This is a genomic window from Variovorax sp. E3, from assembly GCF_016082275.1.
Lineage (GTDB): Bacteria > Pseudomonadota > Gammaproteobacteria > Burkholderiales > Burkholderiaceae_C > Variovorax.
This window is the reverse complement of record NZ_MOWM01000030.1, coordinates 1-54,123: the sequence shown is the minus strand read 5'-3', so window position 1 is coordinate 54,123 and position 54,123 is coordinate 1. Positions and strand designations below refer to the sequence as shown.

Annotated in this window: 57 protein-coding genes, 1 tRNA gene and 6 pseudogenes (1 of these 64 only partly in view); 29 read left to right on the top strand and 35 right to left on the bottom strand. The window is 68.4% G+C overall.

Features of this window, described 5'->3' with window-relative positions; genetic code table 11:
• The 7 genes and pseudogenes from BMG07_RS42040 to BMG07_RS13620 all read right to left on the bottom strand — a co-directional run.
• Positions 1–695: the 5' end (the start) of an FUSC family protein gene (locus BMG07_RS42040; protein WP_269758930.1), read on the bottom strand. 925 nt of this gene lie to the left of the window's left edge; the window shows 695 of its 1,620 coding nt (coding positions 1–695); its start codon is at positions 693–695; the stop codon falls past the left edge of the window.
• Entirely contained in the window at positions 692–1,162 is a 471-nt protein-coding gene (locus BMG07_RS13645) for a MarR family winged helix-turn-helix transcriptional regulator (RefSeq protein ID WP_198085028.1), read from the bottom strand. The genes BMG07_RS42040 and BMG07_RS13645 overlap by 4 nt, the downstream gene beginning before the upstream one ends.
• A gap of 46 nt (positions 1,163–1,208) precedes the next feature.
• The gene (locus BMG07_RS13640) at positions 1,209–1,901 is read right to left on the bottom strand and encodes a DUF2242 domain-containing protein (protein WP_198085027.1); all 693 of its coding nucleotides are present in this window, start codon (positions 1,899–1,901) and stop codon (positions 1,209–1,211) included.
• A gap of 99 nt (positions 1,902–2,000) precedes the next feature.
• Positions 2,001–2,654, bottom strand: a complete 654-nt coding sequence (locus tag BMG07_RS13635) for a nucleoside/nucleotide kinase family protein (protein ID WP_198085026.1) — start codon at positions 2,652–2,654, stop codon at positions 2,001–2,003.
• 34 nt (positions 2,655–2,688) lie between these two features.
• Entirely contained in the window at positions 2,689–3,606 is a 918-nt protein-coding gene (locus tag BMG07_RS13630) for an ADP-ribosylglycohydrolase family protein (RefSeq protein WP_198085025.1), read from the bottom strand.
• Positions 3,603–4,130: an alpha-ketoglutarate-dependent dioxygenase AlkB gene (locus BMG07_RS13625; RefSeq protein ID WP_198085024.1), complete on the bottom strand. Its 528-nt coding sequence runs from the start codon at positions 4,128–4,130 to the stop codon at positions 3,603–3,605. Before BMG07_RS13625 ends, BMG07_RS13630 begins: the two co-directional genes overlap by 4 nt.
• 57 nt (positions 4,131–4,187) lie before the next feature.
• Positions 4,188–5,461, bottom strand: a pseudogene (locus tag BMG07_RS13620) (Glu/Leu/Phe/Val dehydrogenase).
• Between the two features lie 262 nt (positions 5,462–5,723).
• Here BMG07_RS13620 and BMG07_RS13615 point away from each other — a divergent pair.
• The 14 genes and pseudogenes from BMG07_RS13615 (at position 5,724) to BMG07_RS13545 (ending at position 16,090) form a co-directional block, all read left to right on the top strand.
• Positions 5,724–6,044: a DUF4148 domain-containing protein gene (locus BMG07_RS13615; protein ID WP_198085023.1), complete on the top strand. Its 321-nt coding sequence runs from the start codon at positions 5,724–5,726 to the stop codon at positions 6,042–6,044.
• Positions 6,045–6,177: 133 nt separating this feature from the next.
• Entirely contained in the window at positions 6,178–6,654 is a 477-nt protein-coding gene (locus BMG07_RS13610; protein WP_269758929.1) for a hypothetical protein, read from the top strand.
• A gap of 105 nt (positions 6,655–6,759) precedes the next feature.
• On the top strand, positions 6,760–7,227 hold the full coding sequence (locus BMG07_RS13605; RefSeq protein WP_198085022.1) for an Lrp/AsnC ligand binding domain-containing protein: 468 nt from the start codon (positions 6,760–6,762) through the stop codon (positions 7,225–7,227).
• Between the two features lie 91 nt (positions 7,228–7,318).
• The gene (locus tag BMG07_RS13600; RefSeq protein WP_198085021.1) at positions 7,319–8,005 is read left to right on the top strand and encodes a GntR family transcriptional regulator; all 687 of its coding nucleotides are present in this window, start codon (positions 7,319–7,321) and stop codon (positions 8,003–8,005) included.
• A gap of 411 nt (positions 8,006–8,416) precedes the next feature.
• Positions 8,417–9,205, top strand: a complete 789-nt coding sequence (locus tag BMG07_RS13595) for a fumarylacetoacetate hydrolase family protein (protein WP_269758928.1) — start codon at positions 8,417–8,419, stop codon at positions 9,203–9,205.
• A 74-nt stretch (positions 9,206–9,279) separates the two neighbouring features.
• The gene (locus BMG07_RS13590) at positions 9,280–10,299 is read left to right on the top strand and encodes an ABC transporter substrate-binding protein (protein WP_198085020.1); all 1,020 of its coding nucleotides are present in this window, start codon (positions 9,280–9,282) and stop codon (positions 10,297–10,299) included.
• A gap of 11 nt (positions 10,300–10,310) precedes the next feature.
• Positions 10,311–10,841, top strand: coding sequence for a VOC family protein (locus BMG07_RS13585; RefSeq protein WP_198085019.1), 531 nt, complete (start codon positions 10,311–10,313; stop codon positions 10,839–10,841).
• A gap of 70 nt (positions 10,842–10,911) precedes the next feature.
• Entirely contained in the window at positions 10,912–11,679 is a 768-nt protein-coding gene (locus tag BMG07_RS13580; RefSeq protein WP_198085018.1) for an ABC transporter permease, read from the top strand.
• A 55-nt stretch (positions 11,680–11,734) separates the two neighbouring features.
• On the top strand, positions 11,735–12,136 hold the full coding sequence (locus BMG07_RS13575) for a VOC family protein (RefSeq protein WP_198085017.1): 402 nt from the start codon (positions 11,735–11,737) through the stop codon (positions 12,134–12,136).
• A complete protein-coding gene (locus BMG07_RS13570; protein WP_307866949.1) occupies positions 12,133–12,945 on the top strand; it encodes an ABC transporter ATP-binding protein in 813 nt (270 codons plus the stop codon). Before BMG07_RS13575 ends, BMG07_RS13570 begins: the two co-directional genes overlap by 4 nt.
• Before the next feature lie 73 nt (positions 12,946–13,018).
• Positions 13,019–13,875 (top strand): annotated as a pseudogene (gene dapA / locus BMG07_RS13560) (4-hydroxy-tetrahydrodipicolinate synthase).
• 219 nt (positions 13,876–14,094) lie between these two features.
• Positions 14,095–14,652, top strand: coding sequence for an alpha/beta hydrolase (locus tag BMG07_RS13555; RefSeq protein WP_198085013.1), 558 nt, complete (start codon positions 14,095–14,097; stop codon positions 14,650–14,652).
• Positions 14,653–14,749: 97 nt separating this feature from the next.
• Positions 14,750–15,340, top strand: coding sequence for a malonic semialdehyde reductase (locus BMG07_RS13550; protein WP_198085012.1), 591 nt, complete (start codon positions 14,750–14,752; stop codon positions 15,338–15,340).
• A 10-nt stretch (positions 15,341–15,350) separates the two neighbouring features.
• Positions 15,351–16,090: pseudogene (locus BMG07_RS13545) on the top strand (sulfite exporter TauE/SafE family protein).
• 13 nt (positions 16,091–16,103) lie between these two features.
• Here the strand turns inward: BMG07_RS13545 and BMG07_RS13540 are convergent.
• Entirely contained in the window at positions 16,104–16,814 is a 711-nt protein-coding gene (locus tag BMG07_RS13540; RefSeq protein ID WP_198085011.1) for a YggS family pyridoxal phosphate-dependent enzyme, read from the bottom strand.
• A gap of 51 nt (positions 16,815–16,865) precedes the next feature.
• On the opposite strand from BMG07_RS13540, the gene BMG07_RS13535 reads away from it, so the two are divergent.
• Together BMG07_RS13535 and BMG07_RS13530 are read left to right on the top strand one after the other, a co-directional pair.
• Positions 16,866–17,909, top strand: coding sequence for a type IV pilus twitching motility protein PilT (locus BMG07_RS13535; protein ID WP_198085010.1), 1,044 nt, complete (start codon positions 16,866–16,868; stop codon positions 17,907–17,909).
• A gap of 134 nt (positions 17,910–18,043) precedes the next feature.
• Positions 18,044–19,180, top strand: a complete 1,137-nt coding sequence (locus tag BMG07_RS13530) for a PilT/PilU family type 4a pilus ATPase (protein WP_198085009.1) — start codon at positions 18,044–18,046, stop codon at positions 19,178–19,180.
• Here BMG07_RS13530 and BMG07_RS13525 read toward each other — a convergent pair.
• Together BMG07_RS13525 and BMG07_RS13520 are read right to left on the bottom strand one after the other, a co-directional pair.
• Entirely contained in the window at positions 19,177–20,727 is a 1,551-nt protein-coding gene (locus BMG07_RS13525) for an MFS transporter (RefSeq protein ID WP_198085008.1), read from the bottom strand. The two genes, BMG07_RS13530 and BMG07_RS13525, sit on opposite strands and share 4 nt — an antisense overlap.
• Positions 20,724–21,206, bottom strand: coding sequence for a MerR family transcriptional regulator (locus BMG07_RS13520; protein ID WP_198085007.1), 483 nt, complete (start codon positions 21,204–21,206; stop codon positions 20,724–20,726). Before BMG07_RS13520 ends, BMG07_RS13525 begins: the two co-directional genes overlap by 4 nt.
• 87 nt (positions 21,207–21,293) lie before the next feature.
• Between BMG07_RS13520 and BMG07_RS13515 the strand changes: the two genes are divergently transcribed.
• Positions 21,294–22,202, top strand: a complete 909-nt coding sequence (locus tag BMG07_RS13515; RefSeq protein ID WP_198085006.1) for an NAD(P)-dependent oxidoreductase — start codon at positions 21,294–21,296, stop codon at positions 22,200–22,202.
• A gap of 48 nt (positions 22,203–22,250) precedes the next feature.
• Here the strand turns inward: BMG07_RS13515 and BMG07_RS13510 are convergent, their stop codons facing one another.
• The 3 genes from BMG07_RS13510 to BMG07_RS13500 all read right to left on the bottom strand — a co-directional run bounded on the left by BMG07_RS13510 (position 22,251) and on the right by BMG07_RS13500 (position 24,141).
• Complete coding sequence (locus BMG07_RS13510) at positions 22,251–23,048, bottom strand: BON domain-containing protein (RefSeq protein ID WP_198085005.1); 798 nt, start codon at positions 23,046–23,048, stop codon at positions 22,251–22,253.
• Positions 23,045–23,689 carry an SIS domain-containing protein gene (locus BMG07_RS13505; RefSeq protein WP_198085004.1) on the bottom strand — a complete coding sequence of 215 codons (645 nt, stop codon included), beginning with the start codon at positions 23,687–23,689 and terminating at the stop codon, positions 23,045–23,047. The genes BMG07_RS13510 and BMG07_RS13505 overlap by 4 nt, the downstream gene beginning before the upstream one ends.
• A gap of 86 nt (positions 23,690–23,775) precedes the next feature.
• A complete protein-coding gene (locus tag BMG07_RS13500; RefSeq protein WP_198085003.1) occupies positions 23,776–24,141 on the bottom strand; it encodes a YraN family protein in 366 nt (121 codons plus the stop codon).
• A 57-nt stretch (positions 24,142–24,198) separates the two neighbouring features.
• Between BMG07_RS13500 and rsmI the strand changes: the two are divergent.
• Positions 24,199–25,145: pseudogene (rsmI, locus tag BMG07_RS13495) on the top strand (16S rRNA (cytidine(1402)-2'-O)-methyltransferase).
• 11 nt (positions 25,146–25,156) lie between these two features.
• On the opposite strand, the gene BMG07_RS13490 reads toward rsmI, so the two are convergent.
• Together BMG07_RS13490 and BMG07_RS13485 are read right to left on the bottom strand one after the other, a co-directional pair.
• A complete protein-coding gene (locus BMG07_RS13490) occupies positions 25,157–25,885 on the bottom strand; it encodes a glutathione S-transferase (protein WP_198085002.1) in 729 nt (242 codons plus the stop codon).
• Between the two features lie 75 nt (positions 25,886–25,960).
• Positions 25,961–26,827: a sulfite exporter TauE/SafE family protein gene (locus tag BMG07_RS13485; protein WP_198085001.1), complete on the bottom strand. Its 867-nt coding sequence runs from the start codon at positions 26,825–26,827 to the stop codon at positions 25,961–25,963.
• A gap of 71 nt (positions 26,828–26,898) precedes the next feature.
• Here BMG07_RS13485 and BMG07_RS13480 point away from each other — a divergent pair, with 71 nt between their 5' ends.
• Positions 26,899–27,666: a helix-turn-helix transcriptional regulator gene (locus BMG07_RS13480; protein WP_198085000.1), complete on the top strand. Its 768-nt coding sequence runs from the start codon at positions 26,899–26,901 to the stop codon at positions 27,664–27,666.
• A gap of 34 nt (positions 27,667–27,700) precedes the next feature.
• On the opposite strand, the gene BMG07_RS13475 is transcribed toward BMG07_RS13480, so the two are convergent.
• The 3 genes from BMG07_RS13475 to BMG07_RS13465 form a co-directional block, all read right to left on the bottom strand.
• Positions 27,701–27,925: a hypothetical protein gene (locus BMG07_RS13475; RefSeq protein WP_198084999.1), complete on the bottom strand. Its 225-nt coding sequence runs from the start codon at positions 27,923–27,925 to the stop codon at positions 27,701–27,703.
• A 53-nt stretch (positions 27,926–27,978) separates the two neighbouring features.
• Positions 27,979–28,053 (bottom strand) — tRNA-Arg (locus BMG07_RS13470).
• Positions 28,054–28,094: 41 nt separating this feature from the next.
• Positions 28,095–28,736 (bottom strand): TetR family transcriptional regulator, encoded by a 642-nt coding sequence (locus tag BMG07_RS13465; RefSeq protein WP_269758927.1) that lies wholly within the window; start codon positions 28,734–28,736, stop codon positions 28,095–28,097.
• 210 nt (positions 28,737–28,946) lie between these two features.
• Here BMG07_RS13465 and BMG07_RS13460 point away from each other — a divergent pair, with 210 nt between their 5' ends.
• The 4 genes and pseudogenes from BMG07_RS13460 (at position 28,947) to BMG07_RS13445 (ending at position 35,574) form a co-directional block, all read left to right on the top strand.
• Positions 28,947–30,224, top strand: a complete 1,278-nt coding sequence (locus BMG07_RS13460; RefSeq protein WP_198084997.1) for an efflux RND transporter periplasmic adaptor subunit — start codon at positions 28,947–28,949, stop codon at positions 30,222–30,224.
• A 34-nt stretch (positions 30,225–30,258) separates the two neighbouring features.
• A complete protein-coding gene (locus BMG07_RS13455) occupies positions 30,259–33,408 on the top strand; it encodes an efflux RND transporter permease subunit (RefSeq protein ID WP_198085033.1) in 3,150 nt (1,049 codons plus the stop codon).
• A pseudogene (locus tag BMG07_RS13450) lies at positions 33,401–34,821 on the top strand (efflux transporter outer membrane subunit). Before BMG07_RS13455 ends, BMG07_RS13450 begins: the two are co-directional and overlap by 8 nt.
• A 117-nt stretch (positions 34,822–34,938) precedes the next feature.
• Complete coding sequence (locus BMG07_RS13445) at positions 34,939–35,574, top strand: cytochrome c5 family protein (RefSeq protein WP_198084996.1); 636 nt, start codon at positions 34,939–34,941, stop codon at positions 35,572–35,574.
• Positions 35,575–35,625: 51 nt separating this feature from the next.
• Here the strand turns inward: BMG07_RS13445 and BMG07_RS13440 are convergent, their stop codons facing one another.
• The 3 genes from BMG07_RS13440 to BMG07_RS13430 all read right to left on the bottom strand — a co-directional run bounded on the left by BMG07_RS13440 (position 35,626) and on the right by BMG07_RS13430 (position 37,762).
• The gene (locus BMG07_RS13440) at positions 35,626–36,183 is read right to left on the bottom strand and encodes a DUF2946 family protein (RefSeq protein ID WP_198084995.1); all 558 of its coding nucleotides are present in this window, start codon (positions 36,181–36,183) and stop codon (positions 35,626–35,628) included.
• Between the two features lie 89 nt (positions 36,184–36,272).
• Positions 36,273–37,256: a YheT family hydrolase gene (locus tag BMG07_RS13435; RefSeq protein ID WP_198084994.1), complete on the bottom strand. Its 984-nt coding sequence runs from the start codon at positions 37,254–37,256 to the stop codon at positions 36,273–36,275.
• A gap of 53 nt (positions 37,257–37,309) precedes the next feature.
• On the bottom strand, positions 37,310–37,762 hold the full coding sequence (locus BMG07_RS13430; RefSeq protein ID WP_198084993.1) for a nuclear transport factor 2 family protein: 453 nt from the start codon (positions 37,760–37,762) through the stop codon (positions 37,310–37,312).
• Positions 37,763–37,977: 215 nt separating this feature from the next.
• On the opposite strand from BMG07_RS13430, the gene rutA reads away from it, so the two are divergent.
• The 6 genes from rutA to rutF all read left to right on the top strand — a co-directional run bounded on the left by rutA (position 37,978) and on the right by rutF (position 42,296).
• Positions 37,978–39,090 (top strand): pyrimidine utilization protein A, encoded by a 1,113-nt coding sequence (gene rutA, locus BMG07_RS13425; protein WP_198084992.1) that lies wholly within the window; start codon positions 37,978–37,980, stop codon positions 39,088–39,090.
• A gap of 14 nt (positions 39,091–39,104) precedes the next feature.
• Positions 39,105–39,902: a pyrimidine utilization protein B gene (gene rutB / locus BMG07_RS13420; protein WP_269758926.1), complete on the top strand. Its 798-nt coding sequence runs from the start codon at positions 39,105–39,107 to the stop codon at positions 39,900–39,902.
• A gap of 22 nt (positions 39,903–39,924) precedes the next feature.
• Entirely contained in the window at positions 39,925–40,317 is a 393-nt protein-coding gene (rutC, locus tag BMG07_RS13415) for a pyrimidine utilization protein C (RefSeq protein WP_198084991.1), read from the top strand.
• 5 nt (positions 40,318–40,322) lie between these two features.
• A complete protein-coding gene (locus tag BMG07_RS44875) occupies positions 40,323–41,060 on the top strand; it encodes an alpha/beta fold hydrolase (RefSeq protein ID WP_374221277.1) in 738 nt (245 codons plus the stop codon).
• Between the two features lie 70 nt (positions 41,061–41,130).
• Positions 41,131–41,730, top strand: a complete 600-nt coding sequence (locus BMG07_RS13405; protein ID WP_198084990.1) for a malonic semialdehyde reductase — start codon at positions 41,131–41,133, stop codon at positions 41,728–41,730.
• A 14-nt stretch (positions 41,731–41,744) separates the two neighbouring features.
• The gene (rutF, locus tag BMG07_RS13400) at positions 41,745–42,296 is read left to right on the top strand and encodes an NADH-dependent FMN reductase RutF (protein ID WP_198084989.1); all 552 of its coding nucleotides are present in this window, start codon (positions 41,745–41,747) and stop codon (positions 42,294–42,296) included.
• A 127-nt stretch (positions 42,297–42,423) separates the two neighbouring features.
• Here rutF and BMG07_RS13395 read toward each other — a convergent pair whose 3' ends face one another.
• The 14 genes and pseudogenes from BMG07_RS13395 to BMG07_RS42025 form a co-directional block, all read right to left on the bottom strand.
• Positions 42,424–42,693 carry a hypothetical protein gene (locus BMG07_RS13395; protein WP_198084988.1) on the bottom strand — a complete coding sequence of 90 codons (270 nt, stop codon included), beginning with the start codon at positions 42,691–42,693 and terminating at the stop codon, positions 42,424–42,426.
• A 108-nt stretch (positions 42,694–42,801) separates the two neighbouring features.
• Positions 42,802–43,407: a formyltransferase family protein gene (locus BMG07_RS13390; protein WP_198084987.1), complete on the bottom strand. Its 606-nt coding sequence runs from the start codon at positions 43,405–43,407 to the stop codon at positions 42,802–42,804.
• Positions 43,398–44,510 carry a GNAT family N-acetyltransferase gene (locus BMG07_RS13385; RefSeq protein ID WP_198084986.1) on the bottom strand — a complete coding sequence of 371 codons (1,113 nt, stop codon included), beginning with the start codon at positions 44,508–44,510 and terminating at the stop codon, positions 43,398–43,400. The genes BMG07_RS13390 and BMG07_RS13385 overlap by 10 nt, the downstream gene beginning before the upstream one ends.
• Entirely contained in the window at positions 44,507–44,683 is a 177-nt protein-coding gene (locus BMG07_RS13380) for a hypothetical protein (RefSeq protein ID WP_198085035.1), read from the bottom strand. Before BMG07_RS13380 ends, BMG07_RS13385 begins: the two co-directional genes overlap by 4 nt.
• Positions 44,631–44,843 (bottom strand): Com family DNA-binding transcriptional regulator, encoded by a 213-nt coding sequence (locus tag BMG07_RS13375; protein WP_198084985.1) that lies wholly within the window; start codon positions 44,841–44,843, stop codon positions 44,631–44,633. Before BMG07_RS13375 ends, BMG07_RS13380 begins: the two co-directional genes overlap by 53 nt.
• A 165-nt stretch (positions 44,844–45,008) precedes the next feature.
• Positions 45,009–45,416 carry a hypothetical protein gene (locus BMG07_RS13370; protein WP_198084984.1) on the bottom strand — a complete coding sequence of 136 codons (408 nt, stop codon included), beginning with the start codon at positions 45,414–45,416 and terminating at the stop codon, positions 45,009–45,011.
• A 3-nt stretch (positions 45,417–45,419) separates the two neighbouring features.
• The gene (locus BMG07_RS13365; protein ID WP_198084983.1) at positions 45,420–46,688 is read right to left on the bottom strand and encodes a hypothetical protein; all 1,269 of its coding nucleotides are present in this window, start codon (positions 46,686–46,688) and stop codon (positions 45,420–45,422) included.
• A gap of 7 nt (positions 46,689–46,695) precedes the next feature.
• The gene (locus BMG07_RS13360) at positions 46,696–47,214 is read right to left on the bottom strand and encodes a putative phage tail protein (protein ID WP_269758925.1); all 519 of its coding nucleotides are present in this window, start codon (positions 47,212–47,214) and stop codon (positions 46,696–46,698) included.
• Between the two features lie 78 nt (positions 47,215–47,292).
• Entirely contained in the window at positions 47,293–48,429 is a 1,137-nt protein-coding gene (locus BMG07_RS13355; protein WP_198084982.1) for a baseplate J/gp47 family protein, read from the bottom strand.
• On the bottom strand, positions 48,426–49,013 hold the full coding sequence (locus tag BMG07_RS13350) for a phage GP46 family protein (protein ID WP_198084981.1): 588 nt from the start codon (positions 49,011–49,013) through the stop codon (positions 48,426–48,428). Before BMG07_RS13350 ends, BMG07_RS13355 begins: the two co-directional genes overlap by 4 nt.
• Positions 49,014–49,070: 57 nt before the next feature.
• Positions 49,071–49,703, bottom strand: coding sequence for a phage baseplate assembly protein (locus tag BMG07_RS13345; RefSeq protein ID WP_198084980.1), 633 nt, complete (start codon positions 49,701–49,703; stop codon positions 49,071–49,073).
• A 1-nt stretch (position 49,704) separates the two neighbouring features.
• Entirely contained in the window at positions 49,705–50,832 is a 1,128-nt protein-coding gene (locus tag BMG07_RS13340) for a phage baseplate assembly protein (protein ID WP_198084979.1), read from the bottom strand.
• A gap of 1 nt (position 50,833) precedes the next feature.
• On the bottom strand, positions 50,834–52,141 hold the full coding sequence (locus tag BMG07_RS13335) for a DNA circularization protein (RefSeq protein WP_198084978.1): 1,308 nt from the start codon (positions 52,139–52,141) through the stop codon (positions 50,834–50,836).
• A 1,168-nt stretch (positions 52,142–53,309) separates the two neighbouring features.
• Positions 53,310–53,690: pseudogene (locus tag BMG07_RS42025) on the bottom strand (phage tail tape measure protein); the annotation flags it as partial.
• Positions 53,691–54,123 lie beyond the last annotated feature (433 nt).

Sequence of the window (54,123 nt, the reverse complement as noted above, 5' to 3'; positions counted from 1 at the left end):
GCGGTACCGGCGGCCGCGCCACGGCGCCACCAGCGCGCCTCGAGGTCGGCGCTGCCGGCCAGCACCGCCAGCCGCCCGAGCGCCGCGCGCGTGCCCGCGTGGATGCGCGCGGCCTCGGCTTCGGTGGGCCGCTGCTTGCCCGCCATGCGCCGGGCAATGCCGTGCAGCAGCGCGGCGCAGCCGGTGTCGAAGCGCTCGCCCGCGTGGTACTCGGACATGACTGTAGAGACCGCCAGCGCCACCCCCACGCCGATGCTGATCTGCATCATGCGCAGCAGCGCCACCTGCAACGCGGAGTGGCCCGCAATGCCGCCGGCCGACAGGATGATCAGCGCCGCCACCGGCGCGCTGCGCAGGCCCGGCACGGCCGCGCCGGCAAAGGCCAGCAGCATGACGACGCCCAATGTGGTCGCCAGCACGGGCGCGCCATGGTGCTGCAGGTACACGCCCGCCAGGCCGCACACCGCGCCGACGGCGGTGCCGCGCACGCGGTCCCATCCGGCGTCGAGCGTGGAGCCGGCGCTGGGCCGCATGACGATCAGCACGCTCATCACCGACCAGAAACTCTCGGGCAGATGCAGCGCGACGGACACGCCCCATGCCAGCGCCACCGCCGCGGCCAGTTGCACGCCGGGCCGCCAGCGGCCATGGCGCCAGAGGCCCGTGATGTGTTGCAACGCGGGCGCCGCGTTCATGGCTTCGCCCCGGCGGCATCGACATCGAGCGCGGCGGCCAGGCCGTCGATCAGCTCGCAGGCCTGCAGCAGCACGGCCCGCTGCCCGGCGTCCAGCGTGGCGCCGATGGCTTCGGCCAGCACGGCCTCACGCGACCGCATGATCGCCTTCAGCCGCTTCGTGCCCTCGGACGTGAGCGACAGCACCGACTGGCGCCCGTCGCTGGCATGCGGCGCACGCGCGATCCAGCCTTCGGCTTCGAGCTCGGCCAGCAGCCGCGTCAGCGATTGCGGCTTGACGCGCTCCAGCGCCGCCAGCGCGGTCGGCGTGTTGGGCCCGTGGCGGTGCAGCTGGCCCAGCACGCTGAGCTTGGCCACGCTGGGGCCGTCGGGCGTGGCGCTGCCGCTGCGCAACTGGCGCGACAGCAGCGACACCGAGGTGCGAAGACGCGAGGCGCATTGCGCCGGATCCGGGGAGGTCGAAGCCATGCCCGGATTGTAAGACGCGTCTTTGTATTTGACGCGCTGAGCGTCGTCAGCCGCGGTTCGGCGACGAGTTCACGGGGTAGGTGATGGCGGGCCCGGCGGCGGCGGGCGGTTTTTCAGCGGCCGGTTTCTCGGCCGGGGCCTCGGCCTCGCCGTCCGAGCCTTCGGGGCCCTCGAGGAAGCGGTCGAGCAGCGAGAAGAAGCGGTCGTAGAAGCGCTCGTCGGTCAGCGTTTCGCTTGCGACCTTCACCATCGCGTCGTCGCTGCCCGAGAACGGCAGCGACAGCGAACCGATCGCGCCCACGCCCAGGCTGGCCGAGTTGTTGACCTTCTTGATGCCGTAGCGGTCCTGCAGCGCGGTCGCGAAGGCCACCGTGCTCCTGCTGGCCTTGGCGCCGCCCCGGGTGCTTTCGCGCGCGCAGACCACGCGGAACTCGACCTCGACGTGCACCTCGGCGGCCGGCTGGAAGCTCTTGCGCCCGGTCACGAGGTCGGCGTTGGCCGCCGTGATCATGTAGCCCTGGCTCAGCAGCGCGCGGCGCGCCGCCTCGCAGGTCTCGGCCTCGGTGGCCTCGTAGTCGCGGGTGTGGGTGGTGGTCGAGCCGAACGCCTCGGGCTCGTAGTTGACGCTGCGCGAGCCCGTGCTGCCGCAACCGGCGAGCACGAGGGCGGACAGCAGCCCCAGCACAAGGGCCGGCGCGCGAACGGAACGAAAGAAGTGAGTGGGGTGCATGGACGGCATGGAGCGGCGAATGCTAACCGGCGCCTGTGCCGGCAAGGCTTCGAGCGCCCCCGCGCGCCGGCGTTCCCTGCCCGCCGCGAAAGTTTTTTCTTGTGCCGCTCAGCCCCAGGGCAGCACGTGCTGCGCGCGCACCCGCGTCGCCGAGATCAGCCGGGCGTTGGGCGCGTCGGTGCTGGCCACCCAGGCGCGCGCCTCCTCGACGCTGCGGCCGAACTGCTGGTGGCGCCGCACCAGGCGCTCTTCGCGCAGCGCGTCGTCGATGTCCACGTACCAGACCTCGTCGAGCATCGCCGCCGCGCCGGCCCACGGACCCACGTCGTGCAGCAGGTAGTTGCCTTCGGTGATGACGAGCTGCGTCGACGGCAGCACCGCGATGGCGCCGGCCACGGGCTCCTCGATCTCGCGGCGGAATTCGGGGGCGTAGACGATGTCGCCATCAGGCCGTTGCGCGCGCAGGCGCTGCAGCAGCGCCACGTAGCCGGCGCTGTCGAAGGTGTCGGGCGCGCCCTTGCGATCGGCGCGGCCCAGGCGTTGCAGCTCGACATTGGCAAGGTGGAAGCCGTCCATCGGCACGACCTGGGCGCGCTCGGCGCCCACGGCCCGCAGCAGTGCCGCGGCCAATGTGGACTTGCCCGCGCCGGGCGCGCCGACCAGGCCCAGCAGCTTGCGCTGCCCGCTGGCCATGAGGGCCTGCAGGCGGGCGGCGCTGTCGGGCGGGAGGGAAGAAAGTGTTTGCGGTGGGTGGGTGGTCATGTGCCGAGCGTAGCGCCGTCCAGGTCAAAAAACATCAAGAGACAGAAGGCTGGGAGAGATGCCATCGAGGCAAGGTTTCGCGGCGATGCCGCCACTCCGGAGGAATCCCGTCGACACCGACGAAAGAGGCCACCACCCCGCCGACGATGGCGCACAGAGTGTCGCGGTCTCCGCCGGCACTGACCGTCAGCCACAGGGCCTGCGGGTAGTTTTCGAGCGACTGCCCGCAACACCACAGCGCCAAGGGCACGGTGTCCTGCGCCGACATGCGCATGCCATTGCCCAGCACCGACACGGGAAAGTCGAGCGAAGCGACCTGCCCCATCGAATGGGCACGAACCAGCTTGGAGCGCACCTCGCTCTGCGCAAGCCCCTCGATGATGCGGCCCAGGAATTCCTCGTGCGACGGGCGGTATCCGGCCGCCCGGCAGCGGCAGGCCTCTGCCGCCGCCAGCGCGACCGCCACCGCGCCCGCGATGCCTTCGGGATGGGCGTGCGTGACCTGCGCGGACAACGCCGCCTGCTCGGACACCACGGACAGGTCGTCCGAAAAGAATGCCCCCAAAGGCGCCGCGCGCATGGCGGCGCCATTGCCATAAGAGCCCTGCCCCTCGAACGCATCGTTCGTCACCCGCTGCCAGTCCTCGCCTTCGCGGATGCGGGCAAGCACGCGATGCATCGAGGGACCGTAGGCGCGCTCGTAGTCGTAGCGCTCGGCCAGGCTGCGCGCAAGTTCGGCCTGCGCCACGGCGCCATGCCCGGCCAGGATGCTCACCACCGACAGGGACATCTCCGTGTCGTCGGTAAAGAGCCAGGGCGCGGACGGCAGTCGCCGCTCGGTCAGCCGCTCTTCGCTGGCGTTCTCCGCTTGGAAGAAGCATTGGCCGAACGCATCGCCGATGGAAAGACCGTCGAGCGCCACCAGCGCACGCTGAAGCCGCGCCGACGTCATTTCTTCAGGATCTCACGGAACGTCAGGCTGATGCGCTCCCCCGCGCCTTCGGCCTTGGGAATGGCGTGCAGCCAGTCCTGCTGGACAGCGCCGGACATGTAGAGCAGTGAACCGTGAGGCAGCGCATAGTCGAAGCGCACGCTGCTATCGGCCTTGCTGCGGTAGGCAATCGAACGCGTGGCGCCGACGGACACGATGGCCACGCCCGTGCCGGGCGCGAGCGCATCGACCTCGTCCGAATGAAACCCCATCGACGACGCGCCGTCGGCATAGCGGTTGAGCAGGCAGTTGTTCGGACGAAAGCCGAGTTCGGTTTCGAGCCTGTCGCACAGCATGTCGAGTTCGGCGGGCATCGGCGCGGTCTCGTAGGCGATCTGCGAGTAGTCGTAGGGCACGCCGAAGCTGGCGGTCTGGCGTGCGCGCATGCGCTCGTCCCACGTCACCGTGGACCGGAGCCATTCGAGAAGGGCATCGGGCGACGCGACGAACGCGGGATCGAGACGGATGGGCGGCCTGTTGCGCATGGCCCGCAGGATACAAGGACCGGCGCTTGCCGGCCGGTCCTCTCGCTCAGTGGCGAATCAGGGGTACAGGCCGCGTTCCTGGCGCGCCATCAGGATGCGCTCGCAAGCCACCGCGTACGTGGCCGTGCGCAGCGTGATCTTGTGCTTGTCGGCCGTGTCCCAGATCTGGTTCAGGGCGTTCATCATGATGCGGTCCAGGCGCACGTTGATCTCGTCCTCGTCCCAGAAGAAGGACGAGAAGTCCTGCACCCATTCGAAGTAGCTCACGGTCACGCCGCCGGCGTTGCAGATCACGTCGGGCACCACCAGCACGCCGCGCTCGGCGAGGATGTCGTCGGCGGTCGGCACGGTGGGGCCGTTGGCGCCTTCGAGCACCAGCTTGGCGGTGGTCTTCTGCGCGCGCTCGGCGGTGATCTGGCCTTCGAGGGCGGCCGGGATCAGGATGTCGCAGGCGACGTTCCAGAAGTCTTCGTTCGGCACGATGTCGCCGCCGGCCTTGAAGGCCACGACGCCTTCCTTGTTGGCCACGGGAATCAGCTTGGCCAGGTCGAGGCCGTTGCTGTTGACGATGGTGCCGGTGTGGTCCTGCACCGCGACGATCTTGGCGCCCGCCTCGGCGAACAGTTCGGCCGCGACCGAGCCCACGTTGCCGAAGCCCTGCACCGCGATGCGCGCGCCGCGCAGGTCCATGCCCAGGCGTCGCGCGGCTTCGCGGCCGGTGACGAACACGCCGCGGCCGGTGGCCTTGACGCGGCCCAGCGAGCCGCCCAGGTGCAGCGGCTTGCCGGTGACGACGCCGGTGGCGGTGCCGCCGACGTCATGGAGTAAGTGTCCATCATCCACGCCATGATCTGGCCGTTGGTGTTGACGTCGGGCGCGGGGATGTCGGTGTGCGGGCCGATGATGATGCCGATCTCGCTGGTGTAGCGGCGGGTGATCTTCTCGAGCTCCTGCAGCGACAGCTTCTTGGGGTCGACGCGGATGCCGCCCTTGGCGCCGCCGTACGGCAGGTTGACGGCGGCGGTCTTGATGGTCATCCAGGCCGACAGGGCCATCACTTCCTCGAGCGTGACGTCGGGGTGGAAGCGCACGCCGCCCTTGCCCGGGCCGCGGCTCATGTTGTGCTGCACGCGGTAGCCCTCGAAGTGGGCGATGGTGCCGTCGTCCATTTCAATGGGCACGTCGACGATGAGCGCGCGCTTGGGGCGCTTGAGGGTTTCGACCCAGCGGGCCAGCGGGCCGAGGTACGGCACGACGCGGTCGACCTGCGAGAGATAGGTGCCCCACGGGCTGTTGGCGGTCGGGCTGACGAAGGAGAGTTTTTCGCTCATGAGAGATCCCTTGGTTGAACGGGTGCCCGCAACGATAGACCTGTGTCGCGCGTTGCGCCATGGCTTATGCGCGCCGCGCTGGCGGTTATGCAAGAGACGTTAGGCGGCGCGCCGCCGCGTCCGATTGCGCCGATGTAATCGCGGCGTGCGGTGAATGACGCACTGGTTTTCCAGACTGGCGTGGCATGTCGGCAAGACCCGGCATGGCCGGTGCCAAGGGGGTGCCGGCACATCACCCGACGCCAACCAGGAGACCTTCACCATGTCGCATCGTTCGCTTCTCGCGGCCGCCTTCACGGCCGCCGCGCTGGCACCGCTGGCCGCTTCGGCCGCCGGCGAATTCCACTTCGCCCCCACCGAGGCCGGCGTGACCCGCTACCCCGAGCACCTGCGCCGGGACCCGTCGCGCGACAGGGTCGTGGCCGAACTCGAGACGGCGCAAAAGCAACCCGCCTGGAACACCGTGAGCCGCGGCGCGCCCTGGCCCGCGCCGCGCGCCGGTCAACCCGCCACGCGCGCGGCCGTGGAGGCCGAGGCCATCGAGGCCATGCGCGCGGGAACGATTCCCTCGGGCGAACGCTAGGCCGCGCCGCGCGCCACGCGGCGCGCGCCACATGACAAAACCGTCATCGACGGGTTATCGATCCGGCGGATCCGTTTTCTACAGTGGACTTCGCCGATCACACAACACAAGCAACCACTTCAAGGAGTTACGAATGATGAAGAAGCCCTCGTCCACCGCCCGCCTGCTGGCCGCCACCGCTGTCGCGGCCCTGCTGGGCGCCGCCGCCGCGCCCAGCTTTGCCGGCAACTACGCCGAGGGCGACCCGCGCCCGGTGCCGCTGGCGTCGTCCACGACGCGCGCCGCCGTGACGGCCGACGCGCAGCAGTGGCTGAAGGCCGCCCCCACGCAGGGCTACACCGACAACATCGCGCAAGCGCCCGCCGCGGTCTCGACCAACACCCGCGCCGCCGTGGCCGCCGACACCCGCCTGTGGCTGCAGTCGGGCCTCGCGGCCAAGCAGAACGGCGAAGCCGGCGCCGACGCCACGCGCCCGGCTATCGCCAGGCCGCCGCCGACTACCAGAACCGCCAGGCCGCGGCGCAGGCCCAGGCGCAGCCGGGCACCACGCTGCGCTGAGCCGCAGCGTCGAACAGCAAGAGCACCCCGCCCTGGCCCGCGCGGCGGGTAGGCGTTGGGTAGGCCAAGGGCATTTCCTTGGTTCTATCTCCTAAGGCCTGTACCAACGGGCCGCATCTTCTTCATGAAATCGGTGTGCGGGCCGGATAATCCTCCGATGCTCGACCTCGACCGCATCGATCTGCGCCTGCTGAAGATTCTTCAGGAGGACGGCCGCATCACCAACCTCAAGCTGGCCGAGGCGGTGGCGCTGTCGCCCACCGCGGTGCTGGCGCGCGTGCAGCGCCTGACGCGCGACGGTTTCATCCTGGGCTACGAGGCGCGGCTCGATCCGCACAAGCTCGGGCGCGGCTTCACCGTGTTCGTCGAGGTGCTGCTCGACCGCACCACGCCCAATGTGTTCGACCAGTTCAAGGCGGCGGTGCAGGTGCGCGAGGAAATCATGGAATGTCACATGGTCGCGGGCGGCTTCGACTACCTGCTCAAGACGCGCATGGCCGACATGGCCGCGTACCGCGATTTCGCGGGCACCGTGCTGTGGCAGTTGCCCGGCGTGCGGGAAACGCGGACTTATGCGGTGATGGAAGAGGTCAAGAGCAGCGCGCGGCTGCCGCTGGGGCTGTAACGGCGGGCCAAAGTTGTATGCGACAATAAAATATTGTCGACAATTTGACAGGCGTCGCACCGATGCCCGTCGCGCCCGAGAAGCAAGCCCCATGGAAAACGAGCCCGGAAAAACGCTCTCCCAGACGATTTCGGACCGCCTTGCCGAAGAAATCGTGCTTCGCCGCTTCCAGCCCGGCGAGCGGCTGGACGAACAATCGATCGCCACGCGCTTCGGCGTCTCCCGCAGCCCCGTGCGCGACGCGCTGCGGCAATTGGCGTCGACCCGGCTGGTCGAGCACCTGCCGCGGCGCGGCTTCTCGGTCGCGGCCATGGCGCCGGCCGACCTGGACGGCCTGTTCGAGGCCTCCGGCGAAATCGAGGCCCTGTGCGCCAAGCTGTGCGCGCTGCGGGCCGCGCCTTCGGAGCGCAAGCGGATCGAGTTCGTCCACCTACAGGCCGCCAAGGCCGCGGCCGACGGCGACGCCAAGGCCTACGCCGAGCTGAACGAAGAATTCCACGCGCTCATCTACGCCGGCGCCCGCAACAAGACGCTGCAAGACCTGGCGCTCGGCCTGCGCCAGCGCCTGGCACCGTTCCGTTCGCGCGGCTTCTTCGTGGCCGAGAACCGCCTGCAGCATTCCCATGTCGAGCACGAGGCGCTGGTCACGGCCCTGCTCGCCCATGACGGCGACGCCGCCGCCGCGGCCATGCACAGCCACGCCGCGAACTCGGCCATGAACGTGCTGCAGCACTTCGGCAACGACAGCCGAGGCACGCCCTCCGGCGCAGCCGCCTGACACCGGCCGGCGCATGCCCGGCACCCCGCACATCCGCGCACCGCGCCCTCATGGGCGCGCTTCTCGCGCGCACGCCTCCCCCGTCATTTGCCCGCCAGTCCGGCGGCGCGTCCGTGCGCCCTTCTTTCGCGCCTTCAGTCGTCGTCCACGACAAATTCTTGACCTTCTTGAACACCGGATCATAAAATTGCACACAATTTGCAGATACTGAATGCAAAATACAGTTCACGGATTTCGTTCAATCAAAAAATAGGAGTCATCGAATGTCCTGGATCGCACTTGCCACCTACCGCCGCACCGACCGCCTGGCCCCCGCCTGGTGATCGACAACCGGCTCTACGACCTGGAGGCCGCGCTGGCCGCGGGCCTGCCGCGGCCTCGCCCGACTGGCTTTCGGGCGGCGTCGAAGCCATGCTGCGGGACTGGGCCACCGCCCAGGCCTGGCTGCGCGACGCCACGCCGGTGGCCGCGTCGCTCGCGGCATCGGGCGCGATCCGGCCGGTCGAAGGTGGCGCCTCGGCCGTGGCCGCGCCCTACGTGCCCAACCGCATCTTCTGCGCGGCCTCCAACTACGCCTCGCATGCCAACGAAATGGGCACGGTGCTGGCGGCCAAGTCGCAGAGCAAGCCCTACATGTTCCTGAAGCTGTCGAACACCGTCATCGGCGACGGCGAGACCATCCAGATGCCGCCCGAGACCAGCAAGCTCGACTGGGAAGTGGAGCTGGCCGCGGTCATCGGCAAGCGCTGCCGGCGCGTGTCGGTCGAGGACGCGCTCGACGCGGTGGCCTGCTACACCATCGTCAACGACATCTCGGCGCGCGACCTCAACATCCGCGGCGACTACCCGTTCAAGCACGACTGGTTCCAGGGCAAGTGCCACGACACCTTCGCGCCCATCGGCCCCTGGCTCGTGCCCGCCTGGCAGATCCCCGACCCGCAGGCCGTGAACATGCGCCTGGACGTCAACGGCGAGCCGATGCAGCAGGACAGCACGGCCAACATGATCTGGACCGTGCGCGAGCAGATCGCCTACCTGTCGACCATCGTCACGCTCGAGCCGGGCGACGTGATCGCCACCGGCACGCCGACCGGCGTGGGCATGGGCCGCGGCGTCTACCTGAACGCGGGCGACCGGCTGGTCGCGAGCATCGAAGGCATCGGACAGCTGTCCAACCAGGTGCAAGCAGAGCGCGTCTAAGCGCCGGCACCCGGGGGGCCGATGCGGCCCCTGCTTTCAGAAGACAGCGAACGACAACAACGTATGGAGACAACATGCACCCACCTCACAGAGGACTCGCCGCCGCTTTCGCGCGCGCCCTGACGGGTATCGCCGCGGCGGCGCTGTTTGCCGCCGCGAGCCCCGCCGCCGCGCAGGAAAAGATCACCTACAACATGGCCTGGCTGCCGCAGGGCAGCTCGGTCGGCGTCATCGTCGCGAAGGAGCAGGGCTTCTTTCGCGAGCTCGGGCTGGACGCCACCATCGTGCGCGGCTACGGCGGCAACCGCACCGCCAACGAGCTCGACCAGGGGCAGTTCGAGTTCGGCTATGTCGACCCGATCAGCCTGGTGCTCAACCGCGCCAACGGCGGCAAGATCCGCATGGTGGGCGCGCTCAACACGCGCTGGCCGGCCGGCATCTGCTTCGACACCAAGCGCCACCGGCCGAAGACGCCGGCCGACATGAAGGGCCTGGTGCTCGGCGGCGGCTCGGCCTCGCCGGTGCACAACGTGGTGCCGGCGTGGCTCGAGCAGAACGGCCAGCCCAAGGACAGCATCCGGCTGCTGCGCATGGACCCGGCGGTGGTCGACGCCTCGCTCATCGAAGGGCGCATCGACCTGGCCGAATGCTGGCGCGCGAGCAACCGCGCCGTCACGCAGAAGCAGGCCAATGCCGCCGGCGTGACCCTGGGCTGGATCGAGTACGGCGACTTCGGGCTGGACGCCTACGGCAGCGGCTTCGCCACCAGCGAGGACGTGATCAGCAAGCGGCCCGACGTGGTGAAGAAGTTCCTGCGCGCGTCGTACCGCGGCTATGCCTACGCGCTGGCCAACCCGGAGAAGGCGGCCGACCTGATGGTCAAGGCCTTCCCCACCACCGACCGCGCCGTGGCCCTGGCCCAGATCAAGGACATGGGCGACCTGCTGGTCGATCCGCAGGCCAAGGCCAACGGCATGGGCTACCTGCGCGAGGACCGCATGCGCAGCACCGTGCAATTCGTCGACAAGGCCTTCGGCCTGAACGGCAAGGTGAAGCCGCAGGACACCTACACCAACGACCTGCTCACGCCATGAAGGAACCCACGATGGCCCAACGCCCCCGCCCCCAACGCCTCGGCCATGTCGTGCTCAACGTGCGCGACCTGAAGGCCTCGGTGCGCTTCTATACAGAGATCGTCGGCCTCCAGGTGTCCGACCACATCGAGGACCAGATGGCCTTCCTGCGCTGCGGCCAGGACCACCACGACCTTGCGCTCGCGCAGATCCCGCCCGGCGATCCGCAGCACGGCGCCACCTACACGCCCGGCCGCCCGGGGCTGGAGCACTTCTCCTACCAGCTGGGCTCGCTCGCCGAGATCGAGGAGGCCGCGCGCTTTCTGCAGGAGCACGGCGTGGACATCGTGCGCGGCATCGGCAAGCACGGCCCCGGCGAGAACCTGTTCCTGGTGTTCAAGGACCCCGACGGCAACTACTGCGAGTTCTACGCGGAGATGGTGCAGGTGACGCCCGCGCAGCCCTACACGCCGCGCGTATGGAAGAACGACCTCGCGGCCTTCGACCAGTGGCACTTCGACAAGTTCGTGGTGCCGCCGCCCGAGTGGGGCCCCAGGCGCTGAGCGCCGGACGCGGCGCCCCGACAGCAGAAGACGACGAAGACAAAAAGACAGAGATCCGGAGACAAGACAAATGAACCAACCCGTGCCGCGTTCCGAAGCCTGGCGGCGCTTCACCGACCCCGCGCTGCTCTTCATCGTGCTGGCCGTGCTGTGGGAGAAATCGGTCGACGTGTTCGGCATCAAGCGCTACCTGCTGCCGCCGCTGTCGCAGGTGCTCGACAGCCTGTGGAGCAACCGCATGGCGCTGCTCGCGCAGTCGTGGGTCACCACGCAGGAGGTGCTGGCCGGCTTCGCGCTGGCCGCGATCGGCGGCGTGCTGCTGGGGCTGGCCATCCATGCGGTGCCGGTGGTGCGGCGCATGCTGTATCCGCTGATCGTGGTGTTCCAGGGCCTGCCCAAGATCGCGCTGGCGCCGCTGATGGTGATCTGGTTCGGCTACGGCGACACCTCGAAGATCCTGATGGCCTTCCTGTTCGCCTTCTTCCCTGTGGTGATCGCCACCATGGGCGGGCTGGCCGGCACGCCGGCGCACCTGGTGGAGCACTTTCGCGCGATCCGCGCGCCGGCCTGGACCACCTTTCGCCGCCTGTACGTGCCCTCGGCGCTGCCCTCGATCATGGACGGCTGCAAGTCGGCGATGCCGCTGGCCGTCATCGGCGCCATCGTGGGCGAGTTCGTCGGCTCGGAGCGCGGGCTCGGCCACCTCATCCTCGAGGCCAACGCCAATGCGCGCACCGACTACCTGTTCGCGGCGCTGGTGGTGATCTCGGTCGTGGCCGGGCTGCTCTACGTGCTGGTCGAGCTGGCCGCCAAGCGCGTCTGGTGGCGCGGGCTCTGAGCCTCGCACTTCTTCCTTTTTTCTCTTTCCTATTTCAACTTCAGGAGACATCCCCATGGCCAAACTACGTCACATCGCCGTCGCGGTTCCCGATCCGCACAAGGCCGCCAAGTTCTACAGCGAGGTCTTCGGGCTCACCATCGTCGAGCCCACGCACTCGCCCATCGCCGACGGCGTGTACCTGTCGGACGGCACCATCTGCCTGGCGCTGCTGAACTACAAGACCGACGAAGCCGCGGGCCTGGAGCGCGGCAAGGACTGGATCGGCACGCACCACTTCGGTTTCTGGTGCGACGACCTCGAGGCGCAGCGCAAGACCATCGAGGACAACGGCGGCACCTTCTTCATGGACCTGCCGCACGACAAGAAGAGCCTTTACTACGAGATGAAGTTTCGCGACCTCGACGGCGTGGTGTTCGACATCTCCGAAGGCGGATGGGTCGGAGCGAAGAAGTGAAACCTGGCGCCGTTGCAACCGGTGAAGCCGCGGCCGGCGCCATGACCACGGCCACCGCCGTCAGCGTGCGCGGGGTCGCCAAGACCTTCGACGCGCGCCAGGGCGTGCGGGCGCTGGACCAGGTGGACTTCAGCGTGCCGCGTGGCGAGTTCGTCTCGATCCTCGGGCCGAGCGGCTGCGGCAAGAGCACCCTGCTGCGCATCGTGGCCGGGCTGATCCAGCCCGACGCGGGCGGCGACGTGCGCGTGTTCGACCACGCGCAGACGCAGATGTCGGACGACGTGGGCGTGGTCTTCCAGACGCACAACATGCTGCCCTGGGAAACCGTGGAGGCCAACATCCGCCTCGCGGCCGAGGTGCGCAAGCTGCCGAAGAAGGACATCGACGAGCGCGTCGAGGCGCTGCTGCCGATCCTGAAGCTGGAGAAGTTCCGCCGCAACTACCCGCACGAGCTTTCGGGCGGCATGCGCCAGCGCGCCGCGCTCGGGCAAATCCTGGTGATGCGCCCCAAGGTGCTGCTGCTGGACGAGCCCTTCGGCGCGCTCGACGCACTCACGCGCGACCAGCTCAACGTCGAGCTGCTGCGCCTGTGGCAGGAGATGCGGCAGACGGTGATCCTCATCACGCACAGCATTTCGGAGGCCGTGTTCCTGTCGGACCGCGTGCTGGTGATGTCCGAGCGGCCGGGCCGCGTGGTCGAGGACATCCGCATCGACCTGCCGCGCCCGCGCGACCCGCGCACCACCAAGGAAGCGGCCGCCTTCGGCCACTACGTGGTGCAACTGGGCCACCTGATGGGCGTGGACTGACGCGCCCGACGACTTCCATTTTCCGGAGCATTCTTTCTTGAACACATCGAAATTCCACGGGGTCGTGCCGGCCATGGCCACCCCCTTCACCGCGGACCACAGGCTGGACGAGCACCGCGTGGGCGAACTCATCGAAAGCTACATCCAGGCCGGCGTGCACGGCATCTCGGTGGCCGGCAGCAGGGCGAGTTCTTCGCGCTCGACACGGCCGAGCACATCCGGCTGCTGGAGCTGTCGATGCGCGCCATCGACGGCCGCGTGCCGCTCTACGCAGGCACCGGCGGCGCCACCACGCGCCAGGCCATCGCGCTCACGCAGGCGGCCGAAGCCATGGGCGCCGACCTGGCGCTGGTGATCACGCCCTACTTCGTGCAGCCCACGCAGGAAGAGCTGGTGGCGCACTACACCGCCGTGGCCCGTGCCACCAGGCTGCCGGTGATGCTCTACAACAACCCGCCCCGCACCAGCGTCAACGTGCTGCCGGCCACGCTCGCGCGCTGCATGCGGGCGGCCGACAACATCGTGGGCATGAAGGACTCGGGCGGCGACCTCACGCAGTCGATCGAATACCTGCTGACCGCGCCGCGTCCCGCGCTGCTGTTCTCGGGCCGCGACACCATCGCGCTGTCGATGATGTTCCACGGCGCGCAGGGCACCATCTCACCGGCGGCCAACGTGTTCCCCGAACTCATGGTGCGCATGTACGACGCGCTGCGCGCCGGCAAGCACGAAGAGGCGTTGCGCCTGTCGAACGCGTTCGCGCCGCTGCGCGCGGCATGGGCCTGGGGTTCGTTCCCGGTGGTCATCAAGGAAGCGATGACGCTCGCGGGCCGCAGCGCCGGGCCGACGCGCCCGCCCGTGGCCGCGCTGCCCGAGAAGGTGCGCGCCGACCTCGAAGCCGTGGTCCAGCGCATCGCGGCCACCGCCTGACGCCGCGCATGAACACCGACGCCGCGCCGCTGCCGGAAGGCGAGCGGCTGTACAACGCGCGCCTTGCCGTTGCGCACCACCCGCGCATCTTCGACGCTGGGCGCGCGCGTCGGCCACGGTGCGCGCCGGCGCGCCCTGCCGGCTCGACCTGGCCTACGGTCCGCATGCGATGGAGCGGCTCGACCTGTTCCTGCCGCAGGGCGCCCGCGCGGCACGCTGATGTACATCCACGGCGGCTACTGGCGCTCGCTCGACAAGTCCGACGCGTCCATCGTCGCGCCGCCGTTCACGGCGGCCGGCTATGCGGTGGCGGTGGTCAACTACGCGCTGTGCCCGGCCGTGGGCGTGGAAACCATCGTCGCGCAGGTGCGCCGGGCAGCCACGTGGCTCGCCGCGCACCACGCCGAGTGGAACGCGCCCGCCGGCCGGCTGTTCGCCTGCGGGCATTCGGCCGGCGGCCACCTGGCCGCGATGCTGCTCGCGACCGAGCCCGGCGTTGCCGCCGCCATGTGCGTGAGCGCGCTGTACGACCTGCGTCCGCTGCTGCAGGTGCCCTCGGTGGTGGAGGCCACGCGCTTCACGCCGCACAGCGTGCAGGCGCTGAGCCCCGCGCTGCTGAAGCCGCTCACCGGTGCGCCGCTGCTCACCGCGATCAGCAGCGACGAGAACCCGGGCTTCACATGCAGCTCGACGCCATCCGGGGCAGTTGGCGCCACGTTCACGCGGGCCACGTCGCCTGCCCCGGCCTCGACCACTTCACGATCCTGGACGCGCTGACGCAGCCCGACGGCGCCATCGCCGTGGCCGCGCTGCGGCTGATGCAGTCCTTCGACACGACGAACCCCACCGCTTCTGCTTCCTCTTCTGCTTCTTCATGATTTCCGACAGCGCACTCGACACCCTCTTCCGGCAGGCCCGGTCCCACAACGGCTGGCTGCCGCGCCCGGTCAGCGAAGCGCAGTTGCGCCAGGTCTACGAGCTGGTGAAGTGGGGCCCGACCTCGGCCAACTGCTCGCCGATGCGCGTGGTGTTCGTGCGCACCGACGAAGGTCGCGCGCGGCTGCGGCCGCTGCTGTCGCCCGGCAACGTCGACAAGACGATGACGGCGCCCGTCACCGCCGTCATCGGTTTCGACACCGCCTTTCACCGCGAACTGCCGCGCCTGTTTCCGCACAACCCCGCGATGCAGGCGCACTTCACCGCGCCCGGCAAGGAGGCGCACGCCGCGCTCACCGCCTTTCGCAACGCGAGCCTGCAGGCGGGCTACTTCATCCTCGCGGCGCGCGCCGTCGGGCTCGACTGCGGGCCGATGTCGGGCTTCGACACCGAGGGGGTCGACCAGGCCTTCTGGGCCGGCACCACCGTGAAGACCAACTTCCTGTGCAACCTCGGCCACGGCGATGCGGCCCTGCTGTTCGAGCGGCACCCGCGGCTGTCGTTCGACGAAGCCTGCGGTTTCGCCTGAGGTCCGCGCGATGTTCTTCGACACGACGCTGCTGGTCGTCGCGGCCTTCGTCGCGGGTGCGCTCAATGCGGTGGCCGGCGGCGGCAGCTTCCTGACCCTGCCCGCGCTGGTGCTCACCGGCATTCCGGCGGTCAGCGCCAACGCCACGGGCACGCTGGCGCTGCTGCCCGGCTACATCGCGGGCGCCTGGGGCTTTCGCGCCGACACGCAGCCACCGCCCGGCCTCTCGGCCCTGAAGCTCGCGCTGCTGTGCCTGCTCGGCGGCAGCACCGGCGCCGTGCTGCTGTTGCTGACGCCCGACGCCACCTTCCGCCGCGTGGTGCCGTGGCTGTTGCTGCTGGCGACCTTCCTGTTCATGGTCGGCCCGCGCCTGGCGCTGTCGAACAAGCCGCAGGCCGCGCACCCCGTGCCGGCCATGCTGGGCGTGTTCGCGGTCACGCCTACGGCGGCTATTTCAACGGCGGCCTCGGCATCCTGCTGCTGGCCCTGTTCGGCCTGCTGGGCCAGAAGAACCTGCATGCGATGAACGGGCTGAAGAACCAGGTGTCGGCGCTGCTCACGCTGATCGCGGTGTCGCTGTATGCCTGGGGCGGGCTCATCGCATGGCGCGAAGCCTCGGTGATGATGGGCGCCGCGCTGCTGGGCGGCTATGCGGGTGCGCGCGTGGCGCGCAAGGTGCCGGTCGTGTGGCTGCGGCGCGGCATCGCGGCCACCGGGCTGACGATGAGCGTGCTGTTCTTCCTGCGCTGAACAGCGGCGCGGCTCAGCCCGCCTTGCGCGCCCGGCCGCCGAAGATGGCGGTGCCCACGCGCACCATCGTGCTGCCCGCGCTGATCGCCGCCTCGAGGTCGGCGCTCATGCCGAGCGACAGCGTGTCGAGTTCCGCGCCCGCGATGCCCGCGCCGCGGATCGCCTCGAACACCGCATGCGCGCGCAGGAACAATTCGCGCTGGGTTTCGAAATCCGCCGCCGGCTCCGGTATGGCCATGAGCCCGCGCAGCCGAAGTTGTGGCAGCGCCGCCACAGCCTGCGCGAGCGCCACGGCCTCTTCGGGCGGCACGCCCGACTTGTTCGCGCCGCCGTCCACATTAACCTGAAGGCATACATTCAGCGGCGGCAGGTGGGCCGGCCGCTGGGCCGACAGACGCTCGGCGATCTTGAGCCGGTCGATGCTGTGGACCCAGTCGAAGTGCTCGGCCACGGGCCGCGTCTTGTTGCTCTGCAGAGGGCCGATGCAGTGCCACGCGAGGCTGGCGCGCAGGTCAGCCAGGGCGGCGATCTTGTCCAGCCCCTCCTGCACGTAGTTCTCGCCGAAGGCCCGCTGGCCCGCCGCATGCGCCTCGCGCACGGCCTCGGGGCCGAAGGTCTTGGACACCGCCAGCAAGCGCACCGCGGCCGGGTCGCGACCGGCCGTTACACACGCCTTCGCGATCCGGTTGTTTACTTGCTGGAGGTCGTCGCCAATCATCGTCATAATCGTCCAAAATCGTATCAAAACGTCACCGAACTCGATTCGAGGAGCCCCGTGGACATCACCCAACTGCTGGCATTCAGCGTCAAGAACAAAGCCTCCGACCTGCACCTTTCCGCAGGCCTGCCGCCCATGATCCGCGTGAACGGCGACGTGCGCCGCATCAACGTCGACGCGCTCGACCACAAGGGCGTGCACGCCATGGTGTACGACATCATGAGCGACACGCACCGCAAGCACTACGAAGAGTTCCTGGAGGTCGACTTCTCGTTCGAGATCGACGGCCTCGCGCGCTTTCGCGTGAACGCCTTCAACCAGGCGCGCGGCGCGGCGGCGGTGTTCCGGACCATTCCCTCGAAGATCCTCACGCTGGAGCAGCTGAACGCGCCCAAGATTTTCGGCGAACTCGCGCTCAAGCCGCGCGGGCTGGTGCTGGTGACGGGCCCCACGGGCTCGGGCAAGTCGACCACGCTGGCCGCGATGGTCAACTACCTCAACGAGAACGAGTACGGCCACATCCTCACGGTGGAAGACCCGATCGAGTTCGTGCACGAGTCCAAGAAGTGCCTGATCAACCAGCGTGAAGTCGGCCCGATGACGCTGTCGTTCTCCAACGCGCTGCGCTCGGCCCTGCGCGAAGACCCTGACGCCATCCTGGTGGGCGAGTTGCGCGACCTGGAAACCATTCGCCTGGCCATGACCGCGGCCGAGACGGGCCACCTGGTGTTCGGCACGCTGCACACCTCGTCGGCCGCCAAGACCATCGACCGGATCATCGACGTGTTCCCGGGCGAAGAAAAGGAAATGATCCGCGCGATGCTGTCGGAGTCGCTGCAGGCGGTGATCTCGCAGACGCTGTGCAAGACCAAGGACGGCCAGAGCCGCGTGGCGGCGCACGAGATCATGCTGGGCACGCCGGCCATCCGCAACCTGATCCGCGAGGCCAAGGTGGCGCAGATGTACTCCACCATCCAGACCGGCCAGGGCTCGGGCATGCAGACGCTGGACCAGAACCTGACGGACCTGGTGCGCCGCAATACCATCTCCGCAGCCGAAGCCCGCGGCAAGGCCAAGATCCCCGAGAATTTCCCAGGCTGATCATGAGGCCCCCCGGCTTTTCACTTCGCTGCGCTTCGTGTAACTCCACCCCCCAAGGGGGAGGCGCGGCCGCCTTGGGGCGGCCCGGCGGTCGGCCGCCGGCAGGTTCAATTTAGACATCAAGGAGCGCTCTCATGGAACGCGATCAAGCCAGCCAGTTCATCAACGACCTGCTCAAGCTCATGGTGAGCCGCGCCGGCAGCGACCTGTTCATCACGGCCGACTTTCCGCCGGCCATCAAGGTCGACGGCAAGATCACCAAGGTGTCGCAGCAGGCGCTCGGCGCGCTGCACACGCTGGCGCTCACGCGCTCGATCATGAACGACCGCCAGACGGCGGAGTTCGAGCGCACCAAGGAGTGCAACTTCGCGATTTCGCCGACCGGCATCGGCCGTTTCCGCGTGAACGCGTTCGTGCAGCAGGGCAAGGTCGGCATGGTGCTGCGGACCATTCCCGCCAAGCTGCCGACCATCGACGGCCTGGGCATGCCGCAGGTGCTGAAGGAAGTGACGATGACCAAGCGCGGCCTGTGCATCCTGGTGGGTGCCACGGGCTCGGGCAAGTCGACCACGCTGGCCGCGATGATCGACTGGCGCAACGAGAACTCCTACGGCCACATCGTGACGGTCGAAGACCCGGTGGAGTTCGTGCACCCGCACAAGAACTGCGTGGTGACGCAGCGCGAAGTGGGCATCGACACCGACAGTTGGGAAGCAGCGCTGAAGAACACGCTGCGCCAGGCGCCCGACGTCATCCTGATGGGCGAAATCCGCGACCGCGAGACCATGGAACACGCGGTGGCCTTCGCCGAGACCGGCCACCTGTGCATGGCCACGCTGCACGCCAACAGCGCCAACCAGGCGCTGGACCGCATCATCAACTTCTTCCCCGAAGAGCGCCGCACGCAGCTGCTGATGGACCTGTCGCTGAACCTGCGCTCGCTGGTGTCGCAGCGGCTGGTGCCGACCGAGGACGGCGTGGGCCGCGTGGCCGCCGTCGAGGTGCTGCTGAACACGCCGCTGATCTCCGACCTGATCTTCAAGGGCGAAGTCGGCGAGATCAAGGAGATCATGAAGAAGAGCCGCAACCTGGGCATGCAGACCTTCGACCAGGCGTTGTTCGATTTGTTCGAGAGCCACTCGATCAGCTTCGAGGACGCGATCCGCAACGCCGACTCGGCCAACGACCTGCGGCTGCAGATCAAGCTCAACAGCCAGCGCGCACGCAGCAGCGACCTGGCTGCCGGCACCGAACACTTCGCGATCGTCTAGTCGATCGTCTTCTGCCAAGCGGCGAACACGCCCGCCGCCAGCGCAATCACCGCCATCGCGGTGAACCCGTCGAGCGAGGCCATGAAGGTGGCCTGCTGCTCGAGCGTGCGGTACAGCGTGCCCAGCGCCATGGCATGCGCTTCGCCGGCCGCATGGCCCGCCGCGGCGAACCCGTGGGTCAGCGACTCCAGCGCCTGCATGAAGCTGGCGTTCGCGGCGTTGGCCGACTCGCTCAGGCGCACCTCGTGCAGCGCCAGCCGGTGCTGCTGCAGCGCGATCACGCTCGATGTGGCGAATGAAATCGCCAGCTGCCGCACGAGGTTCTTGAGCCGGTAGCCGTGCGCGAACTCCTCGGCGGCGAAGGGCTTGAACGTGAGGTTGGCGACCGGCAGCACCACGAACAGCATCAGCAGCCCGCGCAGCAGCAGCGGCGCCAGCAAGGCCTCGCGCCCGGCCTGCGGCGTGACCCGCGACAGCCACCACGCCGCCAGCGCAGCAATGCCGAAGCCCGCGACGATGAGCCACTTCTTGCGCGTCAAGCGCCCCGAATAACGCAGGTAGACGAACACCAGCAGCCCGGTCGCGAGCGAGGCCGCGCCGGTGAAGTAGCCGGTGTTGCCGACGGTGAAGCCGAGCCCGCCCTCCATCATTCGCGGCAGCAGGTAGCTGAAGCCCGTCGAGAGGTAGTAGTACACGACGTACAAGGCCAGCCCCACGCGGAACGACGCATTGCGCAGCGCGTGCAGCCGCACCAGCGGCGCCGGGTGCCGCCACTGCTGCCAGCCAAACCATGCGAGCCCCGCGACACCGGCGAGCGTGAGCCCGATGAGCGCGGGCGAGCCCGTGAACAGCTCGAAGTGCGAGCGCGTGAGCACCACCTGCAGCGCGGCCTGCGCGAGCGCGAACACCACGTACGCGACGTAGTGCGGCTCGGTGCGCTCGTGCGGCGCCACGTCGCCGATGTCGGGCAGCGTCCACAGCACCAGCAGGCCGATCAGCACGGCGGCCGGCGCGGTGCTCGCGAACAGCCAGCGCCAGTCGAAATTGGCGACGAGAAAGGCGCCGGCAATGGGCGCCAGCGCGCCGCCGAACACGATCAGCACCATGAAGGCCTTCAGCGCCTTGGCACGGCGCGCGGGTGCAATGCCGATCTGGATCAGGATGCGGCAGGCGCCGAGCATCGGGCCCACGAAGTAGCCCTGCACCGCGCGCGCGGCCGTGAGCTGCATCGAGCTGTCGCACAGCGCCGCGCCCACGCCGCCCAGCGCGAAGGCGAACATGCTGACCGCGAGGTAGCGCCGGTAGCCCAGCCGCTCGACCCACGCGTGCTGCTGCAGGATGCCGAGCACCGCGCCCAGCGCGTACGCGCTGGAAGCCCACACCAGCTCGTCGGGCGAGGCGTTGACGCCGCCGGCGATGTAGCTCGCGAAGAAGGCGAACAGCGCGTTGTCGAAATAGTCGATGGCCGTGACGAGGCCGATGGCCCAGGGCAGCAGCGCGACCGCGGCATTGCCGCGCGAAGGCCACGCCAGGGCCGGGGCGTTCATGGCGCCGGCCGCTCCTTGCGGCGCTGCTCCAGTGCCTCTTCCACCGGTTCGCCGGCCAGGCGGCGCTCGACGTAGTCGAGGTCGCGCCGCAGTTGGCCTTGCAGCACGGCGGCCTCCTTGAGCTCCTTGCGGACCTGCGCCACGCGCGCGTCGAGCATTCCGAGCTGCTCGGTCAGCGTTTCGCGCAGCGTCTTGAGCGAGCTGTTCGACAGCCGCGGGCGCCCGCCCTCGGCCGGCGCCTCCATGGGCTGCTGAAGCATCGCGGTGATGGCCGTGAGCGAGAAGCCCAGCGAACGCATGCGCAGCACGCGCGCCAGCTTGTCGAGGTCGGCCTGCTCGTAGAGGCGGTAGCCGCCCTCGCTGCGCACCGGCACCACGATGCCCAGCTCCTCATAGTACTTGAGCGTGCGCGGCGTGACGTCGAGCCGGGCCGCGGCATCGCGCACGGTGATGGTCCTGGCGGGGTTGGCAACGGTCATGATGGGGCCATTTTACCCAAACCTGTACGTTCACGTTCATGTTTGGGTCATCGCACCTGCCGCGGAATGGCTTTAAGCTGTCGCCCCATGAGCAGCATCAACACCCGCACCTACGAATCCGTCCCCGCGCAGACCGTGGCCTTTCTCGGCCTCGGCGTCATGGGCGGCCCCATGGCAGGCCACCTGGCCAAGGCCGGGCACAGCGTCACGGTCTACAACCGCACGCCCGCCAAGTCGCAGGCCTGGGTCGCCGAATTCGGCGCGCCCGGCCGCCACGCCGCCACCCCGCGCGAAGCGGCCGCCGGCGCCGACATCGTGTTCTGCTGCGTCGGCAACGACGACGACCTGCGCTCGGTGGTGCTGGGCGACGACGGCGCCTTCGCCGGCATGAAGAAGGGCGCGGCCTTCGTCGACCACACCACGGCCTCGGCCGACGTGGCGCGCGAGCTGTCGAAGGCGGCGCAGGCGCTGGGCCTGCACTTCATCGACGCGCCCGTCTCGGGCGGCCAGGCCGGCGCGCAGAACGGCGCGCTCACGGTCATGTGCGGCGGCGACGCGGCCGTGTTCGAGCGCATCAAGCCGGTGGCCATGGCGTTCTCGCGCGCGGTCACGCTGCTGGGCGAAAGCGGCGCCGGCCAGCTCGCGAAAATGGTGAACCAGATCGCCATCGCGGGGCTGGTGCAGGGCCTGTCGGAAGCCATCGCCTTCGGCCAGCGCGCGGGCTTGGACATGGAAGCCGTGCTGGGCGTCATCAGCAAGGGCGCGGCCCAGAGCTGGCAGATGGAAAACCGCGGCAAGACCATGATCGAGGGCAAGTTCGACTACGGCTTCGCGGTCGACTGGATGCGCAAGGACCTGGGCCTGGTGCTCGACGAGGCCAAGCGCAACGGCGCGCGCGTGCCGGTGACGGCGCTGGTCGACCAGTTCTATGCCGACGTGCAGCAGGCCGGCGGACGGCGCTGGGACACGTCGAGCCTGATCATCCGCCTCAAATGAAAAAAGCCCGCTCAGCGGGCTTTTTCAATTCGGGGGTGCTTCTGTTGTTCAGCGCACCGGCGTGGTCGTCGCGGGCAGCGGCTCCATCGGCGGCAGCGGCACGCGCGACGTGGAACCAGAAGAAGACGACGGCGCGGGTGCGGGCGTCGAGGGCGTGGCCGACGTCACCGGTGCCGGGCCCTGGCCACCGCGCTGCGCGGCGGCCTGGTTCGCGGCCTGGCTGGCCGCCAGATCGGCTTCGGACACGATCTCGACCACGCGCACCACCTTCACCACGCCCGTCACGCCACGCGTGATTTCGGTGGCGCGATCGGTCTCGCGGCGGGTGGCGATGCCCATCAGGTAGACCACGCCGCGCTCCGTCACCACCTTGAAGGAATTGGCGAAGATGTCCTTGGCGTCGAGCAGCGAGGCCTTGATCTTGCCGGTGACGTACAGGTCGTTCGAGCGGTCCTGGAAGGTGCTCGGCGTGCCGATGGTCAGCTCGTTCACCACCGAGCGCACGTTCACCACGCGGCTCACTTCGTCCTCGACGCGGCGGCGGTCGGCGTCGTTGCCCACCGCGCCGGTCAGCAGCACCTGGCGGTTGAAGCTGGTGACGCTCACGTACATCTGGTCGTTGGCGATGTCGCGCACGCGGGCGGCGGCGCGCAACTCGATGCCCTGGTCGTCGAGCTGGGCGCCCGAGCTGCGGCGGTCGGTGGCGACCATGCCCACGCCCACCACCGCCGCGCCGCCCACCACCAGCGGCACGCAAGCGGAAAGGCCGGCAACCAGTGCGGCGCCCATCGTCAGGGCGATGGCGAAACGTCGGGCCGGTGTCGTTGTCAGGGGTGCGAAGGTCATGGGGAAACTTCCTGTTCTCCGAGTAACTGGGCATCCACGCCGTCGCACAGGCAATGCAGGGCGAGCAGGTGGACTTCGTGAATTCGCGCCGCACGCTCGTGCGGCACGCTGATCTGGACGTCGGTTTCGCGCAGCGCGCGGCCGATGACGCCGCCGGTGCCGCTGCTGCCGGCGCCCGGCGTCGAGGGCGGGCCCGACACGGCATTGCCGAGCAGCGCGACCACGGTCATGTCGCGCTCGTGCGCGGCCATCACGGCGGCCAGCACCGCCGCCGACTGGCCGCTGGCGCTGAGTGCCAGCAGCACGTCGCCGGCCTGGCCCAGCGCGCGCACCTGGCGGGCGAAGCGGTCGGCGTCGATGGCGTTGGCGCTGTCGGCATTCGGGTCGGTGCTGTCGCCGGGCAGCGCGATGGCGCCGAGCTCGGGCCGCTCGCGTTCGAAGCGGCCGACGAACTGCGCGGCGAACTGGGCCGCCAGCAGCCCCGACACGCCAGCACCGCAGGCGAGCACCTTGCCGCCGCTGGTCACGCAGGCCAGGATGGCCTGCATTGCTTGCGAGATGGGTTTGCTGAGGACCGGGCCGGTCTGGTATTTGAGGTCGGCACTGTCGATGAAGTGCTGCTGAATACGTTGCTCGAGCATGTGGCGGGATGATAACTGGGGGTTGTGAAACAAGACGTGTGAGTTGTGGAGCCTTCAGGAGGGCTTCAGTTCCCGCGCGGGCGGCATCAGCCGGCGTCGAAGGCCGCTTTCAACCAGGTGATTTTCTCCTCGACCAGCACCACGTCGAAACGGCACGGCGGCAGCACGCGCAGCTGGTTCAGGTAGTGGCGCGCGGCGAACACGATGCGCCGCTGCTTCAGGCCCGTGATGCTGCCGCCCGCGCCGCCGTGCGCACCGCTGCTGCGCTGGCGTACCTCGACGAACACCAGCGTGTGGTCGCGCGGATCGCGCATGATCAGGTCGATCTCGCCGCCGCCGCGCCCGGGCGTCCGATAATTGCGCGCGACCAGCACCAGGCCGGCGTCTTGCAGATGGTCGAGCGCGGCGTCTTCCGCCGCATCGCCGCGATGCTTCGTTGTGGTGGTCTTCATGGCTCCCTGCCGTCTTCTTGTTGTCGTCGTCGTTCATTCTTGTCACGGAGAAACCTCTTGGCTTCACTCGCCCCTGCTTCTTTCGGCGCCGCCCTCGCGGCCGCGCACGACGCCGCGGGTGCGCAGCATTATCCGCAGGGCACGCTCTACGTGGTCGCCACGCCGATCGGCAACCTCGCCGACATCACGCTGCGCGCGCTGCATGTGCTGCAGCTGGTCGACACCATCGCCTGCGAAGACACCCGCCACACGCAGGGCATGCTGCGCGCCTACGGCATCGACCGCCCCGGCGCGCGGCTGCTGGCGGTGCACCAGCACAACGAGGCCGAGGCCGCGCAGGCCGTGGTCGCGCGGCTCGCGCAGGGCGAACGCATCGCCTATGTCAGCGACGCCGGCACGCCCGGCGTGAGCGACCCCGGCGCCCGCCTGGCCGCCGCCGTGTGCGCGGCCGGCCAGCGCGTGCTGCCCTTGCCGGGCGCCAGCAGCGTGACCACGCTGATCGGCGCGGCGGGCCTGGTGGCCGACGGCGGCGACGGCAACGCCAGCAGCGCCTTCGTGTTCGCGGGCTTCCTGCCGAGCAAGGCCGGCGAGCGCGACACCGCCGTGCAGGCGCTGTCGCAGGAGCCGCGCGCGTGGTGCTGCTGGAGGCGCCGCACCGCATCGAGAGCCTGGCGCGCGCGCTCGCGACGCTGGGCGAACGCCGCATCACCGTGGGCCGCGAGCTGACCAAGCAGTTCGAGGACATCGCGACCGTGGCGGCCAGCGCCCTGCCCGACTGGTTCGGCGCCGACCGCGACCGCACGCGCGGCGAGTTCGCGCTGGTGCTGCACCCGGTGGCGGTGAGCGGCGACGGCGGGGCCGAGGGCGAGCGCGTGCTGCGCCTGCTGCTGGCGGAGCTGCCGGTGAAGACGGCGGTGAAGCTGGCGGCGGAGATCAGCGGCGCGCCGCGCAATACGTTGTACGACCTGGCGCTGCGCATCCGCAACGACGCTGCCGACGAATAAACGAACGGCCGCTACGCATCCAGCTCCGCGTAGCGCCTGAAGATCCCGTCTTCATTGAACGCAATGCGACGCGGGCTCTGCAGATAGTCGTGCACGCGCTGGCGGCGCTTGACGTTGCCATGCAGCTTCTCGACGGCGGGCGTGGCCGCCAGCGCCCGTGCCGTGGCCTTCGGGAATGCATAGTGCAAGCCGTCGACCAGCTGGAACAGCGACAGGTCCGCATAGGTCAGCACATCGCCCACCAGGTGCAGGCTGCCCGCGGGGTTGCGCTGCAGCACCTGCTCGAACCAGTTCAGGAACTTGGGAATGCGTTCGTCGCGAAAAGCCTTCGCGCGCTGCACGGCCGCGTCGCGCTGGTCTTCGTAATAGGCGCCGGTAGAGATCGGGTGGTGCGTGTCGTGCGCCTCGGCCACCGCGTCGGCGATGGTGAGCTGCAGCTGGTGCGTCCACAGCCCGTCGGACTCGCCCACGCCCGACAGGCCGAGTCGCGGCCCGAGGTACAGCAGGATCGCGGCGGTCTGGCCGACCACGATGTCACCGTCGACCAGGAACGGCGGCGCGAACGCGGGGCGCGCGTTGTCGGCATCGCCCAGGCGGCGGCCCAGCGCGGACTCGCCGCCGCCCTTCGATGCGGGCAGCCGCGCCACGTCGACGTACTCGGCGCCGGCCGCCTCGAGCGCGAGCCGCACGAATTCGCCGCGGCCCTGGATGGTGGGCCAGTAATGCAGTTGGTATGGCATGCGGCCATGGTGTCAGGGCCGGCGCGCCGCCGCAACCTTTTGGGACGAAGCGTCGGCATCGGCTGACACGCGCTGTCAGCGCAGCACCATGCCCGCCAGCACCACCACCAGCAGGCCCAGGTAGACCCAGGTGTGGATGCGGTCCGGAATGCGCCCGATCAGCGGCGCGGCCGCGCGCACGCCCATCAGCGAACCCGCGACCAGCGCGCCGAACGCGGGCACGTCCACATAGCCGACGTGCCACCCTTCCAGCGACGCCGCCGAGTTCCACGCAAGCGCCATGTAGGTGGCGGTGCCGGCCAGCGCGATCGGCAGCGACAGCGGGTTGGCCATGGCCGTCGCGCGCGTCATGTCGACGCCCCGGCGGCGCATCAGCGGCACGGTCATCACGCTGCCACCCACGCCGAGGAACGCGGCGACCAGGCCGATGACGAAGCTGCCGAAGGTGGCGACCTGGCGCGACAGCGGGCGCGCCACGGACGGCGCGGTGTGCGCGAGGAAGCCGGGCCGGAACACGCAGTCGAGGATGGTCGCGCCGAGGTACACGATGAAAGCCCAGCGCACGAATTCGCCGTCGGCCGCGACCGCCGCCGCCGCGCCGACGACCGCGCCGGCACCGATGGGCCGCAGCAGCGGACGCACCTGCGCCCAGTCGAGCGTGCCGGCGCGCTGGTGCCGCCGGGTGGCGAGCAGCGCGCTGACGATCATCACGCAGGTCGAGGTCGCCACGGCGATGTGCATGGCCGACTGGCCGGTGGCGCTGTCGGCGCCGTGCGTGAGCACCAGCGCCTGGTAGAGCAAGGGAACCACGACGAAGCCGCCGCCGAAACCGAACAGCACGGTGGTGACGCCTGCCAGGCACCCGAAGGCGGCAAGCACGAGATAGATCGACACGAAACACTCCTGGACACGTGGAACAAGAGCGTCACGATAGGTCGGCATGGCTTGGCGTGCTTGCGCATGTAAGCCAATAATGTTTGCGTTTTTGCCAACCTCCTTTTTTCCGGCCCGCCATGCGCAATGTTCCGCTCGCTTCCGTGGATGCCATCGCCCGCCCGGTGCTGGCCATCGGCACCGACTACCCGCCGGGCACGATGCTGCACACGCACAGCCACCGGCGCGCGCAGTTGCTGTACGGCGCCACGGGCGTGATGGAAGTGGGCACCGACGACGGCGCATGGGTGGTGCCGCCGCAGCGCGGCGTGTGGATTCCGGCCGGCAAGCCGCACCGCGTGCGCATGCTCGGCGTGAGCACGCGCAGCCTCTACATCGAGCCGCGCGACGCACCGCGCAAGGGCGACCAGTGCGAGGTGCTGAACGTGTCGCCGCTGCTGCGCCAGTTGCTGATGGAAGCGATCGAGGTGCCCGTCAAGTACGACAGGCAGGGCCGCGACGGCGTGCTGATGAAGCTCGTGCTGCATGAGGTGGCGGGCGCCGAAGCACTGCCGCTGCTGCACGTGCCGCTGCCGCGCGAGGCGGCGCTGGCGGGGCTGTGCGTGGAATTTCTTCGCCGGCCCGACATTCACGCACCGCCGGCGACGTGGGCCGGGCAACTGAACGTCAGCGAGCGCACCTTCAACCGCCGCTTCAGCCTCGAGACGGGCATGGCCTTCGGCAGGTGGCGCCAGCGCGCCTGCGTGCTGGTGGCGCTGTCGCGGCTCGCGGCGGGCGAGCCGGTGACCACCGTGGCGCTGGACATGGGCTACGACAGCCCGGGGGCGTTCTCGACGATGTTCCGCAAGACGCTGGGCCGACCGCCCTCGCACTTCACGATGGCGTAGCCGCACCGGGCCGCGGCCGGCCGCGGCTACAGGCTCACCAGAATTTCCACCAGGGGCGCGGTGCCTGGCGCAGCGCGAGCGGGCGGGTGTCGAGGTCGGCGTTCGAGGGCGCGATCGAGTCGCCGCAGCGGCGCCGCATTTCGGTTTCGAGCGCGTGGGCGATGCCGCGCGCTTTTTTCTCTCCGCGCAATGCGCGGCGCCGCCATTCCGCGGCATGCGCGGCCAGGCTGGCCTCGTCCAGATCAGTCAACTCCGTCATGTGTGGGGGAAGAAAAAAAACCGGGAGCCTTTGAGAGCTTCCGGTTTGATATGTGGTCCCGCCGCCAGGAATCGAACCTGGATCTCAGCCTTCGGAGGGCCGAATTCTATCCGTTGAAATACAGCGAGAGAGGGCTCCGGCAATCACCGGAGCCACGCATTATCGCCTATCAGGCGACGAGGGTTTCGGCTTCGTGCACAACAGCCGCGCCGCACTGTGCGCGGCCGAAGCCCAGACCCGCCAGATAGACCCGGAAAGTGCGCCTGCCGGTGGGCACGAGGTCGAAGCCCTCGGGGTCGAGCAGCCAGTTCTGGATGAGCCCGCTGATGAGGGCGTGCAGCCCCTGCGCCGCCACGGCGCCGGGCACCGGCAGCTTGATGTGCGCGCGGCGCGCGGCCAGCCGCAGGGCTTTTTCGAAGTCGCCGATGCAGGCGTTGCGGGCGTCCAGGTGGCGCTGCTGCACCGAGGCCATGTCGTGCGTGTACTCGACCTTGTGGGTGGCGATGTCGAACACGCGGCGCACCTGCGGGTCGGTGGTCATGAGGGTCAGGGCGTGGGCCATGCCCTCTTCGATTTCGGCCAGGGGGTCGTCGGTGCCGTTGGCAACGGCGGCCTTCGGCCCGGCCTCGAGCGGCAGGATGACGCGCTCCATCATGGCGTTGAACAGGTCGGCCTTGTCCTTGAAATGCCAATAGATGGCGCCGCGGGTCGCGCCGGCCTGCTGCGCGATCTGCTGCAGCGTGGTCTGCGAAACCCCTTGCGCCTGAAACAGCAGCTCCGCGGCATCGAGCAACCGATGACGCGTGGCCATTGCTTCTTCCTTCGTACGACGTGCCACCAAGTCTCCTGATTTGTAAAGGCAACGCCCTTTACGTATCGTGGGGCCATTGCGTGGCTGTCACTATACATCCATGAATGTATGTAAACTACCGGGCTTCCCCGATGGCCCGCCTGGCTGTACAGGTTTCCGGTTCGCGTTCCGCGAACGCGCCATCTCCCGTCTTCGCTTCAAAGGAATCGCATGCCTCTCCTGCATGTTTCGCGTCAATCGTCCTTTTCGCCGCGTCTCGCGACCGTGGCCGCCGTCGTCCTGCTGGTCCTCGCGGGCTGTGGCAAGAGCGACGCGCCCGCAGGTGCCGGCGGCCCCGGCGGCGGCGCCCACCCGGCGCCCGAAGTCGGCGTGGTGGTGGCGGCACCGACCGATGTCGGCCTCGTCACCGAGCTGCCCGGCCGCCTCGAGGCCTCGCGCATCGCCCAGGTCCGCGCCCGCGCCTCGGGCATCCTGCTGAAACGCGAATTCCGCGAAGGCAGCGACGTGAAGGCCGGCCAGCTGCTGTTCCGCATCGACCCGGCACCGCTGGTGGCGGCCTCGCAGAACGCCCAGGCCACGCTGGCCCGCGCCGAGGCCAACGCCGTGCAGGCCAAGGCCCTGGCCGACCGCTACAAGCCGCTGGTGGAAGCCAACGCCGTGAGCAAGCAGGAATACGCGACGGCCGTGGCCTCGCAGAAGACGGCCGAAGCCGACGTGGCCGCCGGCCGCGCCGCCGTGCAGACCGCCAAGATCAACCTCGGCTACGCCGACGTGACCTCGCCCATCGCGGGCCGCATCGGCCGCGCCCTCGTGACCGAAGGCGCGCTGGTGGGCCAGGGCGACGCCACCGAGCTGGCCGTGGTGCAGCAGATCAACCCCGTGTACGTCAACTTCACGCAGTCGGCCTCCGACGTGCTGAAGCTGCGCCGCGCGCTGGCCGACGGCCAGTACAAGCGCGCCGGCGGCGAAGAAGCCGCCAGCGTCCGCGTGGTGCTGGAAGACGGCTCCGACTACCCGCTGGAAGGCAAGCTGCTGTTCTCCGACCTCACGGTCGACTCGACCACCGGCCAGATCACGCTGCGCGCCGAAGTGCCCAACCCCAAGGGCGAGCTGCTGCCCGGCCTCTACGTTCGCGTGAAGCTCGAGCAGGCGCAAGCCACCAACGCGATCACGCTGCCGCAGCAGGCCGTCACGCGCACCCAGCAGGGCGACACCGTGACCGTGGTCGACAAGGACGGCAAGCTGGCCAAGCGCACGGTGAAGATCAGCGCCGCCAAGGACAACCAGTGGGTGGTGCTCGACGGCCTGAAGGCCGGCGAACAGGTGATGGTCGACGGCTTCCAGAAGCTGCAGATGATGCCGCCCGGCACGCCCGTGAAGGCGGTGCCGTGGACCAAGCCGAACCCGAACGCAGCGGCCGCCCCGGCCGCCGCCGCCCCCGCTGGCGCCGCCGCACCGGCAGCCCCGGCCGCGGGCGAGAAGAAGTAATCAGGAGCGCGCCCGCAAATGGCCAAATTTTTTTATCGACCGCCCGATCTTCGCGTGGGTGATCGCACTGTTCATCCTCGTGGTGGGCGGCGTGGCAATCACCCAGCTGCCGATCTCGCAGTACCCGCCGGTGGCACCGCCCGCCATCGTCATCAACGTCGCCTACCCCGGCGCCTCGGCCCAGACGCTCGAGGACAGCGTGCTGTCCGTCATCGAGCGTGAAATGAACGGCTCGCCGGGCCTGATCTACATGGAGTCGGTGGCCCAGGCCGACGGCACCGGCTCCATCACGATCAGCTTCGAGGCCGGCACCAACGACGACCTGGCGCAGGTGGACGTGCAGAACCGGCTGTCGCGCGCGACGCCGCGCCTGCCCGCCGCCGTGACGCAGCAGGGCGTGCGCGTGGACAAGTCGCGCAACAACTTCCTGATGTTCGTGATGCTGTCCTCGGACAACCCGAACTTCGACCCGGTGGCGCTCGGCGACTACGCGGCGCGCAACGTCGTGCCCGAGCTGCAGCGCGTGGTCGGCGTGGGCCAGGCCCAGCTGTTCGGCTCCGAAAACGCCATGCGCATCTGGATCGACCCGGCCAAGCTGCAGGGCTACAACCTGTCGGCCACCGACGTCAACAACGCCATCCGCGCACAGAACGCCCAGGTGTCCTCGGGCACCATCGGCGACCTGCCCAACATTCCCGGCCAGGCCATCGCGGCCACGGTGGTGGTGAACGGCCAGCTCGCCAACGTCGACCAGTTCAAGAACATCGTGCTGCGCGCCAACACCGACGGCTCGACCGTGCGGCTGAAGGACGTGGCCCGGGTCGAACTCGGCGGCCAGTCGTACGCCACCTCGGCGCGCCTGAACGGCGTGCCGGCGGTCGGCGTGGGCGTGCAGCCCACGCCCAACGGCAACGCGCTGCAGTCGGCCAAGGCGATCCGCGCCAAGATGGCCGAGCTGGAGCGCTACTTCCCGCAGGGCGTGAAGTGGGCCATTCCGTACGACAGCTCGCGCTTCGTGCAGATCTCGATCACCGAAGTGGTCAAGACGCTGCTGGAAGCCGTGGCGCTGGTGTTCGTGGTGATGTTCCTGTTCCTGCAGAACTGGCGCTACACGATCATCCCGACCATCGTGGTGCCGATCGCGCTGCTGGGCACCTTCGCCTCGCTGCTGGCGCTGGGCTTCTCGATCAACGTGCTGACCATGTTCGGCATGGTGCTGGTGATCGGTATCGTGGTGGACGACGCCATCGTGGTGGTGGAGAACGTCGAGCGCATCATGAGCGAGGAGGGGCTGTCGCCGCTCGAAGCCACGCGCAAGGCCATGCGCCAGATCTCGGGCGCCATCATCGGCGTGACCGTGGTGCTGATCTCGGTGTTCGTGCCGCTCGCGTTCTTCGCGGGTTCGACCGGCAACATCTACCGCCAGTTCTCGGCGGTGATGGTGGCGTCGATCGGCTTCTCGGCGTTCATGGCGCTGTCGCTCACGCCGGCGCTGTGCGCCACGCTGCTCAAGCCCGTGGAAGCAGGCCACCACCACGAGAAGACCGGCTTCTTCGGCTGGTTCAACCGCGGCTTCGCGCGCACGGCCAAGGGCTATGAAAGCGTCGTTGCGCGCGTGCTGCGCCGCGCCGCGCGCTACCTGGTCATCTACGTCGCGATCATCGGCGCGGTGGTGTTCACCTACACCCGCCTGCCCAGCTCGTTCCTGCCGCAGGAAGACCAGGGCAACATCATCGTGAACGTGCAGCTGCCCCCGGGCGCCACGCAAGAGCGCGCGCTGTCGGTCATGCAGCAGGTCGAGGGCTTCATCCTGAAGCAACCCGAAGTGCAGAGCATGGTGGGCGTGATGGGCTTCAGCTTCTCGGGCCAGGGCCAGAACGCGGGCCTTGCCTTCGTGACGCTGAAGGACTGGGACGAGCGCAAGGACCCGGCCCACTCGGCCAGCGCGCTGGCCGGCCGAGCCTTCGGTGCGCTGTCGGGCATCCGCGACGCCTTCATCTACCCGCTGAGCCCGCCGCCCATTCCCGAGCTGGGCAACGCCAGCGGCTTCAGCTTCCGCCTGCAGGACCGTTCGGGCGCGGGCCACGAAGCGCTGATCAACGCACGCAACCAGCTGCTGGGCATGGCCGGGCAGAGCAAGATCCTGTCGCAGGTTCGCCCTGACGGCCTGGAAGACGCGCCGCAGCTGCAGATCGACATCGACCGCGACAAGGCCAACGCCCTGGGCGTGAGCTTCGACGCGATCAACAACACGCTGTCGACCGGCCTGGGTTCGAGCTACATCAACGACTTCCCGAACCGCGGCCGCCTGCAGCGCGTGGTGGTGCAGGCCGACGCGCCGGCGCGGATGCAACCCGACGACCTGCTCAAGCTGAACGCCAGCAACTCGCAGGGCCTGCCGGTGCCGCTGTCGGCCTTCGCGACCACCAAGTGGGTCACGGGCGCCACGCAAACGGTGCGCTACAACGGCTACCCCGCGATCCGCATCAGCGGCGACGCGGCCGCCGGCTACAGCACGGGCGCCGCGATGGCCGAGATGGAAAAGCTCGCCTCGCAGCTGCCGCAAGGCTTCGGCTTCGAATGGACCGGCCAGTCGCGTGAAGAAAAGCTCGCGGGCTCGCAAGCCATCGTGCTGTACGGCTTCGCGATCCTGGCGGTGTTCCTGTGCCTGGCCGCGCTGTACGAGAGCTGGTCGATCCCGCTGTCGGTGATTCTGGTGGTGCCGCTGGGCGTGCTGGGCGTGCTGCTGGCAACGATGCTGCGCGCCTATTCGAACGACGTGTACTTCCAGGTGGGGCTGATCACCATCATCGGCCTCTCCGCGAAGAACGCGATTCTGATCATCGAGTTCGCCAAGGACCTGCAGGCGCAGGGCAAGGGCGTCATCGAATCGGCACTGGCCGCCGCGCACCTGCGGTTCCGCCCGATCGTGATGACCTCGCTGGCCTTCGGCCTGGGCGTGGTGCCGCTGGTGCTCGCCTCGGGCGCGGGCTCGGCCAGCCAGCGTGCCATCGGCACTGGCGTGCTGGGCGGCATGGTGACGGGTACGGCCCTGGCCGTGATCTTCGTGCCGGTGTTCTTCGTGGTGGTGCGCAGCCTGTTCAAGGGCAGCGCGCGCCAGCGCGAGGCCGACAAGCGGCACGCCGAAGCCGCCGGCATCTCGGAGGAAAAAACGCATGACTAAGAAACTGATCCCTACAGCCCTGGCAGCGGCAATGCTGCTGGCCGGCTGCTCGCTGATTCCGACCTACGAGCGCCCCGCCGCGCCGGTGCCGACCACCTTCCCGGGTGACCCGGCGCAGCCGGCCGGCCAGGCCGCGGCCAGCCTGCCCTGGCAGGACTTTTTCACCGACCCGCGGCTGGCGGGCCTGATCCAGACGGCGCTGGCGAACAACCGCGACCTGCGTGTGTCGGTGCTCAACATCGAGCAGGCGCGCGCGCAGTTCCAGGTCGAGCGCTCGGCGCTGTTCCCGGCGCTGGGCCTGACGGGCACGGGCTCGCGCTCGGGCCCCAACCCGTACCAGGGCGTCGAGCCCGGCATGGGCAGCGTGGCCTCGCAGTACAGCGTCAACTTCGGCTTCACGGCCTGGGAGCTGGACTTCTTCGGCCGCATCCGCGCGCTGAAGGACCAGGCGCTGGCACAGTACCTGGCCACCGACGAAACCCGCAAGGCGGTGCAGATCAGCCTGATCGCTTCGGTGGCGAACGGCTGGCTCACGCTGCTGGCCGACGACCAGTTGCTCGAGATCACGCGCCAGACCATGGTCACGCGCGAAGAGTCGGTGCGCCTCACGAAGATGCGCTTCGACAACGGCGTGTCGTCCGAGCTCGACTTCCAGTCGGCCAACTCGCTGCTGGAAACGGCCCGCGCGGCCTATGCACAGCAACAGCGTGCGCGCGCGCAGGACGAGAACGCACTCGCCCTCCTGCTGGGCGCGCCGGTGCCGGCCGAGGCCACGGCGAACAACGCCAAGGGCCTGGACGGCATCCAGCCGCTGCCCGACGTGCCGGCCGGCCTGCCCTCGGACCTGCTGGCCGAGCGGCCGGACATCCGTTCGGCCGAGCAGCAGCTGATCGCGGCCAACGCCAACATCGGCGCGGCGCGCGCGAACTTCTTCCCGCGCGTGTCGCTGACCAGCTCCATCGGCACCACCAGCACCGAGTTCTCGGGCTTGTTCGACCGCGGCTCCAAGGCCTGGTCGTTCGCGCCCACGGTGACGCTGCCGATCTTCGACGCGGGCCGCAACATCGCCACGCTCGACTCGGCCAAGGCCGGGCGCGAGATCGCGGTGGCGCAGTACGAGAAGTCGATCCAGACGGCGTTCCGCGAAGTGGCCGACGCCTGGCGGGCCGCGCCACGCTGGGCGAGCAGGTGCGCGCGCAGCGTGCGCAGGCCGACGCGGAAGCGGTGCGCTTCAAGCTGTCCGACCTGCGCTATCGCAACGGCGTGGCCAGCGCGCTCGACCTGCTCGACGCGCAGCGCTCGCTGTTCACGGCGCAGCAATCGGCGGTGACCACGCAGCTGCTGCAGCTGCAGAACCAGGTCACGCTGTACAAGACGCTGGGTGGCGGCTGGGCCACACGCGACAAGGGTTGAGACGCATCGGCGTCCGATAAGGGTAGGTCCCTTGCCCGCTGAGGCAAGGGGTCTCTCTATAATCGCCGGTTGGTTAGGACAAGCCCCCCGACGAGCCCCCGATAATTGAGGACGCCAATGAGCGCAGACCCGCATTACCAGGCCACAGAAGAAGCCCACACCGGGCCCATCAAGAACCCGAAGCAACTGCTGCTCGCGGTATTTTTCTCCTTCATAGCACCGATCCTGATCATCGTGGGTCTGGTGTCGTACGTGGTCTCGGGCGACAAGCCCGCAGGCACCGCGCAGGGCGGCGACATGTCGCTGTACGGCGTGACCAAGGAAGCGCGCGACCGCGAAGTGGCCGAGCGCCTGAAGAAGGTCGGCGCCATCGAGATCCGCGACGCCAACCGCCCGCTGGCGGCCGGCGAGGCCGTGTTCAAGGCCCAGTGCGTTGCCTGCCACGGCGCGCCCGGCATCCCCGGTGCTCCGCACTTCCAGGACGCGGCCGCATGGGGCCCGCGCATCGGCCAGGGCTATCCGACCCTGCTTGAGCACGCACTGAAGGGCAAGGGCGCGATGCCTGCCCAGGGTGGCGGCGACTTCGAAGACCTCGAAATCGGCCGTGCCGTGGTCTACATGGCCAATGCCGGCGGCGCCAAGTTCCCGGTGCCTGATCGTCCGGCCGCCGCGGAAGCTCCGGCGGAAGGCGCAGCCCCCGCTCCTGCCGCAGCGGCGGCAGCTCCGGCGGCCAGCACGCCGGCAGCCAACTAAGCGTTTTCCCTAGTCCTGAAACAAAGCCGGCCCAGCGCCGGCTTTTTTCATTCAGGGGGCCGACGTGACTGTTTCGGCGTGGCGCTGCGCAGGGCTCAGCACGTGCCCGAAGCGGCCGGGCAAGGCGTCGGCCCGCACGGCCTCCGGCGTCCACAGGCCGCGTTCGACGGCCTCGGCCGCAATGCCCACGTCCTGCGTATGCACCAGCCCCAGCCCGATCGGCGCGACCAGGTAGAGCAGGCCGTGCTCGTCGAGCAGGCAGCCCGACACTTCGACCCGCTGGCCGGTGTGGGAAGTGACAGTGAAAGCGCCGGTCTCGTCTTCCGACACGCGCCACACCAGCGGCGCGGCCTCCAGCTCCACGTACACGCGCTGCGGCCCGTTCTGGAAGAACCACTGCCCGTCGTCGTCGTGCTCGTAGTTGCGGTGAATGAAGTCGATCAGCTTGTCGTGCTTGAGCATCGAGCCCTTGGCCGTGCGAAACGGCCCCTGGGCCTGCGTGCGGTCGTCGCGCATGTACCAGTTGCCGCGCGCATCGAGGCCGAGCCAGCCGTAGCAGTGCGGCACGTTGGGCCATTTGGCGAGTGCCTGTTTGACGATGTCATCCATGGCGCTATTTTGCTCGCCCCCAGGCTGCGCGCACTTCGTGTCGCTTCTCCTACCCCCTACCGGGGGCGGCCCCATGAAAAAACCTGCCGTCAGACGTGGCGCGCCAGCCAGCCGCCCACGCGCTGCGGCATGCCGCGCACATGCCCCGGCGGCAGCGCCCCCATCGGAAAACCGACATGCCCGCCATGCGCGGGCTGCCACAGCGTGACGTGCGCGCCCACCTGGCCGGGCAGCGGCAAGCTGCTCGCGGGAATGAAGGGGTCGTTGCGCGCGTTCACCACCAGCGCGGGCACGCGGATCGACGCCAGGTGCGGCTTGGCCGAGCCCCGCGACCAATAGTCGTCGGTGTCGCGAAAGCCGTGCAGCGGCGCGGTGAACACGTCGTCGAAGTCGTACAGGTTGCGCGCGGCCAGCAGGCGGTCGCGGTCGAACAGGCCCGGAAACTGCGCCAGCTTGGCCATCGCCTTGGGCTTCATGGTGTTCAGGAACATGCGCGTGTAGACCAGCTTGTTGAAGCCCTTGCCGATCGCCTCGCCGCCCGCCGCGAGGTCGAGCGGCGCGCACACCGAGGCCACGGCGCTCACCACGCCCGAGGCCGTTTCTCCGGCTTCGGAGGCCCATCGCATGAGCGCATTGCCGCCCAGCGACACGCCTGCCGCCAGCACCGGCCCGCCGCCTTTCAGCGTGTGCTGCTCGCGCATGCGCGCCAGGATCCAGCCGATCTCCTCGAAGTCGCCCGAGTGGTAGGCGCGCGGCGCCAGGTTCAGCTCGCCGCTGCAGCCGCGGAAATGCGGCACCGCGAAGGCCATGCCCTGCGCTGCCGCGAACGCCGCGAAGGCTTCGGCGTAGTGGCTGCGCGACGAGCCTTCGAGCCCGTGGAACAGCACCAGCAGCGGCGCCTTGCCCGGCACCGGCGCATCGACGAAATCGACGTCGATGAAGTCGCCGTCCGGCGTCGGCCAGCGCTCGCGCCGGTAGACCGGCGCCGGCCCGTCGAAGCGCCGCGCATAGAGCGCGGCCCAGATGGTCTGCAGGTTGCCGCCGGGCAGCCAGCGCGGCGCCGCGTAGTCCATGGCCGTCAGGGGAGAAGAACCGGAAGCGGAAGGAGCGGAAACGAAGGAAGGCATCAATGCAGGGTCTGGGGCGGATCGTTCGCGTCGTCGGGTTCGCGCGCGCTGCCGGGGCTTGCGTGGTGCGCCACCAGGCGCCAGCCCTGCGCGGTCTTGTGATAGACGTTGGTGGCCAGCACGAACGCATGGCGCGGGCCTTCGGCCGTGAGCACCTCGATGCGTTCGAGCACGTTGTGCACCGCGCTTGCGAGCGATTCGATCTTGCGCACCCGCGCCGGCATGGCGTGGATGGCGCCGTTGCCGAACATCTGCTCGAAAGCCGCGCGGATCGCGACCGCCCCCACCAGCCGGGGGCCGCCGGGGTGCACGCAGAACACCTCGTCCTCGTCGGCCCAGCAGGCCATGAGCGCATCGATGTCGCCGCGTTGCAGCGCTTCATAGAAGGCCGCTTCGACGTCGTCGGCAGTGCCGCCGATCGCCGCGGCGGCGCGGAGTGGAGTCTTGGGCATGGCGTGATTCTGCCGTGCCGTCCGTGACGGCGGCACTGCACCGCTTTGGCCCGGCCCGCACCGCGCCGCCGCAATCCGGGCTGATCGCCTGCTCCACTTTGGACCAAATGGTCAAAACGTGGATGGCTATTTTTGCTAAGCCATTGATTCAAAACAACTTATTCAACTGGCACGGCGCATGCAAGAGGCTTCGCAATCGCAACAGGAGCCCCTTCATGAACGTCGGCATCTTCATTCCCATCGGCAACAACGGCTGGCTGCTTTCCGAAAACGCGCCGCAGTACAAGCCCAGTTTCGAGCTCAACAAGCAGATCACGCTGAAGGCCGAGCGCTACGGCGTCGACTTCGCGCTGTCCATGATCAAGCTGCGCGGCTTCGGCGGCAAGACCGAGTTCTGGGACCACAACCTCGAGTCGTTCACGCTCATGGCCGGCCTTGCGGCCGTCACCAGCAAGATCAAGCTGTTTGCCACGGCCGCCTCGCTGGTCATGCCGCCGGCCATCGTCGCGCGCATGTCGTCGACCATCGACTCCATCTCCAACGGCCGCTTCGGCCTGAACCTCGTCACCGGCTGGCAGCGGCCCGAGTATTCGCAGATGGGCATGTGGCCCGGCGACCAGTTCTTCGGCACGCGCTACCAGTACCTGTCCGAATACATCCAGGTGCTGCGCGACCTGTGGGGCACCGGACAGTCGGACTTCAAGGGCGAGCACTTCCAGATGGACGACTGCCGCATGAGCCCGCAGCCGCAGGCCGACATGAAGGTCATCTGCGCCGGCCAGAGCGACGCGGGCATGGCGTTCTCCGCCAGGTACGCCGACTACAACTTCTGCTTCGGCAAGGGCGTGAACACGCCCAAGGCCTTCGCGCCCGCCGCGCAGAAGCTCATCGAGGCCACCGCCGAGACCGGCCGCCACGTCACCACCTACGTGCTGATGATGGTGATCGCCGATGCCACCGACGAAGCCGCGCGCGCCAAGTGGGAGCACTACAAGGCCGGCGCCGACCACGAGGCCATCGCCTGGCTCGGCCAGCAGGGCGCGGTCGACACCAGGTCGGGCGCCGACACCAACGTGCGCCAGATGGCCGACCCGACCTCTGCCGTGAACATCAACATGGGCACGCTCGTGGGCTCCTACGAGAGCGTTGCGCGCATGCTCGACGAAGTGGCCGAGGTGCCCGGCACCGAAGGCGTGCTGCTGACCTTCGACGACTTCATGCAGGGCGTGGAAGCCTTCGGCGAACGCATCCAGCCGCTCATGAAGAGCCGCGCGCATGTGCAGAGCCCGGTGCCTTCGCAGGTCGAACCCGAGCGCCTCGCGGCATGAAGCGGAGCACGTTCATGAGCACCACACCCGCACGCAACACCACCCTCACCTCGAGCACGCCGGTCGGCGCGCCGCGCCTGCCGGGCGCACCCGCCGCCGTGGTGCTGCCCGCGCGCCCCGAGCCGCTCGCGCTGCACGCCAGCGACACCGCACTGATCGTCGTCGACATGCAGAACGCCTATGCGTCGATCGGCGGGTACGTCGACTCGGCGGGCTTCGACATTTCCGGTGCGCAGGGCACCATCGCCAACATCGTGCGCGCCATCGCGGCGGCGCGCGCGGCCGGCATGCTGGTCGTGTTTCTGCAGAACGGCTGGGACGCCGCCTACGTCGAAGCCGGCGGCCCCGGCTCGCCGAACTGGCACAAGTCGAACGCGCTCAAGACCATGCGCGCCAAGCCCGAGCTGCAGGGCAAGTTCCTCGCCAAGGGCGGCTGGGACTACGAACTCATCGACCCGATGCAGCCGCAGCCCGGCGACATCGTGGTGCCGAAGACGCGCTACAGCGGCTTCTTCAACAGCACGCTCGACAGCACGCTGCGCGCGCGCGGCATCCGCCACCTGGCGTTCACCGGCATCGCCACCAACGTATGCGTGGAGTCGACGCTGCGCGATGCCTTCCACCTCGAATATTTCGCCGTGATGCTCGAGGACGCGACGCACGAACTGGGCGGCCCCGCGATCCAGAAGGCCTCCGTCTACAACGTCGAGACCTTCTTCGGCTGGGTCTGCAGCGTGGAAAGTTTCTGCAGCACCTTCGCGCCCTCGGCCGCCACCACACCCGCACCGGCCGCCGAAGCGGCCCTCGCCTGACTCTTTCACCAAGGACTGTTCCATGCCCAAGCAAGCCATCATCCCGCCCGGCACCGGCGTGCCGCTCGCCCCTTATGTTCCCGGCACGCTCGCCGACGGCGTGCTCTACGTGTCGGGCACGCTGCCCTTCGACAAGGACAACAACGTGGTGCACGTCGGCGACGCGAGCGCGCAGGCGCGCCACGTGCTCACCACCATCCAGGGCGTGGTCGAAGCCGCGGGCGGCACCATGGACGACGTGACCTTCAACCAGATCATGCTCAAGGACTGGGCCGACTACGCGAAGATCAACGCGGTGTACGCCGAGTTCTTTCCGGGCACCAAGCCCGCGCGCTACTGCATCCAGTGCGGCCTGGTGAAGCCCGACGCGCTGATCGAGATCGCCTCGATCGCCCACGTCGGCAAGAAGGGCTGAGCCGCATGCCGTCGTCGTCTCTGCATTACGAGGTGCACGGGCCGTCCGACGCGGCCGCCACCGTGCTGCTGTCGTCGGGCCTCGGTGGCTCGGCCGGTTTCTGGCAGCCGCAACTGGGCGCACTGATTGCCGCCGGACACCGCGTCATCGCCTACGACCAGCGCGGCACGGGCCGCAGCCCCGCCGCGTTGCCCGAGGCCTACGCCATCGAGCACATGGCGCAGGACGTGCTGGAAATTCTCGACGCCACCCAGACCACGCAATGCCACTTCGCGGGCCATGCGCTCGGCGGCCTCGTGGGGCTGCGGCTCGCGCTCGATGCGCCGGCGCGCGTGGCGAGCCTCGTGCTCGTCAACGCATGGGCCAAGCCCAACCCGCACTCGGCGCGCTGCTTCGACACGCGGCTCGCGCTGCTCGGCGCGGTCGGCCCGCGCGCTACGTGGAAGCGCAGCCGATCTTCCTGTACCCCGCCGCGTGGTGCGCGGCCCATGCGAAGCGCGTGGCCGACGAGGTCGACCACGCGTTCGCGCACTTCCCCGGCGAGGCCAACATGCGTGCGCGCATCGCCGCGCTGCGCGCCTTCGACATCGACGCGCGCCTGGCCGACATTGCCGCGCCCACGCTGGCGGCCGCCGCCAAGGACGACGTGCTCGTGCCCTGGACCTGCTCGCAGCGCCTGGCCGAGGGCCTGCCGAACGCCACGCTCAACCTCATGGCGCACGGCGGCCACGCGCACAGCGTGACCGAGGCGGACGCCTTCAACAGCACCTTGCTGGCCTTTCTTTCGCGGGTCAGCGCACCCGCCGTTCCCGCATGACCCCCCTCGCCACCCCACTCGACGACGCCGCGCTGTCGCTGCTCTTCACCGCCGCGCGCAGCCACAACGGCTGGACCGACGAGGCCGTCACCGACGCGCAGCTGCGGCAGATCCACGCGCTCGCGAGCCTCGGCCCGACCTCGGCCAACTGCTCGCCCGCGCGCTTCGTGTTCGTGCGCACGCCCGAAGGCAAGCAGCGCCTGGCACCCGCGCTGTCCAAGGGCAACCTCGAAAAAACCATGCGCGCGCCCGTCACCGTCATTGCCGCGTGGGACCGCAAGTTCTACGACAAGCTGCCCACGCTGTTCCCGCACGCCGACGCGCGCAGCTGGTTCACCGGCAGCCCCGAGGCCGCGCACGAAACCGCCTTTCGCAATGCCAGCCTGCAGGCCGGCTATCTGCTGCTGGCCGCGCGCGCGGTGGGCCTGGACGCCGGGCCGATGTCGGGCTTCGACAAGGCGAAGGTCGATGCCGCCTTTTTCGAGGGCACCGACTGGACCGTCAACTTCCTCATCAACCTCGGCCACGGCGATGCGTCGAAGGTGTTCGGCCGCCTGCCGCGGCTGCCCTTCGACGAAGCCTGCCTGCTGGCCTGAAGGAGCCACCTTCCATGCTCAACGCCATGGCTTCCCACGCCGCTTCATCGAACCCCGCGGGCCTGCCGCCCGGCTTGCCCAAGGCCGACTACCGCAACGCGATGGCGCGCCTGGGCGCCGCCGTGAACATCATCACCACCGACGGCCCCGCGGGCCGCGCGGGCTTCACGGCCTCGGCCGTGTGCAGCGTGACCGACGAGCCGCCGACCCTGCTCGTGTGCCTGAACCGATCGGCCTCCGTGTACCCGGCGTTCAAGGCCAACGGCGTGCTGTGCGTGAACGTGCTGGCGGCCGGACACCAGTCGCTGTCCGCCTTGTTCGGCGGCAAGACGCCGATGGACGAACGCTTTGCCGCCGGCCGCTGGAGCCGCAAGACGACAGGCTCGCCGATGCTCGACGACGCGGCCGTGTCCTTCGACTGCCGCGTGGTGCATGCGACGAGCGCGGGGACGCATGACGTGCTGTTCTGCGAGGCCGTGGCGATTGCCATCGGCGGTGCGGCGCAAGGCCTGATCTATTTCGACCGCCGGTATCACGAGATCGCGGCGCCTCCACCGCAGCACTGACCCTTCTTGTCCCCTCTCCCCAAGGGGAGAGGGAGCAAGACTCAACGCGGCGCGATGCAGTAGCGCGACGTTTGGTTTGACCCGGCCGAACGTTTGATTTGATCCAGCATTTTCCGCTTGGCGCCGGTCAATCGGTGGAGGGTATCGGCACAACCTCCCAGACCTGGCGATGCTCCTTGATCCGCAGCTTCCCCTCGTTGTCGTGCCAAGTCTCCCGCTGGATGCCGGAGATGAGCAGGCCGGCTCTCTTCCCGTTGGGCAAGATAACCGGTGTCGACATGTGCGCCATGCAGCGCCTACGGCTGGAGTCGTAGTCTTCCCAGAGGTCAACCACGGTCGAGTACGGTTCCGAGCCGGGGGCCCGGTTCATCTCGCCGAAAGTCACGGTGCCGCGCATGGGCGGCTGACGCTGGTTCGGAGGTAGGCGTTCCCCGTCTGGGGCCATCAGCAATGTGACACGGGCAAAGAACATTGCCGCCAGCATAGCCCCGGATGCGGGGGGCTTTCAAACGCCCTTTGAAGCCAGTTTCTGCGCGGCGTGAGCCGGCTCCCAGGTCGCCAGTTCCGGGTCTTGGGGCCGGCGCGGCACTTCCCCGGCGTCCAGGCGGCCGAGAACGTCTCCAAACAGGCGCAGGCCCATGGGCGCCAGGTCACGACGCCAGAGCGCCTCGGGCGTGTCGCCAGGCCTGACCCAACACCAGTCCTGCGCGGCGATGTCTCCCGTATCCGCCCCGTCGTCCAACCAGTAGGCGGTCCCGCCTGTGATCAGGTCGCGCATGTGAACCGCCCAAACGATGGCGTCACGGCCGCGATGGCGGGGCAACAGGCTGGGGTGGTAGCCCAGCGCTCCATACCGGGCCTTCAGGCGCGCCTCACGGGTCACGAAGACGTGAGCATGCGCGCACAGGATCAGGTCGACGTCTTCGGGAACCCACGATGCGTCCAGTCGTCGCGGCACCTGGCAGAGCGGCACGCCCGCGTCGACCGCAACGGCGGCCAGCCGGTCATCCACGCGCGGCGCGCTGACGGCCGCTACGTCGTCGCCTCGGCCGAGGCACAGCTTCAGCACCTCTGCCCCGAGATACTTCTGGCCGACGATCATCACGCGCATGCGGCCTCCCCGAGGTAGCGAAAGCCCTGCACGGCGCGAAAGTGGCCGCCGTAGCCGGCGCCCTTGCCGCCCGAACGCTCGATGCTGGCGGCGCTCCTGGCCTTGTCCTGCCCGACGAGCGCGGCCGATACCTGCGTCCAGTTCCTGGAGCGGCGCAGCGCCGTGGCAAGCCCGGGGTGGCTGGTGTGGAACAGGGACAGCATCGGCAGGCCGTAGCGGTTCTGGCCGAGCCGCCACCGCTCACAGATGGCGTCAAGGAAGCGCAGGCCAACGCCCGCGCCTTGCCACTCTGGCATGACCACCAACCGGCACGCGCGCGCCTCTTTGAGCCCCGGCCTGGTGCTGACAGCGACGTGAGCCACGAGCTGGCCGTCGACGCTGGCGACGTAGTTGGTCGCGGCGATCATCTTCGGCATCTTCAGATAGTGATGCGGCTCAAAGGCCGCCCAATGCCGCCAGTCGGTTTCCCACAGCTCCACGTCGACGCGCGGTCGTCGCCGAAGTAACCCCCGTGAAAACTGGCCCGTGGCCGTGTCGAACACCCAGTCCGGCTGCAGCCAGTCGAGCACGTCGTAGTGGCAGCTCAGGAGCACGACCTGGCCGGCCGTGCGCCGCCAGGCCTTGGCGAACGCGCCCGCGCCGATCTGGGCTATCTGGCGGTCGACCACGCTACTGAATTCGTCCAGCACGGCCCGCTCGGGTGCCTCTGCGATCAGCCGGGCGAGGTTGGCCCGGAACTGCTCGCCGTTGGAAAGCACCGGGTACGGCCGCAGCCAGGTCGGCACGCTCCCCAGGCCCACGCTCGACAACGCGGCCGTCACGGCGTCGAACGAGCCTTCAGGCGTGATGGCATCGATCAAGGGCTGATCCGCCGGCCAGCGGGGCGCATAGACCGCCTTGCGGCCCCACAACGCCCGGCCCATGCTGGTCTTGCCCGACCCGCTCGGCCCCACGATCACGCCGATCTGCCACGGCGCCGCGTCGAGGTCGAGGTCGGCCTCCAGGGCGAAGTTGGCCCCGGAGTCGACATTGAAAAGCGACTTCACGCGGGCGGCGCGGTACGTATCGAAGTCGTCGCATCGGTGGCTGATGGTGAGCTTCATACGCACACCACCTTCGTCTTGAGGCCGAGCTGGCCGAGTTGGGCGTGCAGTTCCTGCTGATGGGTCTCGTCGCGGCACGGCACCACGAGGGCGTAACGCTGGCGGTAGGTGAAACCGTTCTCACCGGCCCTTCGAGGGGGCTTTGAGGCGGGTTTGACTGGGGATTTGAGCATCGGGCGTCCTTTCAGGGTTGGACGCTCGGGGGCGCTCGATGGTGGGGCTCACGGCCCTCAGGTCGTTGAATGCACCGCAGCGCGGGCATTTGATCTGCAGGCGCCGGTATTCCCCGGTCGCCAACTTGCGGTTGCAGGCACCGCATCTCACGTCATCCATTCGGCATCACCTATGATTCGCCCCGCCTAGCTAGGTGGCAGGGTCTTTGGCTGATGCCGTGGTCACTCACGGCGGAGGCGGGTGACGCGGGTGTTACCGCACCCGTATCACTCGCCCTGTCTTTTTTCCTCTCTGGCGTCTCCTGTACTCAGGCTGGGTGCAGGGTCAGCCCCCAATCCGTGCGGCGGCGATGAACAGCGCATCAAGCTGCGGATCGTTCAGGCCAACCGCCGCCCCCAGGGATGCGACGAAAGGCGAGGCTCGCTCGTAGGTCGACGCGTCCCACTCGATCAGCGCCCGCTCTTTTTCGGGGCTCGCCAGGGCCTCGATGGCGTCAAGCACCGCCTGAAACTTCCCGGCCTCCAGCAACGCAAGGCGCCCCTGCCGCTTGGTCACACTGTGCGGCACGGTTTCGGGGGCGACATAGGCGACCCAGTGCGCCCCAGAAAACTTCCATTTGCCCGGCTCTTTGTCGAAGTCGTCAGGTACTTCCACCATCGTGTCGTCGTTGTTGGACTCGGCATAGCCATGGCTGGTCAGAACGCCGTTGGCGTCGATGAATGCGTTCTTCATGGCTCACTCGCCTCCGTTCGGATTCTTGTAGCTGTTGATGTGGTGGGATGTCGAGACCGGCTGGCTGTTGCCGCTGGCGACGGAATAGAAGTACTGCTGAGCGATGTTCGGCACCAGGAAGGTCCACCCCCCTGTCGTTGCATTGACGACGTTGGACTGCGTACCCCCGAAGCCGGCCCGGAACATGATGTCGGTCGCGGTTGGCCCGATGGACTGGGTCAAATCGAAGATGCCCGTTCCGGATGCGGGCGTCCCGACGAAGTCACGCACCATCAGGCTGAATGCCAGGGCGTTCGGAGGCGCGAAGGCTGCGACGTTGACCGCCGTCATTGCGGCCGCTTGACCGTTCAGAAGCGTCTGCTGGCTTGTGTTGTAGGTCGTGGTGGCGCCATAGAACCGCACGTTGGCCAGGGTGCCCACGCCCAGGCGTACGGCGCCGATGTAGGCCTGAGCCGCGAAGCCGGTGGGAAGCGTGGGTGCGGTTGCGGAGGCGCTTGCCAAGGTCGCCACAGCGGTGCCGTCCGTGATGAACCAGAAATGCACCCACGAGTTGCTGCCGAAGGCGGCAACCTGGTCGCGGCCGTTGGCGGCGGGGCCGGCGGTGTTGATGTTGCAAACCACGGGGCCCACATTCAGCGCGACGCGGCTGTTGCCGGTCGTGGGGTTGCGCATCAGTACTTCAGCGGCCGAGAACGTGGCAGTCGTGAACCCGGCGCCAACCGTATTGCCGGTCAACCCCTTGATGCGCGAACCCTGCGCGGCCTGCACCGGTGAACCAGTGCACCCGACCAGCACGAAGGAATTGAGGCTCGCCTTCCAGACGACCTGGCATGTTCCATTGGCGACGATTTCCCCGCCTTGCAGCTGGTTGTGCGCGCTGTCGAGAATGTCTTTCACGCCAAGGCTGCTCACGTTCAGCGTGGCGCGCCCGGTACTGGTGGCCTTGGCCTTGAACCAGAGCACCATGTTGTCAACCAGCGCGTCGACCGGTGGAGCGAAATCTAGAACAGCGGCGTTCGCGGCGCCCGTGTCCAACCCGCTGACGAGCGCATTCGAGCGCAGTGCTTTCAGTAGCAGCCGATAGCTCGCTGGGTTCACTTTGTCGAACTGGATGCCGGGCAAGCCGGCAGCCTTGACGATCTCCATCGAACTCCAGATGAGGGAGTTCATGTCCAGGTCAGAGACGGCGGTGGGCACCGCCTTCGAGTCCTCATGCATCCGATTCCCGGTGCCAGGATCAGTGTCGTAGCTGTTGCTTAGGGTGTAGTCCATAGGTCTCTCAGGTTTCGAGGCTCACGTTGATGCGGTATCGAGCGGGAACGATGCGCCGGAGGTAGCACTCCAGCGGGCCGAAGTCTTGCGACACCTGCACGAGCCGGTCGCCAACCCGATTTACCCCGACGCGAAAGGGCGCGCTCGTGGCAGTTACCTTGATGTACAGAACGCCGTCCAGCGCTCCGAGGCGGTCGCCGACTCGATTGCGGCCGACGCGGAACGGCACGTTGTAGAAGACGCGCACCGTGTAGCCCATCGCGGCACACAGCGCCTCGATGGAGCCGGTCGCGGCCGGGCTGGAGTCCGGGTAGGCCAGCTCAAGCCCGCGTAGCCGCGCAAGCAGGAGGCTGCGGCGCAGCGCTGGCGTCTGATCGGGGCCGAAGCACGGGTCCGGCAGGCCCACGGCTTCCTCCCACTCGGCAAGCCGCGTGACGGCCGTATGAGGCTGCCACTGCCGCACGCACTCTTCGATGAAGCGTTGCACCTCGTCGAAGGTTCCCGCGATGCCGCGCAGTACGCGCATCAGGTCGAGTCGGGGTGGCGCGGCCAGGCGAAGCCCGTGGGCAGCAGGAACGACAGGGCCTGGAGAAACTTTTCCATGTCAGGCCACGAAGGCGACGGTGCCGCGCGCCAGGAGGTGGTCGAAGGCGGCGGCAGACCAGAAGGTGCCGCTGGTGATGACCGGAGAAATGATCGTGTGGTTGTATTCGCCGACCACGCCGCTGATCGCCTCCACCGCATGGCCTTGCGGAATCTTCCCGCCCGGCACTGCCTCGCGGAAGAAGAGGTCGGCCAGGGCGTCCGTCGTGCCCTTGCGAGTCGCGGGCGTGTCCACATCGAGGCGGATCACGAAGTCGATCACGTCGAGCTTGGGGATGATCACGAACAGCTCGTCGGGCGGCCCGCGCCTCGGATCACGGATGTAGCTGAACACCTCCTGTTGCTGAGCGAGCGTAGGAAGGCCGTTCGGCGCATTCCCGTCCGCCATGATCAGCACGCCGGCCGAGGTCGCTCCTGCGGGGTTCCTGACGCCCCACGCGCGGGTGATGCTGGGCAATGCGAGCGCCCAGTTCGCGTAGTCGGCGGGACTGCCGCCCATCGGCGGATTGGAGAGCCGTTGCTGCAGCCGATAGACGGCCAGCGCATCTGTCTCCCGGTCGGCCCCGCCGCTGATGCCGCTGACGACGTCGGCCACGAAATCGGCGTCGATGCCTGATACGGGCGACACCAGCGTCAGCGGGCTACCAGGCGGGAGATTGCCCGCTGCGCCCGCCAGCAAGGCCATCAGGTTGGGCGTCACCACACCCGCCACCACAGGCACGTCAGAGATGACGCGGTATTGCCGCCCGTCTTGAGATTGCAAGAGCGTGCCGGCGGGCAACAGCGTGTTGGTGATGCCAGAGCCCGACGTCTTGCCGCTCGCGGCTGACGCATCCTTGCGCGGCATCTTGTAGGTTGCCAGCCACCCGTCGAGGAACTCGCCTACCGACTTAATGGGGATAGCCTGCCGCGCGATGAAGTCGCGCAGATAGCGATACACCCCGTGCATACCCATGCCGTTCACGAACGAGACGGCCTTCATGTTGCTGCGGGCCAGCTCGATGTCGGCCGCCGTCGCGACGAGTGCGGGCCCGGCCGCCTGCGATGCTTGCGCAAGCGACTCCTGCAGCAGCCGCGCGCCGTTTTGGGACAGCTGCCCGATGCTCGGAATCGGAACGTTCAGGGGCGACTTACTCATCGAATGGCCTTCCGAAGGCTGGTGCCCCAGAGCACGTCATAGACCGGCCGGGTCTGGTCGGCCTGGTAGATCGTGGGGCGCACCGCGAGGCGGTCAAGATCAGGGCCGGTCCACAGCGTGCTCACAGTAACGCGGCTCGCCAGGCCGTCCCGAACCATCCAATCGAGGCTCTCCTGCGCCGTGAAGCGGGCGGCCTCCAGGATGTCGGCCTGCACTTTGGTGATGTAGTACAGCCACAACAGGTTGCCCCACCGGTCGCCTCGGGTGTCGAAGGTCTGTCCCATGAACTCGTCGCCGATCCAGCCGCGCCGGTCGGTCTGGTTCAGCGGCAGCTTGTCGTCTCGGCCGGCGCGCGCGTCGGTGAACAGGGAGATCACGATGGCCGTGGAGAATGTGTCTTCCAGCTCCAGCGCGTAGGTCTGCAGCACCTCGACGTAGGGCTGCGGAACACCGGTCGAGCTGGCGAAGTCCGTCCAAGGGTAGGCGGACGCTGGTGCGGGCGGTGTCAGCCGCCAGTCGAACGGCACGCCGAGCGCGGCCGAGGCATCGCTGGAGGGAGAGGGACGGGTTGCCACATCAAACATGGCGCAAGTCTCGCGAGACCTGCCCGCCCCGTCAGGGTGAAACGCTTCACCGCCGCACTACGGCGGGTTGGGAATATCCGTGATGGCACCCGTCACCGGGTGCTTGTGCTTGCCACTGATGTCGCGACCGTCGTGCATGATCGTTCCCAGCTCGAAGGTGGTCGCGCAGGACTTGTAGTTCAAGCTGACGTTCTGGTAGGTGATCGTGCCGCCGTCCATCGTCGCAGTGCCCGGCCCGCTGAGTCCGATGGTGAAGTCTTGGGTCTTGAGCCGGCCCGTGTTCTCCGTGAGCGGCGCCTCCACGCGGGTCTTCTCGGAGGCCTCGACCGTCATGGTCTTGGTCTGAATCTTCACGCTGTTCGCGGCCTTGAGCACGAAGTCGTCGCACTCCACTTCGATCAGCCTGCCGTCCTTTAGCGCGATGCTGTGGCCTTCCTTGTGCCAGACGCGGACCTCGTAGCTGGCGAGCCGGGGGCGCTCGGCCAGGCGGTCCATGCGCACCGCGATGGTGTGCCCGCCCGCATTGATCACCAGGCCCTGACCGTCCACCGGGTTCGCTGCGAACCCGTAGTCCTGGAAGCGTTCCACCGCGTCCTTGGCGTCATCGTCCAGCGCCTCGGCCCGCAGCGTCTGCACCTTGCCTTCCTTGAGGTTGCGCAGGCGTGCGCGGCGAATCATGTTCTCGGACATGTCAGCTCCGCGCCTTGTCGCGCGGCCCCCTTGTGTGCTCAAAGTCGTCGCCCTTGGGGGCCCAGCGCTTGCGCTTGACCTTGGATTTCAACGGCACTGTGTCGTAGGCCTCGACGGGACGCACGGTCAGTTCGGTGACGTCGCCTTCCTTGAGGTCGCAGGTTTGCTTCACCAAGGTGATCAGCCATTCTTCACCGTCGAGCCCGGCGATGTCGTCATAGATCGGCACCCGCTCATTGACCGGCCATGCCTCGCCGTCGACCGTCCAGCCCTCGACCACATAGCGAAAGCCGTAGGCGCGCCCACGACGTACGCGGACCGTGTGCTGCACCAGCGCTTCCAGCTCGCCCTTGGTCGTGTTGCCGTCGGCATTGATCACCAGCGGCATATAGCGCTTGATCTCGTCGTCCTTGGCGCTGGCCTTGAGCCCGCGTGCCGTCTCGAAGTCGTCGGCGCAGTTGCTCTGGCCGTACACGATGTATTCGCTGTGCCGCTGCTCGTCGGTGCCGATATCGTCCATGCTGATGACGTTGTGCCCCCGCACGATGGCGCCCTTGAAGCGGTTCTTGCCCGCCTTGGTGAGCAGCAGGTTGCCCGCGTTGTCGCGCGTCACGAGGACGCCGCGGAGTCGGGCCGCGCGGGAAAGCGCGTCGACCACGGTTTCCCCGTGATAGAGCTTGAAGTCCTGAATCGGGCCGCCGATGTCCGTGTCCACCTTGACGCCGAGGCCATACGGAGCGGCCAGATCGCGCGCGATCCGCTCCAGAGTTGCGCCGCGCCACTGGCCGCCCTTGTGGATCGCGGAGGCGTGCACCAGGTCGCCCGTGCGGTCCCGGCCCACGACCCGAAAGCCACAGTCGCCGCGTCGATAGAACGGCGCGGCCGCCAGCACAGAGCCGGTGATCACGAGGGTCTCGCCGATCCAGATCTCGATGTCGTCCTGGCGGTTGATGTCGGGCGGGTCGCCCGGATCGAGAGACACTGGGATGTTGAACGTCCCGCTGATCGCCTCGATGCTGCGCTCGACCTCGCTCTGCAGCCAGCCCTCATAGAGCCGGCCGCGCACCTTGACGCGAATTTCCGCGCTGTCCGTTTCGTTGCGCGTGTAGCGCTCGCCTTGTGTTGCCATGTCAGTCGCGCCGCAGCACCCTCAACGGAATGCCCGGAGGCACGAGCAGCGGGTGCCGGATGTGGGGGTTGAGCCCGAGGATTTCGTCCGCGTAGTCGGCTGTCCCGAAGAGCCGATAGCTGATGTACCAGACCGGCTGCCACGCCTGTGGCGTGTAGGTGGTCATTCGCACCAGGTCGCGGGAACGCACTTGCAAGTCCTTGAGCGCCGCCGCGTGCATGGTCGAGACCGCGTCGTGCCAGGCGGTGGCCGGCAGCGCGTCAGGAGCTGCCCGCGACGAGTTCTCGACGATCAGTCGGGTGCACTGGTCGTGCACGGCCCGGCGCATCGTGATGCCGGCGTCGTAGTCCGCGATCTCCACCACCGTGCCCGCCTGCACGTAGGCCGCGACCGCCAAGGTCTCGATGAACTGGTCGCCGATGGCCATCAGGCGCTCAAGGTCGGCGCGCGCGGCCGTGTCGCCCACGATCACGTCGGGCTTCGCGCTGCCGAACATGACCAGGCCGGCCCCTACGGGGGGCACAACGGCCACATCGAAGTCGTTCCGGGGCACTACCGCACCCATGTCGAAAAGCCCGCTAAACGCGGCTTGAAAGAGCACCGCGCGCTCGGGCGTCAGGTCTGCGGGCAACGTGAACAGCGAGCTGATGCCGGCCGCCAGGTTGACCGCACTGGAGAGCAGCCCGTCGAAACCTTGCCGCAGCTCTTGGTACTGGCCGATAACGCCGCTCGCGAACTCGCCCACCGAGCCAATGACCGGGCCGACCTGTGACCAGACCGCCCCGATGCTGTCGAACATCCGCAGGCCTACGCGCTCGCCAACCCAGCCGGCCGCGCTGTCCAGGTCGAAGCTCGCCTCGAAGTCATCCATGGCCGCCTCGATGGCGTCCTCGGCCGCGTCTTCGGCCTCGCTCTCGGTGTTCTCGATTCCGGCCGGGTAGCGGCGGGACTCTGCGCGCACAAACACCAGGTCGAAGCGGGCCATGCCGCCCTCATCGAGCAGGTTTTCCTTGATCGGAAACTTGCCGTTGACGAATACCCGGATCGACCCGGCCGTGGGATGTACCAGGATGCCTTCACCGGTGAGCACGTCGCGCAATGCCTCGCGCTGTTCGATGTAGTCGTCGCCCACCACGTAGGCGCTGAACTTGATTTCCTCCGCTGCCTCTCCCATGCGAAAGACCGTAGGCAAGTCCTGGAACGGGTACTCGCGCAGCACCACGTTGTCGCCGGCCGTCACCTCGATGGTGTGCACCTGGAAGGGCACGCCCCGGAACGATGCCGGTAGCAGGTAGTCCAGCCAGCTCATCGCTTGAACCTCCCGGGTTGGTGCCGCCCGCGTCGAGCCTCACGAGCGAAGGCTGTTGCGTGATCGTGGGCAGCGCGAGGATTCGGTCATCGCTCACGTGGATGTCGAGCGAGATGCGCCCTTCGCCCACCTTCACCTCGGTGGTCCTGCCGGCCTGCAGCGGCTCGGAGGTGCCGGCCCCCGGCGCCGTGATTGTCAGGAGGTCCAACTGCGGCACATCCAGCCGCGAGCCCAGTCGTGGCGGTCCTGCCAGGCTTCCTGCATCGGCTGCCGGGCGGTCCAGGCGGCGCGGATCGTCGAAGCCCTTGCCGCGATAGCCCGCCTTCTCGCGGTCCATTGCGCGCAGCTTGGCAATGTCTTCTTCGCTGGGGCCGGTCAGCATTTCCAGCAGCATCAGCGGATTGACCAGGGACGCGCCCCGGGCCAGCATGCCCGCCTTGGAGAGGTTCGATGCATTGGAGACTGCAGATGCAGCGGCGGCGGTGCCCGCCGGGGCCGCACCGCCGCCGCCACGCAGAAGAGCCCATAGCCCGCCGCCAACGACTGAGAACGCCGCCGCCGCCTTGCCCAGCAGTAGTGCGGAGCCGGCGGCCTCCGGATTGCTCGACACTGCGCTGGAGAATTTTTCCGCGAGCGAGCCGAGTGAAGGGGTGAACTTGTCGGTTGCTGATTTTTCTGCCTTGCGCGCGTCCTCTTTGCCCTGCTCGACTTTGTAGTCGGCGGTGCTAGCGATGACGGTATGCGCCACATCAACCGCCGATTGGCCTGGCTTGGCGCCGTACTCCTCGCGCACCTTCGAGAGCACGTCGGCGGTGTAGTCGCGGTTGTTCGACAACGCCAAGAAAGCCATGAGCGACTGTTGGTTGTGGAAGATCTTCCCGGTGTTCGTTCCCTGCACCTGGGCGGACATGGATTCGAGAATGGTTGCCCGCCCGTCGATGTCATCCTTGGGCAGTGCGCGGAGCTTCTTCTGGAGTGCAGCGTACTTCGGATCGGCCGCCATGTGCTTGTCCAGCAACTCAAGGGTCGCGCTGACCTTGTCAACACCTCGAGACTGGTAGTCCAGAAAGATGTCGTCGATCTTCTGTTGCTGCTTGAGCTTGCCGCCCTTCTTGAGGGCCTTCCCGCCGTTGAGCAATTCCTTCGCCATGAAGTCACGAAAGTGCGGCGTATTCAGCTCGTTCAGCAGGTCACGCAGGTTGTTGCCCGCCTCATCCTTGGTGCCGGCCGTGATCACTGACGCCTGGTTCCAGGCCGTGAGCTTGGCGAACCCCTCTTTGCCTGAAATGCCGAGGTTCTTCGCCATCGCCATCTGCTGCGGCAGCCACTTCGCCATGTCCTTGAGTTCAAAGCCACCGGCCTGACCCGCCACCATCGCAGCGCTCAGCAGCGAGGGGAGTTCTTCGGCGGGGATGTGAAACGATTGATTGGCCCGAATGCCGATGGTCGCCAACTCGTTTGAGCCCGCGCCTGATGCGGTAGCTGCTTTCGTGACGCCCGGCAGCATCTTCATCGCGTCCGCCACCGACACCGTGCCCGAAGCAATCATCGTGTCCAACGCTCCGGCCGCCTGCTCGCGCCCGCCGCCTCCGGCCTTTCGCGCCGAATCGACGGCCGTTTCCAGCGTCTTCATGCCCGAAATGCGACCGCCCACGTTCTGGTCAGCGAAGGCGGTGTTTGCCATGCCGGCCAACAGGCGGTCATAGCTCATGCCGTCCTTCACATCGCCCGAGATCGCGCGCCCGGCGGCCAGAACCCCGCCGCCCACGGTGACCCCGGCCCGCCATCCCGTTGCGAGCCGCTGCTGAAGGGTCTTCACTCGCCTCTCTGCCTGATCGGCCGATGTGGCGATCTGCCGCATGTAGTTGGCTTGGCGCTCGGTGCTCGTGTTGCGGCCGACCTTGTCAATGACCCGGTCCAGCTGGGTGTACTTGGACGTGGCGCCAGTGATCGCGGCCTGCAGCTCAGTCGTGCTCTTCGTC

Coding starts and splice junctions, on each gene's coding strand:
- BMG07_RS13460 (WP_198084997.1), top strand. CDS start 28,947: ATGCCTCTCCTGCATGTTTCGCGTCAATCGTCCTTTTCGCCGCGTCTC.
- BMG07_RS13385 (WP_198084986.1), bottom strand. CDS start 44,510: ATGAAGCTCACCATCAGCCACCGATGCGACGACTTCGATACGTACCGC.
- BMG07_RS13640 (WP_198085027.1), bottom strand. CDS start 1,901: ATGCCGTCCATGCACCCCACTCACTTCTTTCGTTCCGTTCGCGCGCCG.
- BMG07_RS13395 (WP_198084988.1), bottom strand. CDS start 42,693: ATGCGCGGCACCGTGACTTTCGGCGAGATGAACCGGGCCCCCGGCTCG.
- BMG07_RS13390 (WP_198084987.1), bottom strand. CDS start 43,407: ATGCGCGTGATGATCGTCGGCCAGAAGTATCTCGGGGCAGAGGTGCTG.
- rutC (WP_198084991.1), top strand. CDS start 39,925: ATGCCCAAGCAAGCCATCATCCCGCCCGGCACCGGCGTGCCGCTCGCC.
- BMG07_RS13490 (WP_198085002.1), bottom strand. CDS start 25,885: ATGCCATACCAACTGCATTACTGGCCCACCATCCAGGGCCGCGGCGAA.
- BMG07_RS13525 (WP_198085008.1), bottom strand. CDS start 20,727: ATGAACGCCCCGGCCCTGGCGTGGCCTTCGCGCGGCAATGCCGCGGTC.
- BMG07_RS13430 (WP_198084993.1), bottom strand. CDS start 37,762: ATGCCCAAGACTCCACTCCGCGCCGCCGCGGCGATCGGCGGCACTGCC.
- BMG07_RS13585 (WP_198085019.1), top strand. CDS start 10,311: ATGGCCCAACGCCCCCGCCCCCAACGCCTCGGCCATGTCGTGCTCAAC.
- BMG07_RS13645 (WP_198085028.1), bottom strand. CDS start 1,162: ATGGCTTCGACCTCCCCGGATCCGGCGCAATGCGCCTCGCGTCTTCGC.
- BMG07_RS13510 (WP_198085005.1), bottom strand. CDS start 23,048: ATGACCTTCGCACCCCTGACAACGACACCGGCCCGACGTTTCGCCATC.
- BMG07_RS13530 (WP_198085009.1), top strand. CDS start 18,044: ATGGAACGCGATCAAGCCAGCCAGTTCATCAACGACCTGCTCAAGCTC.
- BMG07_RS13520 (WP_198085007.1), bottom strand. CDS start 21,206: ATGACCGTTGCCAACCCCGCCAGGACCATCACCGTGCGCGATGCCGCG.
- BMG07_RS13440 (WP_198084995.1), bottom strand. CDS start 36,183: ATGGATGACATCGTCAAACAGGCACTCGCCAAATGGCCCAACGTGCCG.
- BMG07_RS13595 (WP_269758928.1), top strand. CDS start 8,417: ATGCTGCGGGACTGGGCCACCGCCCAGGCCTGGCTGCGCGACGCCACG.
- BMG07_RS13540 (WP_198085011.1), bottom strand. CDS start 16,814: ATGACGATGATTGGCGACGACCTCCAGCAAGTAAACAACCGGATCGCG.
- BMG07_RS44875 (WP_374221277.1), top strand. CDS start 40,323: ATGCCGTCGTCGTCTCTGCATTACGAGGTGCACGGGCCGTCCGACGCG.
- BMG07_RS13370 (WP_198084984.1), bottom strand. CDS start 45,416: ATGAAGAACGCATTCATCGACGCCAACGGCGTTCTGACCAGCCATGGC.
- BMG07_RS13615 (WP_198085023.1), top strand. CDS start 5,724: ATGTCGCATCGTTCGCTTCTCGCGGCCGCCTTCACGGCCGCCGCGCTG.
- BMG07_RS13355 (WP_198084982.1), bottom strand. CDS start 48,429: ATGAGTAAGTCGCCCCTGAACGTTCCGATTCCGAGCATCGGGCAGCTG.
- BMG07_RS13480 (WP_198085000.1), top strand. CDS start 26,899: ATGCGCAATGTTCCGCTCGCTTCCGTGGATGCCATCGCCCGCCCGGTG.
- BMG07_RS13635 (WP_198085026.1), bottom strand. CDS start 2,654: ATGACCACCCACCCACCGCAAACACTTTCTTCCCTCCCGCCCGACAGC.
- BMG07_RS13610 (WP_269758929.1), top strand. CDS start 6,178: ATGATGAAGAAGCCCTCGTCCACCGCCCGCCTGCTGGCCGCCACCGCT.
- BMG07_RS13375 (WP_198084985.1), bottom strand. CDS start 44,843: ATGGATGACGTGAGATGCGGTGCCTGCAACCGCAAGTTGGCGACCGGG.
- rutF (WP_198084989.1), top strand. CDS start 41,745: ATGCTCAACGCCATGGCTTCCCACGCCGCTTCATCGAACCCCGCGGGC.
- BMG07_RS13345 (WP_198084980.1), bottom strand. CDS start 49,703: ATGTCCGAGAACATGATTCGCCGCGCACGCCTGCGCAACCTCAAGGAA.
- BMG07_RS13360 (WP_269758925.1), bottom strand. CDS start 47,214: ATGCGCGTACTGCGCGGCATCGCGGGAACCTTCGACGAGGTGCAACGC.
- BMG07_RS13575 (WP_198085017.1), top strand. CDS start 11,735: ATGGCCAAACTACGTCACATCGCCGTCGCGGTTCCCGATCCGCACAAG.
- BMG07_RS13590 (WP_198085020.1), top strand. CDS start 9,280: ATGCACCCACCTCACAGAGGACTCGCCGCCGCTTTCGCGCGCGCCCTG.
- BMG07_RS13435 (WP_198084994.1), bottom strand. CDS start 37,256: ATGGACTACGCGGCGCCGCGCTGGCTGCCCGGCGGCAACCTGCAGACC.
- BMG07_RS13380 (WP_198085035.1), bottom strand. CDS start 44,683: ATGCTCAAATCCCCAGTCAAACCCGCCTCAAAGCCCCCTCGAAGGGCC.
- BMG07_RS13350 (WP_198084981.1), bottom strand. CDS start 49,013: ATGTTTGATGTGGCAACCCGTCCCTCTCCCTCCAGCGATGCCTCGGCC.
- BMG07_RS13445 (WP_198084996.1), top strand. CDS start 34,939: ATGAGCGCAGACCCGCATTACCAGGCCACAGAAGAAGCCCACACCGGG.
- BMG07_RS13550 (WP_198085012.1), top strand. CDS start 14,750: ATGATTTCCGACAGCGCACTCGACACCCTCTTCCGGCAGGCCCGGTCC.
- BMG07_RS13605 (WP_198085022.1), top strand. CDS start 6,760: ATGCTCGACCTCGACCGCATCGATCTGCGCCTGCTGAAGATTCTTCAG.
- BMG07_RS13500 (WP_198085003.1), bottom strand. CDS start 24,141: ATGAAGACCACCACAACGAAGCATCGCGGCGATGCGGCGGAAGACGCC.
- BMG07_RS13555 (WP_198085013.1), top strand. CDS start 14,095: ATGTACATCCACGGCGGCTACTGGCGCTCGCTCGACAAGTCCGACGCG.
- BMG07_RS13485 (WP_198085001.1), bottom strand. CDS start 26,827: ATGCCGACCTATCGTGACGCTCTTGTTCCACGTGTCCAGGAGTGTTTC.
- BMG07_RS13340 (WP_198084979.1), bottom strand. CDS start 50,832: ATGGCAACACAAGGCGAGCGCTACACGCGCAACGAAACGGACAGCGCG.
- BMG07_RS13405 (WP_198084990.1), top strand. CDS start 41,131: ATGACCCCCCTCGCCACCCCACTCGACGACGCCGCGCTGTCGCTGCTC.
- BMG07_RS13515 (WP_198085006.1), top strand. CDS start 21,294: ATGAGCAGCATCAACACCCGCACCTACGAATCCGTCCCCGCGCAGACC.
- BMG07_RS13580 (WP_198085018.1), top strand. CDS start 10,912: ATGAACCAACCCGTGCCGCGTTCCGAAGCCTGGCGGCGCTTCACCGAC.
- BMG07_RS13365 (WP_198084983.1), bottom strand. CDS start 46,688: ATGGACTACACCCTAAGCAACAGCTACGACACTGATCCTGGCACCGGG.
- rutA (WP_198084992.1), top strand. CDS start 37,978: ATGAACGTCGGCATCTTCATTCCCATCGGCAACAACGGCTGGCTGCTT.
- rutB (WP_269758926.1), top strand. CDS start 39,105: ATGAGCACCACACCCGCACGCAACACCACCCTCACCTCGAGCACGCCG.
- BMG07_RS13630 (WP_198085025.1), bottom strand. CDS start 3,606: ATGACGTCGGCGCGGCTTCAGCGTGCGCTGGTGGCGCTCGACGGTCTT.
- BMG07_RS13465 (WP_269758927.1), bottom strand. CDS start 28,736: ATGGCCACGCGTCATCGGTTGCTCGATGCCGCGGAGCTGCTGTTTCAG.
- BMG07_RS13505 (WP_198085004.1), bottom strand. CDS start 23,689: ATGCTCGAGCAACGTATTCAGCAGCACTTCATCGACAGTGCCGACCTC.
- BMG07_RS13625 (WP_198085024.1), bottom strand. CDS start 4,130: ATGCGCAACAGGCCGCCCATCCGTCTCGATCCCGCGTTCGTCGCGTCG.
- BMG07_RS13335 (WP_198084978.1), bottom strand. CDS start 52,141: ATGAGCTGGCTGGACTACCTGCTACCGGCATCGTTCCGGGGCGTGCCC.
- BMG07_RS13600 (WP_198085021.1), top strand. CDS start 7,319: ATGGAAAACGAGCCCGGAAAAACGCTCTCCCAGACGATTTCGGACCGC.
- BMG07_RS13475 (WP_198084999.1), bottom strand. CDS start 27,925: ATGACGGAGTTGACTGATCTGGACGAGGCCAGCCTGGCCGCGCATGCC.